The sequence below is a fragment of the Candidatus Zixiibacteriota bacterium genome (assembly GCA_018820315.1).
Classification (GTDB): Bacteria; Zixibacteria; MSB-5A5; order JAABVY01; family JAHJOQ01; genus JAHJOQ01.
The window spans coordinates 1-42,656 of record JAHJOQ010000076.1; the positions used below are offsets into that span (position 1 = coordinate 1).

Annotated in this window: 39 protein-coding genes, 3 tRNA genes and 1 rRNA gene; 40 read left to right on the plus strand and 3 right to left on the minus strand. The window is 51.1% G+C overall.

The genetic code is table 11. The features are described from left to right. The first annotated feature begins 136 nt into the window (after window positions 1-136). The 38 genes from KKH67_07360 to KKH67_07545 all read left to right on the plus strand — a co-directional run bounded on the left by KKH67_07360 (window position 137) and on the right by KKH67_07545 (window position 35,034). Window positions 137-214, plus strand: a tRNA-Pro gene (locus KKH67_07360). Between the two features lie 126 nt (window positions 215-340). Continuing rightward, window positions 341-1,648 (plus strand): Ig-like domain-containing protein, encoded by a 1,308-nt coding sequence (locus KKH67_07365; GenBank protein ID MBU1319001.1) that lies wholly within the window; start codon window positions 341-343, stop codon window positions 1,646-1,648. Window positions 1,649-1,740: 92 nt separating this feature from the next. After that, window positions 1,741-2,415, plus strand: a complete 675-nt coding sequence (locus KKH67_07370) for a glycosyltransferase family 2 protein (GenBank protein ID MBU1319002.1) — start codon at window positions 1,741-1,743, stop codon at window positions 2,413-2,415. A gap of 55 nt (window positions 2,416-2,470) precedes the next feature. Further along, a complete protein-coding gene (surE, locus tag KKH67_07375) occupies window positions 2,471-3,238 on the plus strand; it encodes a 5'/3'-nucleotidase SurE (GenBank protein MBU1319003.1) in 768 nt (255 codons plus the stop codon). Between the two features lie 116 nt (window positions 3,239-3,354). Beyond that, window positions 3,355-3,428: transfer RNA gene (locus KKH67_07380), tRNA-Pro, on the plus strand. Window positions 3,429-3,460: 32 nt separating this feature from the next. Then, complete coding sequence (locus tag KKH67_07385) at window positions 3,461-3,934, plus strand: TIGR00725 family protein (GenBank protein ID MBU1319004.1); 474 nt, start codon at window positions 3,461-3,463, stop codon at window positions 3,932-3,934. Window positions 3,935-3,966: 32 nt separating this feature from the next. After that, window positions 3,967-4,209 carry an acylphosphatase gene (locus KKH67_07390; protein ID MBU1319005.1) on the plus strand — a complete coding sequence of 81 codons (243 nt, stop codon included), beginning with the start codon at window positions 3,967-3,969 and terminating at the stop codon, window positions 4,207-4,209. Between the two features lie 7 nt (window positions 4,210-4,216). Continuing rightward, entirely contained in the window at window positions 4,217-4,747 is a 531-nt protein-coding gene (locus tag KKH67_07395) for an adenine phosphoribosyltransferase (protein MBU1319006.1), read from the plus strand. 85 nt (window positions 4,748-4,832) lie between these two features. Next, window positions 4,833-4,906: transfer RNA gene (locus KKH67_07400), tRNA-Arg, on the plus strand. A 219-nt stretch (window positions 4,907-5,125) separates the two neighbouring features. Next, a complete protein-coding gene (locus KKH67_07405) occupies window positions 5,126-6,601 on the plus strand; it encodes a hypothetical protein (GenBank protein ID MBU1319007.1) in 1,476 nt (491 codons plus the stop codon). Between the two features lie 119 nt (window positions 6,602-6,720). After that, a complete protein-coding gene (locus KKH67_07410; GenBank protein MBU1319008.1) occupies window positions 6,721-7,419 on the plus strand; it encodes a tetratricopeptide repeat protein in 699 nt (232 codons plus the stop codon). Window positions 7,420-7,422: 3 nt separating this feature from the next. Continuing rightward, window positions 7,423-9,612 carry a glycoside hydrolase gene (locus tag KKH67_07415; protein ID MBU1319009.1) on the plus strand — a complete coding sequence of 730 codons (2,190 nt, stop codon included), beginning with the start codon at window positions 7,423-7,425 and terminating at the stop codon, window positions 9,610-9,612. A 180-nt stretch (window positions 9,613-9,792) separates the two neighbouring features. Beyond that, window positions 9,793-12,078: a tetratricopeptide repeat protein gene (locus KKH67_07420; protein MBU1319010.1), complete on the plus strand. Its 2,286-nt coding sequence runs from the start codon at window positions 9,793-9,795 to the stop codon at window positions 12,076-12,078. Between the two features lie 292 nt (window positions 12,079-12,370). Next, window positions 12,371-13,423 carry a hydroxymethylglutaryl-CoA synthase gene (locus KKH67_07425; protein MBU1319011.1) on the plus strand — a complete coding sequence of 351 codons (1,053 nt, stop codon included), beginning with the start codon at window positions 12,371-12,373 and terminating at the stop codon, window positions 13,421-13,423. Window positions 13,424-13,435: 12 nt separating this feature from the next. Further along, window positions 13,436-14,593 (plus strand): thiolase domain-containing protein, encoded by a 1,158-nt coding sequence (locus tag KKH67_07430; protein ID MBU1319012.1) that lies wholly within the window; start codon window positions 13,436-13,438, stop codon window positions 14,591-14,593. Beyond that, window positions 14,590-15,006, plus strand: a complete 417-nt coding sequence (locus tag KKH67_07435; GenBank protein MBU1319013.1) for a Zn-ribbon domain-containing OB-fold protein — start codon at window positions 14,590-14,592, stop codon at window positions 15,004-15,006. The genes KKH67_07430 and KKH67_07435 overlap by 4 nt, the downstream gene beginning before the upstream one ends. Before the next feature lie 4 nt (window positions 15,007-15,010). Then, a complete protein-coding gene (locus KKH67_07440; protein ID MBU1319014.1) occupies window positions 15,011-16,618 on the plus strand; it encodes a methylcrotonoyl-CoA carboxylase in 1,608 nt (535 codons plus the stop codon). Window positions 16,619-16,627: 9 nt separating this feature from the next. Then, window positions 16,628-17,413: an enoyl-CoA hydratase/isomerase family protein gene (locus KKH67_07445; protein ID MBU1319015.1), complete on the plus strand. Its 786-nt coding sequence runs from the start codon at window positions 16,628-16,630 to the stop codon at window positions 17,411-17,413. Between the two features lie 47 nt (window positions 17,414-17,460). Continuing rightward, window positions 17,461-18,963: an acetyl-CoA carboxylase biotin carboxylase subunit gene (gene accC, locus KKH67_07450; GenBank protein MBU1319016.1), complete on the plus strand. Its 1,503-nt coding sequence runs from the start codon at window positions 17,461-17,463 to the stop codon at window positions 18,961-18,963. Between the two features lies 1 nt (window position 18,964). Beyond that, window positions 18,965-19,468, plus strand: a complete 504-nt coding sequence (locus KKH67_07455; protein ID MBU1319017.1) for a hypothetical protein — start codon at window positions 18,965-18,967, stop codon at window positions 19,466-19,468. A gap of 227 nt (window positions 19,469-19,695) precedes the next feature. Beyond that, on the plus strand, window positions 19,696-20,883 hold the full coding sequence (locus KKH67_07460; GenBank protein ID MBU1319018.1) for an acetyl-CoA C-acetyltransferase: 1,188 nt from the start codon (window positions 19,696-19,698) through the stop codon (window positions 20,881-20,883). Between the two features lie 44 nt (window positions 20,884-20,927). Then, window positions 20,928-21,779, plus strand: a complete 852-nt coding sequence (locus tag KKH67_07465) for a 3-hydroxybutyryl-CoA dehydrogenase (protein ID MBU1319019.1) — start codon at window positions 20,928-20,930, stop codon at window positions 21,777-21,779. Between the two features lie 8 nt (window positions 21,780-21,787). After that, window positions 21,788-22,930 (plus strand): acyl-CoA dehydrogenase family protein, encoded by a 1,143-nt coding sequence (locus tag KKH67_07470; protein MBU1319020.1) that lies wholly within the window; start codon window positions 21,788-21,790, stop codon window positions 22,928-22,930. Between the two features lie 2 nt (window positions 22,931-22,932). Next, window positions 22,933-24,084, plus strand: a complete 1,152-nt coding sequence (locus KKH67_07475) for an acyl-CoA dehydrogenase family protein (GenBank protein ID MBU1319021.1) — start codon at window positions 22,933-22,935, stop codon at window positions 24,082-24,084. 22 nt (window positions 24,085-24,106) lie between these two features. Next, the gene (locus KKH67_07480) at window positions 24,107-25,051 is read left to right on the plus strand and encodes a branched-chain amino acid transaminase (protein ID MBU1319022.1); all 945 of its coding nucleotides are present in this window, start codon (window positions 24,107-24,109) and stop codon (window positions 25,049-25,051) included. 97 nt (window positions 25,052-25,148) lie between these two features. Continuing rightward, entirely contained in the window at window positions 25,149-26,021 is an 873-nt protein-coding gene (locus tag KKH67_07485; protein ID MBU1319023.1) for a hypothetical protein, read from the plus strand. A 239-nt stretch (window positions 26,022-26,260) separates the two neighbouring features. After that, window positions 26,261-27,523: a serine hydroxymethyltransferase gene (locus KKH67_07490; GenBank protein MBU1319024.1), complete on the plus strand. Its 1,263-nt coding sequence runs from the start codon at window positions 26,261-26,263 to the stop codon at window positions 27,521-27,523. Between the two features lie 15 nt (window positions 27,524-27,538). Further along, window positions 27,539-27,844 (plus strand): MTH1187 family thiamine-binding protein, encoded by a 306-nt coding sequence (locus KKH67_07495; GenBank protein ID MBU1319025.1) that lies wholly within the window; start codon window positions 27,539-27,541, stop codon window positions 27,842-27,844. A 7-nt stretch (window positions 27,845-27,851) separates the two neighbouring features. Then, window positions 27,852-28,178: a divalent-cation tolerance protein CutA gene (locus KKH67_07500; protein ID MBU1319026.1), complete on the plus strand. Its 327-nt coding sequence runs from the start codon at window positions 27,852-27,854 to the stop codon at window positions 28,176-28,178. Window positions 28,179-28,215: 37 nt separating this feature from the next. Next, window positions 28,216-28,635, plus strand: coding sequence for a DNA-binding protein (locus tag KKH67_07505; GenBank protein MBU1319027.1), 420 nt, complete (start codon window positions 28,216-28,218; stop codon window positions 28,633-28,635). Then, on the plus strand, window positions 28,635-29,432 hold the full coding sequence (locus KKH67_07510; GenBank protein MBU1319028.1) for an SAM-dependent chlorinase/fluorinase: 798 nt from the start codon (window positions 28,635-28,637) through the stop codon (window positions 29,430-29,432). The genes KKH67_07505 and KKH67_07510 overlap by 1 nt, the downstream gene beginning before the upstream one ends. Further along, window positions 29,422-29,916: a cytidine/deoxycytidylate deaminase family protein gene (locus KKH67_07515; GenBank protein ID MBU1319029.1), complete on the plus strand. Its 495-nt coding sequence runs from the start codon at window positions 29,422-29,424 to the stop codon at window positions 29,914-29,916. Before KKH67_07510 ends, KKH67_07515 begins: the two co-directional genes overlap by 11 nt. After that, window positions 29,916-30,374, plus strand: coding sequence for a transcriptional regulator NrdR (nrdR, locus tag KKH67_07520; GenBank protein ID MBU1319030.1), 459 nt, complete (start codon window positions 29,916-29,918; stop codon window positions 30,372-30,374). The genes KKH67_07515 and nrdR overlap by 1 nt, the downstream gene beginning before the upstream one ends. A 1-nt stretch (window position 30,375) precedes the next feature. Next, a complete protein-coding gene (gene tatC, locus KKH67_07525; GenBank protein ID MBU1319031.1) occupies window positions 30,376-31,134 on the plus strand; it encodes a twin-arginine translocase subunit TatC in 759 nt (252 codons plus the stop codon). Window positions 31,135-31,214: 80 nt separating this feature from the next. Then, window positions 31,215-32,690, plus strand: a complete 1,476-nt coding sequence (locus tag KKH67_07530; protein ID MBU1319032.1) for a hypothetical protein — start codon at window positions 31,215-31,217, stop codon at window positions 32,688-32,690. Between the two features lie 119 nt (window positions 32,691-32,809). Further along, window positions 32,810-32,998, plus strand: coding sequence for a 4Fe-4S binding protein (locus KKH67_07535; GenBank protein ID MBU1319033.1), 189 nt, complete (start codon window positions 32,810-32,812; stop codon window positions 32,996-32,998). Window positions 32,999-33,151: 153 nt separating this feature from the next. Continuing rightward, window positions 33,152-33,580, plus strand: coding sequence for an archease (locus tag KKH67_07540; GenBank protein ID MBU1319034.1), 429 nt, complete (start codon window positions 33,152-33,154; stop codon window positions 33,578-33,580). A gap of 8 nt (window positions 33,581-33,588) precedes the next feature. After that, the gene (locus tag KKH67_07545; GenBank protein ID MBU1319035.1) at window positions 33,589-35,034 is read left to right on the plus strand and encodes an RtcB family protein; all 1,446 of its coding nucleotides are present in this window, start codon (window positions 33,589-33,591) and stop codon (window positions 35,032-35,034) included. Window positions 35,035-35,406: 372 nt separating this feature from the next. Here KKH67_07545 and KKH67_07550 read toward each other — a convergent pair whose 3' ends face one another. Next, entirely contained in the window at window positions 35,407-35,556 is a 150-nt protein-coding gene (locus KKH67_07550; GenBank protein MBU1319036.1) for a hypothetical protein, read from the minus strand. A gap of 374 nt (window positions 35,557-35,930) precedes the next feature. Here KKH67_07550 and KKH67_07555 point away from each other — a divergent pair, with 374 nt between their 5' ends. Further along, window positions 35,931-38,747: a S8 family serine peptidase gene (locus KKH67_07555; protein ID MBU1319037.1), complete on the plus strand. Its 2,817-nt coding sequence runs from the start codon at window positions 35,931-35,933 to the stop codon at window positions 38,745-38,747. A 109-nt stretch (window positions 38,748-38,856) separates the two neighbouring features. Here KKH67_07555 and KKH67_07560 read toward each other — a convergent pair whose 3' ends face one another. Next, a complete protein-coding gene (locus KKH67_07560; GenBank protein MBU1319038.1) occupies window positions 38,857-39,963 on the minus strand; it encodes a hypothetical protein in 1,107 nt (368 codons plus the stop codon). A 112-nt stretch (window positions 39,964-40,075) separates the two neighbouring features. After that, window positions 40,076-40,489: a hypothetical protein gene (locus KKH67_07565; GenBank protein MBU1319039.1), complete on the minus strand. Its 414-nt coding sequence runs from the start codon at window positions 40,487-40,489 to the stop codon at window positions 40,076-40,078. Between the two features lie 920 nt (window positions 40,490-41,409). On the opposite strand from KKH67_07565, the gene KKH67_07570 reads away from it, so the two are divergent. Beyond that, a 16S ribosomal RNA gene (locus tag KKH67_07570) occupies window positions 41,410-42,656 on the plus strand; the annotation flags it as partial.

Sequence of the window (42,656 nt, forward strand, 5' to 3'; positions counted from 1 at the left end):
ACGGCAGAAAGAACCGAATGACGCTCCCTGAGAAGAATCTCAAGTCCTCAGTTTCCGCGATAAAGAGCGAAATCAAAGCCCTCATCAAACTTTTGTCTTGAAATTTCGGATTCAGATTGTAATATACAGCCAGTGTCGGGGAGTAGCGCAGCTTGGTTAGCGCGCTTGACTGGGGGTCAAGAGGTCGTCAGTTCAAATCTGATCTCCCCGACCATTTTTTTGCATCCCGGTAGATGCCAGTCCGAATAAGGTTGAAGTAAAGCCCAGATGTTTCATCTGTCTCAAATGTGAGTCGATTGTGAGATGCACATTTGCATCAAACGCACTACGGGAGGTCTATATGCGCTCTATTCTTGTCGTCTTGCTGTCAGTGTTGCTGCTGACAGTCAATTGCGGAGATCAGATCACCAACAACTATTACTCGCCGGATCCGAATGTCGGGATTACGGGACGAATCAGTCCGATCGATACCGGAGTTGTGACCGTCTTCGGGATCGCAACCGTCACTATCGACATCAACATAGATGGGTTCTTCAGTTTCGTTGATCTGCCTGAAGGAACGTATCATGTAGTTGTCTCTCCCGATCACTATTCCCGGCGAGAGATATTTGACGTTGCTGTGTGCTCGCACAGCGTAGAGAACCTTGGAGAGCTTGCCCTCTCGGACTATCCGTATCCGATTTACCAAACAATACCGGCCGATGGTGATGATTCTGTCCTTGTTCCTTTGTCCAGCCGGGGCCAGTCACTTACGATCTACGCCGACGAAGCGATCGACATGGAGGATCTTGCTGCAGAATGCGAGATACATCCAACGCTTGACGGCACCTGGCTGGAAACTCCGGCGAGATCGGGTAAGGAAAGCATATACCGCTTCTTACCTAATGACAGAATGCAGCCGGGAACAGAATACACGGTAGTAATCGATGCGTCTGTCAGGACCGTCGAGGGTGTGCCACTTGGATCTGACATGCAGTTCAGCTTCACCACTGAGCCTCTCAGTGTTAGTGTCGATCTGCCATCGACGAGCAGACTCGGAGGCATCCCTATCAGGGAATTCTATCCCATATTGTCGTTCAATGGCTATGTTGATCCTGACTCTCTTGAGGCGGCCGTTCAGTATGAGCCGGAGATCCCAGGTATGTGGTATCCGATCAGCAGCAGCGAATCCCAGGACGAGGATGGCGGGACATTTAGTCGCTTCACGTTCTTCCCAACGGACTTGCCACTCGATCCGCAGACCGACTATGTTATAACGATAGATGCCGAGACTGGATTGGCCGGCGGAGTCAGCTTGCCGGAGCCATGCACATTGGGATTCACGACAGAGCGGCTTGGTGTAGTCTCGGCCTATCCTCCAGATGGACAGCCTAATGTATATTCATATGTCGACATAAGGCTGATGTTTAACACAGAGATGGATAGCTCCACGACTACGGCAGCATTTACACTTTCGGAGTTGGACGGTGAAGACGTGCATGGCACCTTTTCATGGTCCGGTAATTACGGCGCATCCACTATGTACTTCGATCCATCGGACGAATTGACGTCGGGGGCCATATACAAGATATCTCTCAGTAGCGCTGCCCAGACTGCTTCAGGAGGGAATCTGACAGAAGAGTTCGTGTCACTGTTCGGCGTGCGCTAGAGATTGATTGAAAGGTCAGTGCGGCAGCAGCCCGCCGAGGCGCTTCGATTTTCTCATTGCGTCACGGCTGAATGACGCATAATATCAGCAGTATGAATTCCGAATCTGTCTTGATCATCATACCGGCATTCAATACTGCGGATTCTATTTGCACACTGATCGGACAAGTGCTTGACCACGCTTCGCCCGATAATATTCTTGTCATTGATGATGGATCTGCGGATGAAACAGCCCGACTGGCTGAACAGACAGGGGTTAGGATTATCTCTCACGACGTCAATCTCGGCAAGGGCGCAGCTCTCAAGACAGGCTTCAGAGTAGCCTTGGATGAGAAATATAGGTATGTTCTGACAATGGATGCCGATCTGCAGCACCCGGCGAAGTGTGTACCCGATTTTCTGGAAGTCGCGGCGTCGGGTTGCTATGATATGGTGATAGGCGTAAGAGACAGATCGGAGAAGATGCCTCCACATCGCGCATTCGCCAATTTCACAACTTCGATTCTGATATCGCTTCTTACCGGAGTGCTCATTAAGGATTCGCAGTCAGGTTTCAGACTTATCAGCACTCGTCTAATCAGATCGGTCAGCCTGAGAGGGGAAAGATACGATCTCGAGTCGGAGATGCTGCTGAAAGCGGGGTTGGCCCGGTTCTCGATAGGCGAGATCGCCATTCCGACCGTTTATGACGGTTCCGCAAGTTCAATCAATCCTGTTGTTGACGGACTGCGATTTCTCAAGCTCTTGAGAGAAAGCCTCTTCTGGTAAGCTTGCGTTTTGCGACAACTTATACTATATATTTGCCTTTGAAAGCAGGAAATTGATGGCGACGAAACGCGATAACAATCTGATACTTCTTACCAACGATGACGGATACTTCGCGCCCGGCTTGAAAGCTCTTGAGCGCGAGATCAGGAAGCTCGGCGAGGTTGTTATTGTAGCGCCTGACCGGGAACAATCGGCATCGAGTCATTCCCTCACTATGCAGAGACCGCTCAGAATCAACAAGCATGAAGACAACTGGTTCTCTGTCGACGGCACTCCGACTGACTCGGTGATGATCGCGGTGCACGCTCTCCTGAAGAAAAGAAGACCCGACTTCATCATCTCCGGGATCAACCACGGACCCAATATGGGTGATGATGTTACTTATTCCGGGACAGTAGCTGCAGCAATCGAAGGATCGATTCTCGGCATTCCGTCAATTGCAGTGTCACTCGCAGACTGGGATGCGACCGACTATGCGCCATCCGCGATAGCAGTGCGCAAAATCCTCAGACAAGTGATGCACTGGCCGTTTCCTGAGTTTACTCTGCTGAACGTCAATATTCCATATCTCGGTCAGAAACCTTACAAGGGCGCAAAAATCACCAAGCTTGGTAAGCGAGTCTATAATGACATCATTGTCGAGAAGACAGACCCGCGCGGTAAGCACTACTACTGGATCGGCGGTGAGCCGGAGTGGTTCGAAATTGATGGTTCTGATTACTCCGCGGTTAATGCGGGATACATTTCCATCACCCCGCTGGCCATCGACATGACTTCGCATTCAACCTATCGCGAATTCCGGGATATGAGAGTGAAGGTTTGACGTCTTCGGTTCTTGAGGTGGTCTGTTCCCTGAAATCGGACGCTCGTCCCGATGACATCATCAAAAAAGTGTTGACAAATGCGAAAAAGTCGATAACATCCATTGACCCTCAATATCGGGGCGTAGCTCAGTATGGTAGAGCACTTGGTTCGGGACTAAGGGGTCGCTGGTTCAAATCCAGTCGCCCCGATATTGAAAAACAGGGTTCCCGGAAACTAATCTATGACCAACCCAGAGCGAAAGTACTATATTGGCGTGATTGGCGCCGGTCAGTGTTCGCCTGTGGTCAAGAAGCTGGCGTTTGAGGTTGGCAGGCAGATTGCCAAATCGAACGCCATTCTAGTCTGTGGCGGATTGGGGGGAGTGATGGAGTCAGCCGCTGAAGGAGCAAAGTCAGAGGGAGGCACAACCATCGGAATTCTTCCCGGAAGAAACAGGGGGGATGCGAACAGATTCATCGATTTTGCCATTCCGACAGGCATCGGTGAAGCGAGAAACTTGGTTGTCATTAATGCAAGCGACGCAATAGTCGCACTTCCAGGAAAATTCGGCACACTCTCCGAATTCGGTTTTGCACTTAAACTCAATAAGCCGGTAGTCAACATGGGCGGCTGGGATCTCAAGGAAGCCGCGGTAAGCTCAGACAATCCAGAGGAGGCAGTGAGATTAGTTCTTCAGAAAATAGCAGCAAAGTAGACTTCGTCTGCGCCAGAGTCCTGATATCCGGTATGGTTCAGGGAGTAGGATTCAGGTACTTCACGACTTCGACGGCACAAAACCACAGTGTCACCGGTTACATACGAAATCTGGATACCGGCGATGTGCAGATCGAAGTGGAGGGATCGAAGGAAGAGGTCATGCAGTTTCTTTTGGCTGTCAAGAAGGGGCCGAAATGGTCCCATATCGAGAATTTTCAGGTCGAGTGGAAGAAGTACGAGGAGAACTACGATCAGTTTTTCGTAAAATATTAATCAGCTTATGACAGAAGAATATTTCAAAACAAAAATACGCAGCATCCCCGATTTTCCAAAGAAGGGGATAATGTACAGGGACATTACCACGTTGACGTCCGATTCAGAGGCGTTTGCTATGGCGATCGATGTTATCTTCGATCGAAGCCATGATTTGGGGATTACAAAGGTCGTCGCGATTGAGTCCAGAGGGTTTGTATTCGGATCTGCCCTCGCATACAAGCTCGGCTGCGGCATGGTCCTGGTGCGCAAGCCGGGAAAGCTCCCGTTTGAGATCGTCAGCGAAGATTACACGCTGGAATACGGTACTGATCGAATCGAGATTCATTCAGACGCGTTGACGCCAACGGATAGAGTGATGATTGTAGACGACCTCGTGGCGACAGGGGGGACTCTTTTGGCCTGCTGTCATCTTGTCGAGAAACTCGGTGCCGGGATTGCCTGTGTGGCAACTGTTGTAGAATTGTCACATCTCGGTGGCCAGAATAGATTCAGCGACTACAACTACTTTTCGTTGGTTAAATACGATAGCGGCTAGCTTCCCCGGTCAAACTGTCAATTCAAGCCTCATTTTTGAATTCTATTGACTAATCTCTCCAAAGAACATAAGATATGTCGCGTCTGCCCCCGTAGCTCAGTTGGACAGAGCAGTGGTTTCCTAAACCGCGGGTCGGGTGTTCGAGTCACCCCGGGGGTATTTTTATCTTATGGGGACGGAATCATGTTGAAGCGCAACTGTCCCGCAAGAGCGTTTCCAGCCTCGGACTTTCAACAAACCGAGGGTTTCATCGTCCTAAGAACGTAAGTCGTTTTGCGTTACGCGGGAGAAATGTTTAAAAAAGGTTTGACTCCTGTAGCCAATGTGTTATATTTTTTGCCAAAATTTTTGACAAGCGGATTGGGAGGAACTGCTCTAATGAAAACCAAGATATTGTTGCTGATCACTCTTCTATTGATGGTTCTAATCGAAATCGCCCCAGGGCAGGCATATTACGGACTCGATAGAAACTGGCTCGGTTCGGGAGTGCGCGCCCGGAGTATGGGCGGTGCGTTCATCGGCCTGGCGAACGATGCCTCAGCCATCACGTGGAATCCGGCGGGATTGATCCAGACTCTCGATCCACAGATATCTTTTTCAGGATCGTACACAAGACCTAACTCCACAATCGATCTGGACTATGGCACCTTCATGGGTGGGCGACTTGCCGTAAATGACAACAGATTCAACATTAATTACGCTTCATTTCTGGCTCCATTGACAATCAAGGAACACCAGTTTTCAGCAAGCATCGCTTATCAGAAGCTGGATGAGATCAACCACGCCGAAATGCAGAATCCGTATATCTATGTTCCAATCATCTACTACCAATGGGATTCGGTGGTTGTCTCGCACCTTGAAGAGGCGGTCACCGGCGGGATGGATGTTGTCAATCTCGGGTTCGGAACTTCGATTATGGGAGGTCTCGCGGTTGGTGCCGCAGCCAACATTTATATCGGTACGGCGGATGAGAATTATGATGTAACGGCCGAATGGATGGATACGAAAGGCGCGGGCCAGTACGAGCAGGATGTCAGGCGGCTTTTTAGAGCGCACAGCCTATTCGATGTTAGCTATAGTGGATTTAACATGACATTCGGTTTGCACTATACATGGAACAAACTGAAAATCGGCGCCGTCGCAAAGACTCCGTTCGAGATCACGAGAAAGTATGATATCATTCAGAATGATACAGTATGGGAAACCGCGACTGATTTGTACGTCATTGTGCCTCAGTCTGATAAAGCGGATTTCTTCCTGACCGACAAAAAACAGAAGCTGGAGCAGCCTCTCACACTCGGTATGGGGCTGGCCTACAATGTCAAACCGAATTTCGTCATGAGCGGAGATTTCGAATGGAGGCGGTTCGGCAGAACGAGCGTCTCGGTTCTCGACAGCTCATTCATCAGAAGCTCTGGCCAGAAGGACGAGTTCTATACGAAATATCCTTCCGGTTTCAGGAATGCAGGTGAAGGCCGCATCGGATTTGAATATATGTTAGAGAGCGACAAAGCGAAAATTCCTATCAGGGGTGGATTTAGATATATCCAGCACTATGATGCGGATGTCGATATGGCGGTTACAGCCTATGGCAGAACGGAAGATCAGATATTCATCATTGCCCAGGGGATTGCTACGGGCGATAGAATGACAGCCTATGCGCTCAGTGGCGGAACTGGTGTTCACTGGAGTAGGATATGGCTCGATGCCGGTTTTGAGTATTATACGCAGGATAGGACTGTGGTCGGAGCGGATATAGATTTCTATACCGAACTCTTCCCGAGTAAGCCCTTCACAGGCGACAATAAGCTGACCAGAACACGGTTCTCTCTGAATTTTACCGGCTTCTTTTAGACCGGGACCCGATCAACGGGATCGATGCGAAACAGATGCGGCTTAAGCCGTATAGAAATAAGGCGATACTGATTGTATAAGGGTACAATCCGATAGCGCTCTTGAAAGGATCGACAAGTATGGCGACCAGGCAGAAGCTGACAAAGCAGCAGATGAAGCAGGATAAGTTCATAACTTTGGTATTCAGGGCACAGGAGTACTTCACGGGACACACAAGCAAGTTCCTCCTGGGCATTGGCGCCATTGTTGTGATCGCGATTGCGGTTTTCCTGATAACCTCTCAGGGGCAGACAAAGGCGCGAGAAGCGAATGACATCCTGGGTCGGGCATCGGTCGAATTCAGAAGCGGCAATTTCCAGCTTGCGGCGGTGGATTTCCAGAACATCCTTGACAATTTTGGTGGCACTGAATCAGCAAAGCTGGCAAGCTACTATATCGCAAATGCCTACTTCAATCTGGAAAACTACGATCAGGCAGAAGAGTATTTTCGCCTCCATTATGACAAATACCGCTACGATGACATGCTGAGCGCAAATGCCCTCGCTGGAATTGGACACTGCCTCAGAGCCAAGGGCCTGATGAAGGAAGCTGCGGACGAGTTTTTTGAAGTATACCAGAAGTATCCCGATAGCTATATTGTCCCGGATTGCTTGTTCATCGGCGCCAAGAGCTATGCCAGTGCCGACGATCGAGAGGATGCCCGGAAGTTGTACGACATCTATGTGAAGATACCGGGACAGGGACAGCGCGCACTCGAACTTGAGCAGTACCTCGTAGAGCATGGTGTGCTGGAGAGCACCACCAGTAACTACGATTGATCTATGTCGGCGAAGCCAGCCCCGCTCAAGGTAGTCTTCCTCTGGCATCAGCACCAGCCTTATTATAAGGACTTCGAGACTGATCGCTATGTCCTTCCGTGGGTGCGTCTGCACGGCACCAAGGACTATCTCGACATGGTCAGAATTCTCGATGAGTTCCCCGGAATCAAGCAGACGTTTAATCTGGTCCCATCTCTAATCGAACAGATTCAGGATTACACGCAGCATGATGCCGTAGACAATCATATGTCACTGACTCTTAAGAGGGCTGCCGATTTGACAGATGCTGAGAAAATCGAGATACTCTCGACCTTTTTCTCCGCGAATGTCGGTACAATGATAAAACCGCACCAACGATACTATCAGATTCACGAGAAAGTCATGCTTTGCAAGTCGGACCTGCAGAAAGCGGCGGATAGCATAACCGACCAGGAGTATATCGATCTGACGATATGGTCAAATTTGGTATGGATCGATCCTATGTTTCGATCGGATCCGGATATTGCGCGGCTCTTCGAGAAAAAGAACGGCTTCTCCGAAGAAGATAAGATTGGCTTATTTCAGTTTCAGAAAAGGCTGCTGTCGGAAATCATCCCTGCTCATCGCGATGCACAGGATCGGGGGCAGATAGAAGTGTCATTCTCGCCATACTTCCATCCGATCCTGCCGCTCCTGATCGACACGGATCTGGCCAGGGAGGCACTGCCTCGCATCAAACTCCCCTCGGAACGGTTTCAGCATCCGGAAGACGCGAGCCACCAGATAAAGATGTCGTGTGATATGTATCAGGAGCTATTCGGTCGACCTCTGACGGGAATGTGGCCCTCCGAGGGTTCTGTTGCCGAACCGCTGATCCCCCTGTTCCTGGATCACAATGTGAAATGGATTGCGACGGATGAGGACGTACTTTTCGAGTCCGCCGACGCCCTTTCAAAGGCAGATGCTGGCACGAGACAGATCGCGCTGCACAGGCCATATAGGCTCAAAAGAGACAGCGGGGAACTGGGTATACTCTTCAGAAACCATGCCCTCTCCGACAAAATCGGATTTGTGTACTCAGGGTGGGACCCGGAGAAGGCGGCCCATGATTTCGTAAGCAGTCTGCTGGATATCCGAAAATCGCTTGGCAGGGAGAACCTGAAGGAATGCGTCGTACCTATCATTCTTGATGGCGAGAATGCATGGGAATATTACAAGAATGACGGTGTCGATTTCATCAGAGCACTATATTCGAACCTTTCTAAAGATGACAAAATCGAAACGATTACAGTATCAGAGGCATTTGCAGCCGTCGACAAACCACAGAACTTGCCTCGCCTCTTCGCCGGATCTTGGATCAACCACGATTTCAGAGTCTGGATCGGGCATGACGAGGATAACAAGGCTTGGGATTTCCTGTCTCGCGCCAGGAATGCATTGGTTGAGTACGAAAGAGTAACTCCAGAGGCAACCCCTGAGACTCTGAAACAGGCATGGAAAGAAATATTCATTGCTGAAGGATCAGATTGGTGCTGGTGGTACGGGGATGACCATTCGTCGAATCAGGATGACATCTTTGACAGTCTGTTTCGGTCTCATCTTTTAGCGGTGTACAAACTCATTGAGAAAGATCCTCCCGAAGAGCTGCTGCAACCTATTCGCGGCATTAGAGGTGTCAGCGGAATCGAACAGCCACTCGGATTGGTTTCTCCGACAGTCGACGGTCTTGTGACTACGTTTTATGAGTGGCATGATTCCGGAATGCTCGATTGCATGAAGGCTGGGTCGGCCATGCACAGAGCAATCAATGTGGTGCATGCGTTCCATTTCGGCTTTGATGATGACAACATATATTTCAGACTCGATCTCTTCACCCGCGCTGAGGATGATGCGGCAGCTGAGTTTGAGTTTCAGATCGAGCTGAAGGCTGCAAGAGATTATGTCATTACGGTGAAAAGGGAGGGGACTCAGATCGCATCCCGCGAACTGAACGCAAAGGAGTACATTGACAATGAATTCAAAGGTCAGGTTGCTCTGAAGAAGGTCCTCGAAGTGTCGATTCCCCGCTCTGAAATCGCCTTTGACAAGGAATTCAGAGCAGATCTTGCGGTCGAAGTGGTCAGGCGATCAGAGCAGATCGAGCGCTGGCCAGCCTATGATATGATCCACACAACAATGCCGACAAGAAACGAATCCACCTTCTGGCAAGTCTGACAACTCCAATCGAACAAACAGGTGCATGACCGGAATACCCCGGGAGTCCTGCCGAGTCACTTACATCCCTGAACACAACTTGACCCTTGCCACGTACACTGCAATATGCTATAATTGCACCGGCAATAATTCAGAACTCAACGATTTGCCGCGATAGTTTTGCGGCGTTTCAAGTTGCAGATGGCAAGAAAGAAACAGCCCCGCACAAGAAGAAAGAAAGACTCTTTCGCGAGAGATTTTGTTCTGCCTCTTTGGTTTCGCGTTCGACTTCCATTACTTCTGATTGCACTGGCTCTAATCCCAAGATTGCTGGCACTGTTTGACTTAAGCGACTCACCGATTTACCTGCATCCGGTGATTGACAGCCAGACCTATCACGAAATGGCTGCTCAAATTGCGGCTGGTGATGTAATCGGACACTCGACATTCTGGCAGGCTCCTCTTTACCCGTACTTTCTGGGAGTCCTCTACTGGCTGTTCGGTGTCAGTATCACGGCAGCCAAGCTTGTGCAAGTGCTGATCTCAGCAGTGAATTGCTATCTCATTTTCAGACTGGCCGCAAAGGTATTAGACAGGAGAGTCGCGTGGCTCGCATTCGGAATTGCCGCGATATACGGTCCATTCATCTTCTTTGCGACTGAACTGCTCGCACCGGTGTTGCTCAATTTCCTGATACTTCTTGCAATCAATATACTGATATCCTATAAAGCCTCCTCGCGACCGCTCAAGACCATTCTTGTCGGTTTCATTCTGGGGTTGGCGCAAATAGGTCATGGCTTGATAGCTGCGTTTATACCACTGCTCATCGTGTGGCTCTTCTATTTCCATTATCGAGGGAACAACCGATTGCTGCCCGGACTCAAGTCGTCTGGCTTCTTGCTTATCGGGTTCTTATCTTTGGTCGCAGTGACCACCGTGCGCAATTACGCGGTCGACCACGAACTGACTCTGGTGTCAGCCAACGTCGGGGCGAATTTCTATCTCGGAAATCATCCGAATTATGACAGCACGACCGCAATCAGACCGGGTCTTGAATGGGACGAATGTATTCAGGAGGCAGCGGTTCACGGTCAGGCGACGCCTGCGCAGTCATCAGCCTACTTCACATCAAAGGCCATCGATAATCTCGGCGACGATCCGTTAGCATTTCTTGGTTTGCTTGCTAAGAAAGCCTATCTGCTAACTGCAGGGGAGGAGATCAAGCGGAATCTCGACATCTATCATTTCAAGCGATATTCGACGGTGCTCGACGTTCTCATCTGGCGGCATGTGATAGCATTCCCGACAGGGATCATTTTGCCGCTCGCCCTCTGCTGGATGATATTTTTCATCTTCAAACCGCCCGACGTCCAGAGCCGCGAAGTCTGGCTGTTGCTGGCGTTTGTGTTCTCACAGGCGGCGGCAATTCTGCTGTTCTTTGTCTCATCCCGCTACCGTCTGACCATTATGCCGATGGCAATCATTTTTGCATCGGCGCTGATCATTCAGTTAGTTGCACCGCTGAGATCCGGCAAGTCAGGAAAGATCGCAGTACAGGTTGGGCTGATCGTTGTATTGCTGCTATCCTGCAACATCCCTCGGATTGAGCAATCACCAAAGGATGAGGCTGAGAATCTCTTCTATGAGGGACTGGCGTTTGCACAGGGGGGAGACTGCGACACAGCGATCAATCTGTATCGCGCGGCAGTCGATTTGAACCACAATTATGCGATGGCAGAGTATAACATGGCGCTGTGTTACGGTATCACACAGCAAATAAACCTTGCTGAGCAGTCGCTCGATAGTGTTGTCGCCAGGAATCCGAAGTCCTTCATGGCAAAGCTTGTTGTCGGTAAAGCTCAACTTGATATGGGCAACCGCGAGAAAGCTGAAGAGCTTTTCGGTAAGGTCCTCCAAATGAACCCGAATTCAGTCGAGGCACGAATCAATCTAGGCGAGATATTCAGATTGAAGATGGATTCCACGCAGGCGTTGCAGTATCTCAGATCGGCCATTGCGATTGATCCCAAGGCATACAAAGCGTACAATCAGATGGGTGCCGTGTACATGGAAAACAACATGATGAACGAAGCGGAACGCTGTTTCTACACGTCTTTCCAACTCAACGGCTCCTATGCCAAAGCACTGATTAACCTCGGATCCGTCTATGGAACGACCGGCCGAATGCACGAGGCTGAGAGATGTTTCGAACGTGCGGTGGAGATTGATCCTAACGACATCACCGGTCTGCTCAACTATGGCGCAGTCATGCTGAAGCAGGCGGAGCCTGCCGCTGCTTTGGAGCTATTTAATCGAGCCGTAATGATTGCACCCGAAACACCGCAGACTCATCATTACAGAGGTGTTGCGCTGCTCAGCCTCCGGCAGACTCCGGAGGCGAAGCGATCATTCCAGAGGGCATTGAAACTCGATCCCGATTTCGCACCGGCAAGGCAACAGTTGGAGAAGATGGGCGCAAATCAGTAATCCTCTGGTGCCAAGAAAACCGTTTCTTACTCAGTGTAATTAGTCCACAATGTGAATGGAACAGATGGGATCGGCATTCGCGGCGGTACCTGCGAAAAAATATCCCCATCTGCTCTTGACTTCCGGAGGTAAATTATCAATATTGACTAGCTCTTGTAGGTTGCTTGAACGCAGACCATTAATGCCATGACTGATTTGGAGAGATTACTAACGAGTTCACCAGAGTTCGCATCGATAGTAGATGTTTTGCAGGGAAATAACTTACTCATATATATGGAATGAGGTGTCACTTATGGTAGGAATAGTGGGATACGGCGCCAAGATTCCCCGTCACAGAATCAAAGTTGAGGAAATTGCCAAGACATGGGGAGCCGATGCGCCATCCTATAAGAAGGGATTGCAGCTGTCCGAGAAGTCGGTTCCGGGACCCGATGTAGACACGATCACTCTCTCTGTGGAAGCCGCGAAATATGCACTAAAGCGCGCTGGGATATCCGGTTCCGAGATCGGTTCGGTTTACGTCGGTTCGGAGTCGCATCCGTACGCCGTGAAGCCATCGGGCACAGTGCTTGCTGAGGCGATCGGAGCGGTCAAAGACTGTCATTGCGCCGATTTTGAATTCGCATGCAAAGCTGGATCTGAGGCGATGTTCGTCTGTCTCGGTCTCGCTCAGTCAGGGTACGTGAAATACGGCCTTGCGGTCGGCGGCGATACATCACAAGGCGCGCCGGGCGATGCACTGGAATATTCGGCGGCTGCGGGATCGGCGGCCTTCATCATGGCAACAGACAAGGATAAGATCCTCGCGGAGATACTCCACACTCACTCATACATGTCCGACACTCCTGATTTCTGGAGGCGCGAGCATGAGCATTATCCGCAGCATGGCGGAAGATTTACCGGTGAGCCTGCTTATTTTGCACATGTGATGGGAGCTACCAAGGCGATTCTGGACAAGTCCGGTATGAAGCCGTCAGACTTCCAGTATGCGGTGTTCCATCAGCCGAACGGCAAATTTCCGATGCGTGTCGGCAAGATGCTCGGATTCAAGAAAGAACAGATAGAAACCGGATGGCTGGTGCCGGTCCTTGGCAACACATACTCCGGTGCCTCACCCCTCGGATTGACGGCTATTCTCGATGTCGCAAAGCCGGGCGACATGATTATGATGTGCTCTTATGGTTCCGGTGCCGGTTCTGATTCGTTCATCTGGAAGGTGACGGATCGGATCAAAGAGGTGCAGAATCTCTGTCCGAAGACTCGTACACAGCTCGATGAGCACAAGGTCTATGTCGACTACGGTACTTATGCTAAGTTCCGTAAGAAAATTCTGAAGAATAAGTGATGAGGTGAAGATATGAGAGAAGTTGCCATAATCGGCGTCGGCATGGGCAAATGGGGAGAGATCTGGAACGACTCGCTTCGAGATATCTATGTTGAAGCGGCAGTCTTAGCGCTCAAGGATGCCGGTATCGACAAAGTTGACAGCATGTATGTCGGCAGCATGACACCCGGGTTGTTCGTAGGTCAGGAACATCTCGGTTCGCTGTTGGCAGATTATCTTGGAATTAAGAACCTACCCTGCACACGCGTAGAATCAGCATGTGCATCGGGCGGTGTTGCGCTGAAATCTGCATTCCTGGAGGTAGCATCAGGTTATTCTGATCTGGTGATTGCCGGAGGAGTGGAAAAGATGACTGATTGTTCCGGTGATGACGCTACTTATGCGCTCGCGACAGCTGCGGATCAGGAATATGAAGTGTTCCACGGCGCGACGTTCCCGGGACTCTACGCAATGATGGCTCGCCGCCATATGTTTGAGTACGGAACTACTCGTGAACAGCTTGCGTATGTCGCTGTGAAAAATCACAAGAACGGCGCGAAGAACCCGAAGGCGCAGTATCCGTTTGAAGTCACATTGGAAGGCGTGATGTCATCTGTCATGGTTGCCGATCCGTTGCGCATCCTTGACTGTTCCCCGATCACTGACGGCGCAGCTTGTGTAGTACTTGCCGATCTCGAAACCGCGAAGAGAATCTGCAAGAAGCCGATAGTGAAGATACTCGGATTCGGACACGCAACCGACACCATCGCGCTGCACGCCCGCGAATCTTTGACAAGACTCGATGCCACGATTGTCGCGGCTGAGAGAGCATACAAGATGGCCGGTAAGAAGCCTTCCGACATCGATTTTGCGGAAGTGCACGACTGTTTCACAATCGCAGAGATCATCGTCTCTGAGGACCTCGGTTTCTTTGAGAAGGGGAAGGGCGGCCCGGCGGTCGAAGCTGGTGAAACTCAAATTGGTGGCAAGATTCCGATTAACACATCGGGAGGTTTGAAATCGAAAGGTCATCCAGTCGGCGCGACAGGCATCGCACAGGCAATCGAGATTGTCAGTCAGCTTCGCGGCGAAGCGGGCGACAGGCAGGTCAAGGGTGCAAAGGTCGGGCTGGCTCAAAACATGGGCGGCTCCGGCGGATCGTGCACTGTCCACATCATGGAGGTGGTCTGATGTTTCCAGCAAGAACATGGCGGGAGAACCCGCAGCGTTATAGATTAGAGGCGCAAAAATGCTCGAAGTGTTCGAGTGTTTACTTTCCACCCCGGAAAGTCGCTCCCGGCACTCTGGACGGTTCGTGTCTTGAGCCGTATACACTGCCAAATGACGGCACAATTTACACGTTTACAAGAATCAATGTTCCGCCAAATCAGTTCAAGGATGCCGCGCCATACGTTGTCGGCATCGTGGAATTGACGGATGGAACGAAGATCATGTGTCAGATCGCCGATACCGATGGGATGGAGCTGGAGATAGGGCAGAAAGTGAAACTGGAATTCAGAAGAGTCCAGACTGATGGTGAGCACGGAGTACTCGCGTACGGATACAAAGCCGTACCGGCAATTCCGGGTGTAACGACGGTTTAGGCGCATGTATCGTATCGAATCGAAGGTTGACACAAAATCTCCGGAGTTCAAAGCAAATCGTGACGAGATGCTGAAGCTCTCGTCGCAGCTTCGCGAGAATCTTGCCCGAGTCAAGAAGGGCGGTCCCGACTATATGGTCGAGCGGCATCATGCGCGCGGCAAACTTACCGCACGCGAGCGGCTCGATCTGTTGTTCGACAAGAATACTCCCTTCATAGAGCTGTCTCCACTCGCAGCGTGGGGAGAGTATAACGACGAGGCACCATCTGCCGGCGTGGTGACCGGCATCGGAGTTGTGCATGGTCGCGAGGTTCTTGTGGTTGCGAATGATGCAACCGTCAAGGGGGGTACATACTACCCGCTGACGATCAAGAAGCACATACGCGCACAGCAGGTCGCTATGGAAAATCGGCTGCCCTGTGTGTATCTTGTCGATTCCGGCGGCATATTTCTGCCGCATCAGTCGGGCTCGTTCCCCGATCAGTACCATTTCGGGCGCATCTTCTATAACCAAGCAAGACTTTCGGCGCTTGGCATACCTCAGATAGCGATTGTGATGGGATCATGCACCGCTGGCGGCGCCTATGTTCCGGCTATGTCCGACGAGGCAGTCATTGTGCGCAAGCAGGGGACTATTTTTATCGGCGGACCGCCATTGGTTAAGGCAGCGACGGGTGACACGGTAACGGACGAGGATCTCGGTGGAGCGGATGTCCACTGCAGGATTTCTGGAGTGGCTGATCACTATGCAAGAGATGACAAACACGCGGTGCAGATAGCGCGCAATATCATTGAATGCCTCGATCGTCAGAAGAAATTTCCGCTCGATATAACGACACCGGAAGAACCGTATTACGATCCTGAGGAGCTCTATGGCGTCGTGCCGGTTGACTTGAAGAGGGCATACGACACAAGAGAAGCGATTGCGCGGATTGTCGATGGCTCGAGGTTTCAGGAGTTCAAGGAGCTCTATGGCCTAACTCTCGTCTGCGGCTTCGCGCGGATAATGGGTTATCCGGTCGGAATCCTCGCAAACAACGGCGTGCTGTTCTCGGAGAGTTCTGTCAAGGGAGCCCATTTCATCGAGCTCTGCACTTCGAGAAAGATACCGTTGTTATTCCTTCAGAACATCACCGGTTTCATCGTCGGCAAACAGTATGAACATGGCGGCATCGCCAAGGATGGTGCGAAGCTAGTGCATGCCGTCGCTAACGCGGATGTGCCGAAATTCACTGTCATCGTCGGCGGGTCATATGGGGCCGGGAACTATGCGATGTGCGGAAGGGGCTACTTCCCAAGGCTTCTCTGGATGTGGCCTAATTCCAAGATTTGCGTGATGGGCGGAGAGCAGGCGGCAGATGTCCTGCTAACAGTCAAGATGAGACAATTGAAGAAAAAGGGAATCGAGATGACGCCGGAGGAACAGCAGGAATTCAAGAATCCCACTATGGAAAAATACGAAAGCGAATCATCCCCTTACTACTCGACTTCTCACATATGGGATGACGGGATCATTGATCCTGTCGACACGCGCACACTGCTCGGTCTCGGTATCGCAATGTCACTCAATCAGCCGATACCGGATCAGCACTACGGTGTATTCAGAATGTAAGGGGACATAATGAAGTATGTGACTCTCACCTACGAGCGACTGCATGGTGTCGGCCGCATCACATTCTCCAGGCCGGAGATTCACAATGCGTTTAACGGTGTGATGATCGATGAGCTATATGATTTGTTCGATCGACTTAACCGCGACAAAGGTGTTCGTGTTGTTGTCCTGACAGGCGAAGGCAAATCTTTTTGCGCAGGTGCAGACCTCAACTGGATGCGAGCGGTGAAGGACTATTCCTACGAGAAGAACTTCTCAGAGTCTTTGAAGCTGGCAGAGGTCTTTCATTTGATCTATTCGTGTCCTAAGCCGGTTGTAGGAAGAATCAACGGCGCCGCAATTGGCGGTGGCACCGGATTCGTCGCCGTTTGTGATATTGCGATTGCATCCACAAATGCGGTCTTCTCATTTTCCGAAGTCAAGATTGGCGTCGTGCCCGCATGCATTTCACCTTACGTAATTAAGCGTGTAGGAGAGGGCCGCGCGCGCGAATTCTTTCTCACAGGTGAACGACTTACAACCGATCAGGCATTACAGTCAGGACTCATCAATCGTGCTGTACCCCCTGAGGATTTGGATGCTGAGGTTGATGCGATGGTAGCGCAGTTGATTTCGTCCGGACCCAAGGCGTTGAAGTGCTGCAAAGACCTCCTGGATACCGTGTCCGATCAATCTCTTCAGGACGCAAAAATACACACTGCAAGGGTGATCGCCAATCTTCGCAAATCTGACGAAGGTCAGGAGGGTATGGATGCGTTCCTGAACAAGCGTAAGCCGAATTGGGTGCGCGAGTGAATGAGAGTTATGATTTGTGAAAGCAGGTGCGAATAATGGCTGATGCGATGTTTAACAAGATATTGATTGCCAACAGAGGTGAAATTGCATGCAGGATTATTCATGCCTGTAAAGAAATCGGGATTCCTTCGGTAGTGGTCTACTCGGAGGCTGATTCGAAAGCGCTGCACGTACTGAACGCTGACGATGCCGTCTGCATAGGACCGCCCGAGCCTATGCAGAGCTATCTTGCAATCGATAAGGTGATTGCTGCGGCAAAGGAGACCGGCTGCTGCGCAATACATCCGGGGTACGGCTTCCTTGCCGAGAATCATCAATTCGCACAAAAGTGCAAAGATGCCGGTCTGGTCTTTATCGGTTCAAGCCCCGAATCTATACGCGTAATGGGAAACAAGGTCGAGGCACGCCAGATGATGATTGCCGCTGGAGTGCCGGTTATTCCCGGAATGCAGGCCTCTGCGAAGGATGTTAAGCTATTCGCATCGGAAGCTGACAAAGTCGGCTACCCTGTTCTGCTCAAGGCCGCGGCTGGTGGTGGCGGCAAAGGGATGAGGGTCGTCGAGAAGCAGGATGACCTTGCTGCGGCGCTCGAAGGCGCGCAGCGCGAAGCAAAATCTGCATTTGGAGATGATTCGGTTTATCTCGAAAAGTACATCGAGAACCCAAGACATATTGAATTCCAGGTATTCGGAGACTCGCATGGCAATGCAGTTCATCTCTTCGAACGCGAGTGCTCGATTCAACGCCGTCATCAGAAAATTGTCGAAGAGACGCCGTCTGTGGCACTGACACCGGAGATTCGTGCCGCAATGGGCAAGGCGGCTGTCAAGGTCGTCAAGTCGTGCGACTACTCAAGCGCCGGTACAGTTGAATTCCTGCTCGACAAGAACGGCAATTACTATTTTCTCGAAATGAACACGCGTATTCAGGTCGAGCATCCTATAACAGAAGCTGTGGTCGGAGTCGATCTGGTTGTCGAACAGATCAAAGTCGCCGCAGGAGCCCATTTGTCGTTCAATCAAGATGATCTTCGACAAGTCGGACATGCCATTGAATGCCGTGTCTATGCCGAAGATGCTGCCAACAACTTCCTGCCTGCGGCGGGCACAGTCCACTACCTGAAAGAACCATCTGGACCCGGCATAAGAGTCGACAGCGGCATCTATTCAGGTGCTGAAGTCTCGGTCTACTATGATCCGATTCTATCGAAGCTCATAGCATGGGGACCGACTCGTGAGGCTGCACGCAAAAGAATGCTGAAGGCACTCTCCGAATATGTTGTACTCGGAGTGACAACTCAAATCGACTATTTGCGTGATGTACTGAGTCATAAAGAATTTATCGAAGGCAGGACGTACACTAACTTCATTCCGACGCACATGGCAGACTGGAAGCAGCGTGGCACGTCGGATGATTCGCTTCCTCTGGTGCTTGCAGCAGGAGCGCTCTCTGGGCAGCTGTCGCGCAATACAGCCTCGGTATTTGGAGAGGCTGCGCAACCGACGCCGTGGGAGACAGTCGGCAAATGGGAAATCGGAATGGGATCGTGAAATGAATTACGAATATCGCATCGCTGATGGGACTTACTCTATTTCTCTCGATAAATCCGAAAATGGCTATAATCTTTCTATCGGAGATAAGACTCTCGCACTGTCTGCAATCAAAATAGACGACAACTCATTCATTCTGCGAGCGAACGGCATCAACAAAGTCATTCATGTCGCGAGAACCAATGGCAGAGTCTTTGTACATCTCGATGGCGCGATACATGTGCTTGAAGATGTTCTTGCCGAGGAGGCCTCCGGTGGGTCTTCCGCTGAGATCGTAGATGGTGTGCAGAGAATCCTCGCGCCAATGCCGGGCAAGCTGGTCAAAGTCATGGTTTCCGAAGGTGACAAGGTCGCGAAAGGAACGAATGTTTGCATTGTCGAGGCGATGAAGATGGAAAATGTCGTTCAGGCGAAGCTGGATGGCATAGCCAGGAACATATCCTTCAAAGCAGGTGATCTGGTGGACACTGAGACCCCGATTTTGGAGATTATAGCAGAAGAATAGACTATCATTACCACGCAATCTTCCCAAACGATATCCGTAGAAGTTCGCACTATTTGTCATGCACGTAACTCTCTGACACATAATATATTAACGTATCTCTTGCTTACACTCCGACTATTTATTAAATTATAAAGTTATTTGGGAAAAAAATCACTTGCACACTTCTCGATGCGCAAGTAGAAATAGGATCTTAAGCAACTTTTCAAATACGTCAGGGAGGATAGATAATGGATACGCCCCAACCAGTTATAGTCTCCGCATGCAGAACTGCAATCGGTAATTTCCTCGGAGGACTGTCGTCGTTCACCGCCACTCAACTCGGAGCTATTGCGATTAAGGAAGCCGTCAAGCGGGCGGGAATCGATCCGGCTAAAATCGAAGAAGTAATCATGGGACAGGTGGTGCAGGCCGGAGTCGGTCAGGCACCGGCTCGTCAGGCGGCAATTCATGCCGGCATTCCGCCGGAGGTAGTCGCGCTAACCATTAACAAAGTATGTGGCTCAGGACTGAAGGCTGCGATGATGGCATCTGCATCTATCAAGGCTGGCGATGGTGATTGCTATGTTGTCGGTGGAATGGAATCCATGTCAGGCACGCCGTACGTGCTGCATGGCGCCAAGGGTGGCCTCAAGTTTGGCGACAAGAAACTTCAGGACTCGATGATCCTCGACGGCCTTTGGGATTCGTTCAACAATTTCCACATGGGTAATGCCGCGGAACTGACTGTCGTGAAAGCAGGGCTTACTCGCGAAGAGCAGGATGAATTCGCAGCCAATTCACATGCAAAAGCACTAGCGGCGATCGAAGCAGGCAAGTTCGTGAAAGAGATCGTACCCGTGGAAATACCACAGCGCAAGGGTGATCCCGTTATATTCAAGCAGGATGAATGCCCCCGCCCCGGCACAACCGTTGAAAAGCTCGCCAAGCTCCGCCCAGCATTCCAGAAGGATGGCACTGTAACAGCGGGCAATGCTCCGGGTCTGAACGATGGTGCTGCGGCGATGGTGGTGACGTCGGCCGACTTCGCAAAGCAAAACGGTTTGAAGCCACTTGCCAAGATCACCGGTTACGCAGCAGCCGGCGTGGAGCCGAAAGATATTTTCTTCTCGCCGATTTACGCTGTTCGCAAACTTATGAATAAACTGGACGCAGACATAAACTACTTCGACCTGATCGAAGCTAACGAGGCCTTCGCGGCGCAAGCTCTTGCAGACGGCAAGGGGCTTGGTTGGGATTGGGACAGAGTAAACGTGCATGGTGGTGCAGTCGCACTCGGACACCCTATCGGCGCATCCGGCGCGCGAATCGTTGCCACACTCATATATGCACTGCAAGACAGAGGACTCAAGACAGGTCTCGCGACTCTCTGTCTCGGCGGAGGCAATGCGGTCGCGATGTCGATCGAATTAATGTAATCTGACTGTGAAACGAGACTGAACCCTTATTTTGGAGTAGAAGGATGAAGACTGTAGCAATTATTGGAGCTGGAACGATGGGTAACGGCATTGCCCATGTCTTTTCGCAGCATGATACAAAAGTCACAATAATAGACATCAAGCAGGAATTTGTAGATCGAGCAATCGCCACAATCACGAAGAACATGGGGCGTGAGCTAAGCAAGGAGAAGATCACTCAGGAGAAAATGGACGCATCGCTGGCGAATATAACGACGTCCACGAAGCTCGAGGATGCCGCGGGTGCCGAACTGGTGATCGAAGCCGCAACCGAGGATTTCGGCATCAAGATCGAACTCTTCAAGAAGCTCGACAAGATTTGCGGTCCCAACGTCATTCTTGCGTCTAATACATCGTCGTTGCCGATAACCAGACTCGGAAGCGCGACAAGCCGTCCCGACAAGGTGATCGGCATGCACTTCATGAATCCTGTACCGATGATGAAGCTTGTTGAGGTCATTCGGGGTTTCGCGACATCAGATGAGACGTATAAGATCGTTGAAGAGACGGCGACGGCGTTGGGCAAAGTTCCGGTTCAGGTGAACGACTATCCCGGTTTTGTTGCAAATCGCATCCTGATGCCGATGATCAACGAAGCTGTCTATACGCTTTTTGAAGGTGTCGCTGACAAAGAAGGAATTGATACAGTAATGAAGCTCGGCATGGCGCATCCGATGGGCCCGTTGACTCTTGCCGATTTTATCGGGCTGGATGTCTGTCTTGCGGTCCTTGAAGTCTTGCATGAGGGACTCGGCGACCCGAAGTATCGTCCCTGTCCGCTCTTGAAGAAGATGGTGGAAGCCGGTTATCTCGGTCGCAAGACCGGACGTGGATTCTATGATTACTCAGCGAAGTGAGGTAGGGAATGGATTTCGAACTGTCTGAAGATCATATCATGATGCGTGATTCGGCTCGCGAATTTGCTGAAAAGCGCCTGAAAGACATCGCTGAGGAAATGGATGAGAAGGGGTATATGCCGGAGGAGCTTCTTGCCGAGACAGGCGAGCTCGGCTATTTCGGCCTTTATACTTCCGATAAGTACGGTGGGCTTGAAGTCGATTCTCTCAGCTTCGCGCTTGTGATCGAAGAAATAGCGCGCAAGTGTGCCGGCCTTGCGATAACCATATCCGTTCATAACTCGCTCGTGATCAAAGCGCTTGAGAAGTATGGCACGGAGGCACAGAAGGAGAAGTTTCTGCCGAAGCTGGCGACCGGGGAATTCATCGGAGCATACGCTCTGTCAGAGCCGAATTCAGGCACTGACGCCGGATCACTGAAGACGACAGCTATTCTGAGTGGAGATCACTATCTGCTCAACGGAACCAAGAGCTGGGTTTCTTCGGCGAGCATTGCAAAACTGATGGTTGTCTTTGTGCTTACCAATCCTGAAGCTGGTCCGAAGGGCATTTCCTGTCTGTTGGTCGAGCCGGGCATTGGCGGTATGAGTCTCGGCGCTCCTGAGAAGAAGATGGGGTTGAAATGTTCCGACACTCGAGAAGTCTCCTTCATAGATGCGAAAGTCCCGAAGGAGAATCTCCTTGGGGAAGAGAGCAGAGGGTTCAAGATTGCTCTCTCATTGCTGAACAATGGCAGGGTGGGAGTTTCTGCGCAATCGCTGGGAATAGCACAGGCAGCATTCGATGAGGCGTTGAGCTATTCGAAAGAGCGCAAGCAGTTCGGACAGCCTATTTGCAACTTCCAGGCAATCCAGTTCAAGCTTGCGGACATGGCCATGCGGATCGACGCTGCCAGACTGTTGACGTATCGCGCTGCCATCCTGAATGATGCGCCGGAGCGCCACGCAAAAGAAATCTCAATGGCGAAACTCTTTGCATCGGAGACTGCAAATTACGTAGCCAATGAAGCCGTACAGATTCACGGAGGCTACGGCTACGTGAAAGAGTATCCTGTCGAACGGTATTTCAGGGATGCGCGTGTGACCGAGATTTACGAAGGAACATCTGAAGCTCAACGAATCGTAATCTCGAGAGATTTGCTTGAGGATTAGACATGTATGACCTTCTGGAAAAGCTAGCTGGATTCAGGTCTGAAGTTCGTCAGTTCTGCGAAGCCGAGATAGCACCTCATGCCGTCGAGGTTGACGAGAAACAGATATTCAAACCGGAAATCCAGGAGAAAATAAACGCTAAAGGATGGTGGGGCAGCATAGTTCCCAAAGAGTATGGCGGCCTCGGGCTGAGCTCAGCCGAATATACGGTGCTTGTTGAAGAGATATCACGAGTGTGCGGTTCGACCGGCTTGACGTTCGCAGCTCACAACTCACTCGGCACCTACCCAATCTATGCATTCGGTACCGAGGAGCAGAGGCAGAAGTACCTGCCGAACGCCTGCAAAAAGGGCGCTCTGATTGCGTTCGGTCTCACCGAACCAGAGGCAGGCTCCGATGCAGGCGGGACCAAGTCAAAGGCTGTCAGGGACGGCGACCATTATGTAATCAACGGGACTAAGTGCTGGATTACTTCTGCGGAGCCCTGTACAGTCGCTATTGCCACAGCGCGAACCAGTGAAGAGGGCGGAGTCAAGGGGATATCGTCGTTTATACTCGAGAAGGGTATGGAAGGCTTCAGCGTCGGCAAGAAAGAGAACAAAATGGGCTGCCGGGGATCGAACACCGCGTATTTGCATTTTGACGATCTCAAAGTTCACGAGTCGCAGAGACTCGGTGACGAGGGTGTCGGGTTCAAGCAGTTCATGATTACTCTTGATGGTGGACGGATATCTATTGGCGCAATGGCACTCGGATTGGCGCAAGCTGCCTTTGAGCTGGCATCACGATACGCCACGGAGAGAAAGTCCTTCGGCCAACCAATCTCGTCATATCAGGCAATCCAATGGAAGATCGCTGATATGGCGATGAAGATAGAGGCTGCGCGGCATCTGGTCTATGGCGCTGCTTATCTGAAGGATAGCGGCAAGCGGATGTCCAAAGAGTCGGCGATGGCCAAAGTCTATGCGTCTGAGGTGGCCAATTTCTGCACTTATGAGGCTATTCAAGTACTCGGCGGCGATGGCTATTCTGCGAAGTATCCCGCTGAACGATACTACCGTGATATGAAGCTTTGTGAAATCGGCGAAGGAACCTCGGAAGTGCAGCGTATTGTAATTGCCAGAGAAGTGTTCAAGAGTATATCTGATATGTAAGTATAGAACCATAGGAGGAATCATGGCTTTCAAAGGCGAAGGCAAGATTTGGATGAATGGGGAGTTCGTAGACTGGAACGATGCAAAGATTCACGTTTTGTCTCACGTGGTCCACTATGGCTCGTCCATCTTCGAAGGAATCCGAGCATACAAGACCAATAGAGGGACGGCAGTATTCAGACTCGGCGCTCATATTGACAGGCTCTTTGATTCCGCAAAAATCTACCGTATGGATATCCCATTCAGCAACAAGCAGCTGTTTGACGCGTCAATCGAGACAATTCGAGTCAATAACCTTGAAGCATGCTATATCCGTCCTGTCGTCTATCGTGGCTATCATTCTCTTGGTGTGGACCCGCGTCCCTGTCCGGTGGATGTCTCGATAGCAGTCTGGGAGTGGGGGAAATATCTCGGACCCGAAGCGCTCGAAAACGGAGTCGAGGTCTGCGTTTCATCATGGGCTCGTATCGCGCCAAACACGCTTCCGGCCATGGCAAAATGCGGCGCCAATTATATGAATTCTCAATTGATTAAGACCGAGGCGATCGCCAGAGGATGTGTCGAGGGCATAGCTCTCGATTCGAAGGGCAATGTCTCCGAAGGTTCTGGCGAGAATATTTTCATCGTGCGCGACGGCGTTGTTATCACCCCGCCATTCGATGCATCGATACTCCCCGGCATCACTCGCAATACCGTAATCACTCTCGCGACCGAACTCGGTTATAAAGTCATCGAAGGCAATATTCCAAGAGAGGCGCTCTATATTGCCGAGGAAGTATTCTTCACCGGCTCTGCCGCAGAGATTACTCCGATTTCGATGATTGATAAGATTACGATAGGTGACGGTAAGCGCGGGCCTATCACCAAGAGGCTACAGGACCGCTTCTTCGAGTACCTGTCCGGTGATTTTCCCGACACTTACGGCTGGCTCGATTTTGTTTATGCGGAAGAGAAGGTCGAAGCCTGACGCGAAGACTCGGTGGAAGAACTTTCGGCAGGTCTGGATCGCAGCTTTGCTGGTTGTTAGACCTATGACATCTCAGAACCGAAAGGTGGCTATAGACATGGATAGAGTTCCCATTCTCCCACGTGAATTCGTTGATCGTATTCAATCTGAAGTGGCAGAGACCGTGTTTTCGTATTCGGTCGGGATCGTTTTAGTCGAAGTTAATCCCCCTGTGGTTCACTCTAAGCTAATAGGAAGTGGGACATTAGTCTCAATTGCGGGCAGAGAGGGCATTTTAACCGCCCGCCATGTGGTGGCAGTAGCGAGACGGCCGACGGCGCAGGGAGATACATATATTGGATTCGGGATACAGGGATCCGCTCACAATCTTGGGGAGAGGACGGATCACTACATCGTAGTATCATCCGATTCACCCAACGAATCAGTAGAATCAGATGGACCCGATTGGGCTTTCATGGTTCCGACTCCATCCGTTGTCAGCTGGCTGAAAGCGTACAAGTCCTTTTGGCAGCTGGATCGTTGGCGAGAGACGATTCAGAAGCATCCAATCGGGCTAGGTAAGGGATTCTGGATACTCTGCGGCTACCCGGGAGAGAAAGCGATATCGTTAGGCCCTGAGAGTGGGTTCAATGAAGTAATAAGGTATGAGGGATTTCTTGCTGCGTCCGGTCTCAGTGAGTCAATGACGAATGGGGAGTATGACTATTCTGAGATCGTAGTTCGCGATGTAGAAGGCGGAGACGTTGAGCTTCCGCTTTCCAGCTTCGGCGGATTTAGCGGAGGCGGACTGTGGTGGGTTGCTGTTGAGGGCGACGGCGACGACAACCTCAAGTCAACTCATGTCGCCTACTCTGGCATACCCTTAAGTGAAAGGTGCGAAGGTAACGAGATTTTTTCTGTGAAGTGTCATGGTTGGCGTAGCGTTTACCACACGATACCACAGAAGATCAAAGAGAGTCTCCTTGCATAAGCATTGCATCCTTTAGCGCACAAGAGTGCAAGTAGCGGCGTCATTGCGAGCGACCGCAGGGAGCGTGGCAATCTCATCTTCTCCTTATGGCTTTGATTGACATGGAGATCGCCACGTCGCTTCGCTCCTCGCGATGACGGCATCCAGCCCCCTACATGATTCCTCAGTTTAGACTTGCCTTTTCAGGCAATTACTTATTCATTTAGCTTGAAAGAAGCGGTTACTGATGGAGACGAATTATGAGTTACCTTAAAGATAGCGATCCGGAGATTTACGAGGCAATTTTCGGCGAAACAAGGCGTCAGAATGAGAAGATCGAGCTGATAGCATCAGAGAACTTCGTGTCGCCTGCCGTTCTTGAGGCCGCAGGCGGAGTCATGACGAACAAATATGCTGAGGGATATCCGCACAAGAGATATTATGGCGGGTGCGAATTTGTCGATATCGCCGAGGATCTAGCGAGAGATCGGGCAAAACAGCTATTCGGTTGCGAGCACGCTAATGTCCAACCGCATTCCGGCTCTCAGGCAAATATGGCAGTCTATTTCAGCGTACTGGAGCCGGGTGACACCGTTATGGGACTAGATTTGTCACACGGCGGTCATCTCACGCATGGACATCCTATAAACTTCTCCGGTAAGCTGTATAATTTCATCGGCTATCAAGTTGACAAAGAAACAGAAGTTATCGATTACGATGCTCTCGCCGTGCAGGCAGAAGAGGTCAAGCCGAAGATGATCGTGACCGGCGCCTCGGCGTACCCGAGAATCATAGACTTCAAGCGCTTTGGAGAAATTGCGGAATCTGTCGGTGCCTATCTGATGGTCGATATCGCTCACATCGCCGGATTGGTTGCAACCGGACTGCACCCGTCGCCGATACCATATGCGGACTTTGTGACTACGACAACTCACAAGACTCTTCGCGGACCGCGCGGCGGCATGGTGATGTGCAAGGAGAAGTATGCTGAGGATCTTGACAGAACCGTGATGCCCGGTATTCAGGGCGGTCCGTTGATGCACGTAATCGCCGCGAAGGCGGTCGCGTTTCATGAGGCGCTGCAACCTGGCTTCAAGGCCTATCAACAGCAAATCATCAAGAATGCAGCAGCGATGGCCAATGAGTTCGTGAAGCTCGGTCAGAGGGTGGTAACCGGTGGCACGGATACGCATCTGATGCTCCTCTCTTTCCTCGACAGGGAATACTCGGGCAAGAAAGTGGAGAAAGGGCTGGATGAAGCAAACATCACTACAAATAAGAACACGGTTCCGTTCGATACAAGAAAGCCGTTTGTCACTTCCGGAGTCAGAATCGGCACTCCCGCCGTTACGACTAGAGGGATGAAGGAAGATGAGATGCTCAGCATCGCGGCTCTAATAGATCGCGTGATCAACAATCTCGGAAACGAGGAAGTCTACACTGAGGTGCGTGAGGAAGTGAAGAAACTCTGCGATCGATTCCCGCTATATCCGGAATTGATGGAAGCGTACCGGATCGGCTGACAGGAGCGAACATAGGTGCTCATTGAATTCTCGACATATCCGATCGGAGAGAGCAGCAGCCTCTCGAAAGCTGTCTCAGAAGTGATCGATATAATCGACAGGTCAGGCTTGTCATATAAGACACACGCGATGGGCACTGTTGTCGAAGGCGAGTGGGATGAGCTGATGCAACTGATCAGGACTTGCCATTTCCACCTAAGAGACAAGTTTGACAGAGTCGCTACACGGATTGTCATCGATGATCGCAGAGACGCAGTTAATCGCTTAGAGGGCAAACTCGATACGATCGAGAAGCGCCTTGGACGTCAAATAAGGAAGTAATTGAACCATGACAGAATATGCTGTTGTGATGTCGACCGTCTCAAGCCAGATGGAGGCGGAGCATATCGGGGAGGAGCTTGTTTCAAAGGGGTTGGCCGTGTGCGTCAATGTCATCCCGGGAGTGACATCCTACTACAATTGGGATAACAAGACCCAGAAGGGCAGAGAGTCGGTGATGCTCATCAAGATAAGGTCTGACAATTTCGAACGGGTCAAAGATGTAATCCGAGAACACCATAGTTATGAGTTACCGGAAATCATTGCACTGCCTATTTCTGCCGGAGACGCTGATTATCTGAAGTGGATTGATAAATGCTCAGGCAGAACGGAATGAACTCAGTCAATCGACTGGTTATACATGCAGGTATCGTATGAAATTCAAGAAGCATGAGTCGGGATACGCCGTAAGGCTCGAAAAGGGCGAGGATGTTCTCGTATCGCTCACCAGGTTCGCAAACGAGGTCAAACTTGGATCGGGGTCAGTCATCGGCATCGGTGTTGTTTGTGATGTCGAGCTTGGATATTTCGATCCGGAGGCGAATGAGTACATCAAAAAGAACCTCGATGGTGAGTACGAGTTGATCACGTTTATGGGCAATTTCTCTGTCGTCGACGGCGAGCGATTCGTGCACGCCCATGTCACCGTATCCGACCGGGACTGCAGACCATACGCAGGGCACCTGTTCTCAGGTGTAATCGGAGTTACCGGCGAATTCACGGTAACCGCATCCGATGTTGTGATAACGCGTAGCCCTGACCCTGATACCGGCCTTAAGTTCCTGGATCTGTAATGTCAACTTCTTCAGTGATCGCTCTGCTGACCGATTTCGGATCAGCGGACAGTTATGTTGCGGAGATGAAAGCCGCTATGCTTTCAGTCAACCCTGAACTGAAATTCATAGACATCTCCCATAGTGTGCCGCCGGGTGATATCAGACAGGCTGCATATTACCTGTGGCGATCGCACAGATTCTTTCCTGCTGGCACGATATTTCTCTCGGTAGTCGATCCGGGTGTAGGAAGCGAACGAAGAATCGTTGCTATTGAGAGTGGGAATTACTTGTTCGTTGCTCCCGACAATGGTCTTCTGTCAATGATAGTTGCCCGAAATGACTATACTGCTTACGAAATCAGCAACACTCAATACATGCTCGTGGAGGGCGGCAGCACGTTTGAGGGTCGCGATGTCATGGCTCCAGTCTCCGCGTATATCTCGCTTGGCGTGGACATCGAGGCAATAGGAAATGCGATTGACAAGATCGAGACATTCGAAGTCGCTTCACCGTCGTGCTCCGATGACAAAATCGCAGGTGAGGTGCTTTCCATCGACAACTTCGGAAATGCCATCACAAATATCCCTGGCGATGATCTGGAAGCAGCCGGGGATCAGAGATTCCTACGGGTGTTGGCTGGTGGCAAGGATATCGGATCGATTCACAAGACATTCGACTCAGTGCCGACAGGCGAGACCGTTGCATATATCGGCAGTTGCGGACTACTAGAAATCGGTATCAACAGGGGACACTTTGCAAAGAAGTCTGAAATCACAATCGGCTCAACTATCGAGGTGGTGCGGCATGAACATTGACGGACGGCCATCATGGGACGAGTACTTCATGTCAATAGCAGATCTTGCTGCGACGCGGTCCACGTGTCTTCGCAGGCAGGTCGGCGCCGTTATAGTGAAGGACAAGCGCATTCTCGCGACCGGCTACAATGGTGCGCCAAGGGGGCTGATGCATTGTCTCGATGTAGGATGCCTGCGCGAAAAGCTGAACATTCCATCAGGTGAGAGACACGAGCTGTGCCGGGCAATCCACGCAGAGCAGAATGCCGTGGTGCAGGCGGCGACATCCGGGATTGACATAACCAACGGCGTGATTTACAGCACAACATTCCCCTGCAGCCTTTGCTCGAAGATCATCATCAATGCGAGCCTCTTGCGCATCATATGCAGAGAAGGATATCCCGATGACCTGTCTCGCAGGTTGCTCGTAGAGTCTGGAATAAAGGTTGATCTTCTCAACAAAAGCGGAGCAGTGCAGCACTTGAATTTGGAGGTTGGAGAATAGTGAAGTGCCCACACTGTGGCGGTGAAGAAGATAAAGTCGTCGATTCGCGATCTGTCCAGGAGGGGAGAGCTATCAGGCGTCGGCGGGAGTGCATCTCCTGCGGGGAGCGATTCACTACCTATGAATATGTCGAAATTGAAGGTCTCACTGTGCGCAAATCGGACGATCGCCGAGAACCTTTCGACCGTCAGAAGCTGAAAACGGGACTCGAACTGGCTACCAATAAGAGACCAATATCGCAGAAACAGATCGAGAATATTGTAATCGACATCGAGAAGGAGCTCTTTAACCTCGCCAAGCAGGAAGTCTCATCAGAAGTCATAGGTGCCATGATTATGGAACGGTTAAAGGAAATCGACGAAGTCGCGTACGTGCGATTCGCATCTGTGTATCGCAAGTTCAAAGACACCGAGGAGTTCTATACGGAAGTGCGCAAGCTTCTCGACAAAGAGGAATAAGGTGGCTGAGAGCGCTCGACATGAAATGCCTTTCCTCGACCACCTCGAGGAGCTGAGACGACGACTAATAAAATGTGGCGTCTCCTGCGCAGCGGGATCCATTGTAAGCTGGTTCTTCATTGATGGCGTAATTGACGTACTCGCAAAGCTGGTCGGGCAGGTATATTTCATGGCGCCCACAGAGGCCTTCATGATAAGGTTGAAACTCTCGATTATCATGGGCATAATGCTCAGCGTGCCGGTGATTTCATATCAACTCTGGAAGTTCATTGCACCCGGGCTCTACATGAGGGAGCGCAGGCTTGTCATTCCGGTCGTCGCGGCGAGTACTTTCTTTTTCGCAGCAGGCGCGTCATTCTGCTACTTCATCGTGCTTCCGGCGTCTCTGAAGTTTCTTATGGGGTACGGCACCGAGAACATGACGCCTCTGATATCGGTTGGGAGTCTGCTCTCATTCTGCGCATACTTGATTCTTGCATTCGGAATCGTATTCGAGCTGCCGGTTGTATCCTTCTTCTTGGGTAGAATCGGCATCGTCTCATATACGACGCTCAAGAAGGGGAGAAGATACGCGGTAGTCCTCTCGCTCGTCCTGGGTGCAGCCTTGACACCGCCGGACCTGTTCAGTCAGGTGATGCTGGCCGGTCCTTTGTTGATATTGTATGAGCTATCGATATGGCTCGTTCGTTTGACCGGCAAGCAGCGCTGTGATGATTCAGCCTTTGATGAGGATGAACGAGAGATTGGCAAGGCGGGTTGAGACAGAAGTTCTTGTGTTGTCGGAAGTGATTTGTTCTATATTGTTATGACATTATATGATCTGAACAGGACTTGAGAATAATGACGAAATCCAATCCTATGCGCTTTTTGATTCAGCTTATCATCAGTCTTTTCTTCTGTCTCGCGGCCAATCTCTTCGCGGCGGATGTGAAATCACATTGGCCTGAAGGACAGGAGCGGACATACCAGTACAAGATGGGCACGGCGATAATCGGAACCCAGACCGCCAAACTCGTCGGAACAGTGACATTGCCCAGGCACGGCCGCTCCTACTATTTCGACATGAAGGTGAATCTCGACATGTCGTCGGTCGGACAGTCATTCAAGATGGATATGGCTTGCTCACTGTTCTGCTCTCTTCGCGGCCTGCCGAAGCATTACTACGGAGAATATCACGTCAATCGCGAAGAAGTGAGGGTGACCGGCGACATCATAGATGACCGATTCGTCGCCCACTCTGTCGGCGGAGGGGTCGATACTTTGGTGTCCTTTGACATGCCGCCCGGGACGTTCCTCGTCGACAACAACTTCGTTGCACAGTGGCAGCTGATGTTTGCCAATTTGGAGCTGACTCCCGGTGATACGCACAGCATCGACATACTGATTCCGCAGGCTTTGCGTCGCCTGCCGATGAAGCTCGTCGTCCTCGGCAATGAGACAATTGAGGTGAACAACAGAGAAGTGGAATGCACCGTTAGCCAAATCGATTTTGTAAACAGCCGATTCTATACTGATTCAAGCGGTAAGCTCCTGCGCGTTGTTGATTCACGCCAGAGTCTTATTATTGACTTACTACCTGAGGGGACGACTGTCGAAGATGCTGCTGGAGGGACATTCTGGAGCACATTTCACCGCCGGCTTCTTATCTGGGGTCTATTCGCCGTCTGGGTGTCGATGCTACTGGTGTTGCTCGGACGAAGAGGGATCAAGAATCGTGACTACTGGCTGCTGTTTGCTGTCTCTGGTGCCGCTTTTGCTCTTGTGGTTGTCGTGCAGGCACCGATTCAGCACAAGCTCTCCAGAGCAATTTTTAGTGGAATCGGTTCTAAGGGTTCAGCGCTGTATTTAGCGGCATTCGTGATTGCGCTGGTCTCCGGGATTTTTCAGGAGACTCTAAAGGCAGGTTTGATATGGCTGCGGTGGTATCTCGCGGATGACAAACCAAACCTGAAACTTATGATAGGACTTGGAGCTGCCGCGGGGGCTGGATTTGGATTTGTCGAATCCTGCTGGCTGACTGGATCAGCTTTTGCGACTGGAGTCATGGGATTCGTCTCTTTGCCTGTATGGGAGAGGATCATCACTACGATATTTCATATTTCGACGGGAATCCTGCTCGGTTACGGGATCGGTCGGAGACAGATTTGGCAATACTGGTTACTTGCCGCATCGTTGCATACATTTGGTAATTTCTCTATTGTATTCTGGAGGCAAGGGTTCGTAGATGCTTACATCTTCGAGGGTTTTCTGACAATATTCTACCTGGTAGTCCTTGTAATAGCGGTCCAGGTGTCGCGAAGAATCGCGCGGAGATAATACCTCTTTTTTCGCTTGCCTAAACAGGTGGTGACGCATATATTCCTTGAGTTTTGATGGAATTGACAGTGAAATAGCAGCTATTGAGTGATTTGGTTAACAAACGGAGGACGACACAGATGGCAATGAAGATAATCGACGAGTGCACTGCATGCGGGCTTTGCTTGCCCGAGTGTCCTCAGAATGCGATCGAAGAGGGCGACATCTACATCATCGACGCGGATCTCTGCAACGAATGCGAGGGCGTCGACGGCGGCTCACAGTGTGTTGCTATCTGCCCGATAGATGACTGCATCATACAGGCATAGTTTCGACTTCTCTGAAAAAGCACCCGTCCGGGTGCTTTTTTTTTGCTCCCCAAACAAGTAACAAACGGGTTGCCAACCGGACAGTCCGGCGCTACATTGGCATCGAGACGGAGAATCCAATTCCGGCGCGTCATTCATGGAGTAAGCCTCAATATGCCCTACAAATTCATCGATGACATCGCAACTGCGGACTGTGCTGTCGCCATACAAGCAACTACCCTGGAGAGCTTGTTTTGCGACGCAGCGAGAGCCCTCATCGATTGCATGACAGACATATCGATCGTTCAGGCGAACAAGACATGGAGCATCAGCCTGGATGAAGACAATCTGGAAAGACTCCTCTATTCCTGGCTCTCTGAACTCGTATTTATCAGAGACAGTGAGAATGTTTTGTTCTCCGACTTCAGCGTGGAGATAGCCGAGGATGCACATGCCTGCCATCTGCGAGCAGATATCATGGGCGAGAACATCGATCATGGTCGGCACGACATGCGTGCTGATGTGAAAGCTGTAACGATGCATATGTTCAAGATAGAGAGAGAGGCTGATACCTGGCGAGCGTTCGTAATATTTGACCTATAGGTGATATCATGGAGAAGAAAAAGATCTCTGAAGGTATATGGGAGATCGATCCATCGCAGAAGCAGGGCATGAATGTTCCTGCACGGATTCTGTCATCCGATCGTTTGATCGATAGAGTGGAGCAGGGTGTCTATGAGCAGATCACCAACGTTGCCTGCCTGCCCGGGATTGTCGGTTCGGCACTCTGCATGCCAGACGGTCACTGGGGCTATGGCTTCCCAATCGGTGGCGTCGCCGCCTTCTCGACGAGTGATGGCATAATTTCACCCGGTGGAATCGGATTCGACATCAACTGTGGCATGAAAATGCTCCGGACGAATCTGACCCTCGAGGAGATCCGCCCCAAGCTCCAGCAGCTAATCGACACGCTCTTTGACTACGTTCCTGCAGGGGCTGGAAAGACCGGCACAGTTCATCTCGATAACCGACGGTTCAGAGATATAATGACCGATGGTGTCGGCTGGTGTGTTAAGAATGGATTTGCGACAGCGGCCGATCAGGATGCAAGCGAAGAGTCGGGCTGCATCCGTGGAGCTAATCCCGATTTCGTCTCTGATAAGGCGTTCAAGCGCGGCCTCAATCAGCTTGGTACTCTTGGATCGGGGAATCACTATCTCGAAATCGAAGTTGTCAAAGAAAGCAACATTCTGGATCACGATATCGCGAGAGCCTTCGGTATTGATCGCCCCAACCAGATCGTTATCTCGATCCACTGCGGCTCGCGTGGATTCGGCCACCAGGTAGCCACCGACTATCTGCAGGTATTCGAAAAGAGCGTCAAGAAGTTTGGGATCAATGTCCGCGACAAAGAACTCGCCTGTGCACCATTCAAGTCCGATGAAGGGCAGCGATATTTCGCAGCGATGAAATGTGCGGCGAATAATGCCTTTGCAAACAGGCAAGTTATCGTGCACAGGATTAGAGAGGCATTCGAGAAAGTTCTTGGCAAATCGAATCAGGAGCTTGGCATCACTACGATCTATGACGTCGCGCACAATATCGCAAAGATAGAGAAGTACAGTATCGATGGCCGAGAGCAAGAGGTGGTTGTTCATCGCAAAGGTGCAACCCGCGCGTTCGGACCCGACGTCGACGGCATTCCGTCGAGATATCGCGGAGTTGGTCAACCGGTTATCGTTGGCGGCTCCATGGAAACCGGGGCGTATCTACTGGTCGGTACACAGAAGGCTATGGATTCGACTTTCGGATCGACTCTGCATGGTTCCGGCCGCACGATGTCGCGTATGAAAGCGAAGAAGCAGGTGCAGGGCAAAGCTCTCGCTTCGGAAATGCGTCAGCGCGGCATTCTTGTGCGTGCAGCATCATTCTCCGGTCTGGCGGAAGAGGCCGGATTCGCTTACAAGAATATTGACGATGTCGTTGACGCTGTTGCGAAGATCGGCATCTCGAAACCTGTGGCGAAGCTGCTGCCGATCGCGAATATAAAGGGGTGACCGCCCAGGTGCGGCTGGCAGGCGTCCTGTCGCCACTTTCGGATGCAACATACACAATTGGGCCTTGCAGTAGTACCGCGTGCCCGAAATCCTGATTCCGCAGCATCCGTTTTCTTGTTGACAATAGGATTTGCTGATCTATATTTCATTAACCACATATCGTTGGATATTTGTGATGAGATCGATTCCGCGCTCGTGCCAGCGCGAAGCACGTTGCTGGTCGTCATTATGCGATGCTCTCTTAGAACAATGGCGTAAATATGTCGCCATTGCGAGGAAGGGGGGTGATAATACCATATAGCGATCCTATCTTGAAAGTCAAATCACAGACTCTGTATAGCATTGGTTACAATGAGCGACCATCCGGCAGCATCATGCAGAGTTGCATTCGTGAACATGACTCTGAAACAGTGGAAACGCAGTGAGAAGGCATTTGATTATTACGAACACTGTCGTTGTGTGCCTGACCGCCTTCGCCGTCTCGATTCCGGCTGCGTCCGTGGTGAAAATGTCGTTGCCCATATACTGCTCCCCATTAGTGACAGTTGTTTGTTAAGCTATTGTTTTGCGGCTGGACATTCAAAGGAGTTCAGCCATGAAACGACGACAACGGGATTCAAAGACAAAGGCCAGGATCGTTCTGGAAGGTTTGTCAGGCCGCCAGCTGGAGCAAAGCCAGAAGAGTAGTAGCGATTGACATAATGTGAGTCAAATCACGTTGCAGGGTCGGTTTTTGCAAGAATAGGGGGGCTGAAGTACAGCGGCCTACCGTTGGTGTAGGCCATGGGGGGATGTAGGCGAATTTGCTAAATCGAGAGGTGGTGATGTAGCTGACATAATTCGAACAGTATAAACCTTGTACCGAGTAACAACTTCCAAAACAAACAGGAGAAATGATGAGAAAGACTCTTGTTTTCTTCGCATTGGTAATCGGGCTGGTCCTTTTGATCAGCGCCGGGTTTGCTTTCGGTAGCCAAGACTTCAAGGTGAAAAGCACGACGTTTGCCCCTGACAAATCCGAATACGCCGCAGGTGAGATTCTGGTGAAGTTCAGGGCTGACGTCAAGGTACAGGACATCAACAGAATTCACGCCAAACACGGTACATCTGAGATGTACACAAGTCCGCGTGCTGGTTTCAAACGGATCAGTATCCCATCTACGGCGACTGTTGATCAGATGGTTGAACTCTTCCGAGGGAAACCCGAGGTCGAGTACGCCGAGCCCAATTACATCTTTCACGCATTCATGACTCCTAACGACCCGTACTACTCTTATCAATGGCACATGCCGATGATCAACATGGAGCAGGCCTGGGACCAGTCAACGGGAACAGGCGTCGTCGTGGCGATCGTCGATTGTGGTGTGGCTTATGAGAATTATGGCTCCTTTGCCCAGGCCCCCGATCTAGCCGGCACCTCTTTCGTGCCCGGGTACGACTTCGTGAATAATGATACTCATCCTAATGACGACAACGGCCACGGCACTCACGTCGCCGGCACCGTTGCCCAGACGACAAATAACGGCGTTGGCGTCACAGGCGTCGCCTTCAACTGCAGCATTATGCCCGTCAAGGTGCTTGATTCCCAGGGCAGCGGCTATTTGTCTGACGTGGCGGATGGAATCATATGGGCTGCCGATAACGGCGCTGATGTAATCAATATGAGCCTCGGTGCTTCTTCTACAACATCGACACTTCAGAATGCCGTCCAGTATGCCTATGGAATGGGTGTAACCATAGTCTGTGCCGCTGGAAATGCAGGCACCCCTGTGGCACAGTACCCTGCCGCTTACACGGAGTGCATCTCTGTCTCCGCCGTTCGGTATGACAAAGCCCTGGCATACTACTCCAGTTATGGTTCAACAATAGATATCTGCGCCCCGGGTGGTGATGTCACTGTTGACCAGAACGGTGATGGTTATGTCGATGGTGTTCTTCAGCAGACTCACGACGGCTCCAACTATTCGAGTTTTTCCTATTACTTCTATCAGGGTACATCAATGGCCTCGCCCCACGTAGCTGGTGTAGCGGCTCTGCTACTTGCCAAAGACGGTTCCCTGACGCCTCAGCAGGTAAGAGATGCCATCCAGGGTTCTGCAGAGGACCTGGGTGCGGCTGGTTGGGACCAGTCCTTTGGATATGGGTTAGTCGATGCTAACGCGGCACTTCAGTCGCTGACTCCGACTCCACCGGTTGCGAATTTCTCCGGTTCACCGACATCCGGTACAGTTCCTCTGACGGTCAATTTCACTGATCTGTCGACCGGCAGTGTTACGAGCTGGAGTTGGACATTCGGCGATGGCGGCACATCGACCGCGCAGAATCCGTCGCACCAGTATACATCTGCCAATACCTATACCGTGAGTCTGACGGTCACTGGCCCGGGCGGCTCTGACGGCGAAACCAAGACCAACTACATAACGGTCAATCCATGCGTCACGCCGACAGCCGGCTTCGTTGGATCACCGACGAGCGGCGACTACCCGCTGCTTGTAAACTTCACCGATCAGTCATCGGGGGCGACATCATGGGCATGGACATTCGGTGACGGCGGCACATCGACTGCGTCGAATCCGTCTCACACATACACGTCTGCAGGGACATTCACAGTCACCCAGACTGTGACGAATTCATGCGGGAATGACCAATTGGTGCGCACCAATTATATCACCGTTACAACCCCACCGTGCTATGCTCCGGTTGCCGCGTTTGTAGGATCACCGACATCCGGTACTTATCCGCTGACTGTCAATTTCACGGATCAGTCCACGAATGCGCCAACATCATGGAGCTGGACATTCGGTGATGGCGGCACATCGACCGCGCAGAATCCGTCGCACACATACACGAGCGCAGGGACGTTCACCGTTACTCTCACAGCCACGAATAGTTGCGGCAGCGATGGAGAGACGAAAACCGGCTATATAACGGTGACCGAACCGAGCACGTGGACAGTTATCACGTATGATGACTTTGAATCAGGCTGGGGAAGCTACACCGACGGCGGCGGTGACTGCAGTCGATATACCAGAGGCACCTATGCACACCAGGGGAGCGCTGCGGCCGACATTCAGGACAACAGTGGCACATCTTCCTCATTCTATCACACGACCGGCTACGATGTATCCGGATATTCAGAACTTCAAATCGAGTTCTGGTTCCGCGCATCCAGTATGGAATCAGGCGAAGATTTCTGGGTCCAGTATTACAACGGATCGACGTGGCAAACAGTCGCCACATTCACCAGTGGCACCGATTTCAGCAACAATGTCTTCTACAACGCCGTTGTCAGTATATCCAGCAGCCAATACAGTTTCCCGACCAATGCGAAGCTTCGCTTCATGTGTGATGCCAGTGATAACCGCGACGACGTGTACATCGACGAAATCGAGTTCCGTGGTATGGGCGGCGGAACCAGCGGATTCGCCAAGAACGAACCGCTGCTTCCGGAGGAGTTCTCACTTGCTCAGAACTACCCGAACCCATTCAATCCGGTGACGCAGATTTCGTTCACCCTGCCAACAACGCAGGACATCAGGCTCGAGGTGTTCAACATTCTCGGACAGCGTGTTGAAGTGCTCGCGGATAGAGCGTTCGGCGCCGGAAGTTACACGATTCCGTGGGATGCATCAAAGCACTCCTCCGGTGTCTACTTCTATCGCCTCAGTTCCGCAACATTCAACAAGACCATGAAGATGGTGCTGATGAAATAGATTGTCCCTACAGGGATGATATCAATGAAGGCTCCCTCATGGGAGCCTTCATGTATTAGTTGCAGTGGCGCCCGTAAGACACTGATATGTCAGCACATACACACTTCGCCTATCGCATCGTGCCGAGAAGCGCGGTTGTGTCCGAGTTGGGGATTTGGTAGTGATCGAGTATTCCCCAGAGTTTTTCACGTCGGTTCCAAAATACGGCATTTCCAAACACACCAGATCGCACCCAGCCATCTGCAAGAGGGTCGTAGCGATCTTTGTCGATCCAGAGATCAACCTGGACATTGATTTTGTCACCGGAGTAAATCTGCACGAAGTGGGGGAGAAGACCACCTTCATAGTAGGGCACCGGTCTGAAGTTGGCATTGCCATTTGTGAACGTGGTGGCGCCCTCAGCCATCTGGCAGCCTTCACGGTCGCACAGTGTGAAGAAGCTGTTGTGAGTGATATCTTTGTCGTTGTTCAAATCCACTGAAGCGATGATTGTCTTTCCACCCGAGGTCTTGCCAAAAAGACGATAGCAGTTTTGAGGATTGAAATCGGGCATGTTGCCTTCGCACTTATTATTGCCCCGCACGTTGATCATCTCATGGAACATGTATCCCAACCAAACACTGTCGCCGATTTGCAGACGCCCTTCACCACAATCATAACTCCGCTTAAGGTCATCCTCGCTCGAATAGCCATACAACGGGAGCAGATTCTGGAAATCCATAACGATCTCACGCCCATTCGTCATTCGGTACCGGAGGGATCCTCTGGAGTGCAGATTTAGAGAGTCTGACCAGACGAAACTCATTTGAGGACTGGCAGAGATAGTCTTCATCTCCGTGATTACATCAGGATCGGAGTGAGTCCCAACGCTGTTCCATCGAAGTCCATCAAAGAATCGCATGTCGAATGTCTTTATGACTTTGGGATCACCACCGGGATCAAGGCAGCGTCCAATTTCGGCAACCATGAGAATATTGCCGACATCGCTGATCCGACCGACGAAGCTGAAATTGTCGTAGAACCACCATTCGTCGGTAGCCTTCTCGACAGGCACGTCAAGCGGCTCCAGAAGCTCTGGATCCTGCTCATATTTGAACACGAAGTTCGGCGTCTTGCCCGTCTGCGATGTATCTTCGGAACAGCCACTTAGGAATGCGGTTGCAAACACGACTAACATAAAAGTGACAGATACGAGAGTGGCTCTGTTGCTGTTCATGGCTAACCTCATTATTCAGGATGACTCCGGATAGCGTCGTTACGAATCTCCTCGTGGCGTCCCGCATGAATCATCATATTTCTTCAGATACTTTCTACATTTCTATCTTGCATTAGTTCAGATCGAATTTGGCGTCGCCTGCAGCGGCGCACTGTTTCCTGAGGATCACAATCTGGATGATGTTCAGAACAATCAGACCGCCGAGCAGCACTGCATCGATGACTCGCCATCCGACTGCGCTCTCCTGCTCGGGAAGAAATATAAGGAATAAGACGATATCCAGCAACGCTACAACGGGCGCGAATAGTATCCATCGAGATTTCGCAAGAAAGCCGCTGACGATCGTGAGCACTATCGATGTCGAATACCCCAGAATCAGCACCCAGATCAGCAGAGTAGTGACTCCATTCAGGAACCCGCTTCCGACACCGGCATTCACGGTAACGACAATCATCAACAGTATAACTGCCGGCAGCGGAACAAGCGACGTTAGATAAGCGAATCTGTAAACCGTATTGCGATCCATGGCGGGATTATACAGCAGCAGATGGGATATGTCGACAAGAATTTGTCAGCACAAAACCACATCGCGAAATGAGTCGAGTAGGGTGGAACGTGTTCCACCGATTCTTCTGATTGTTATCGCACGTGTTGAAAAATGTCTCAGAATTGCGCGCCCATGGATCCGGGGTGAAACATATTTCTGAACAGACAAGATGGTGGAACGCGTTCCACCCTACTCGGCTACATCATCTATGTCAACCTCGCCGGAACAGTCGGCGTTGCCCGCCCTGGGAGGAGAGGAGGGAGAGCCATTCTGAATTATCCATGCAACGAGCAGTCAGGGACCACATCCGCTTGAATCAACACCATTCTGCAGAGTAAAGCCGAACGTGCGAATTTCCCAGAAGCTCAATACGCTTGTGATGGAGGCCGTATTCGGTATTGTGTGGGTAGCCAACTCATTGCGCCAATATCACTTGCAAGCACGTGCGAGCTGTCTTGTGGTGCCGCACAAATATATCTGTCATATCTATCGGCCCGACAAAAAACCGACATGAAAGGAATCTCATTATGGTTGCAGATACGGGCGGTTGAGGCCGATAATACATTAATAGTGAACGGGTTCGACTTTTTTCGACTATTTTCCAGAAATCGCTTGACATCGGAGAGCGGATTCGTTTATTGGGATTTGCCATGAGTTAATTGGCTGACTAAATGCGATCTTTGAAAGACCCACCGGACACAGTAAGAAACTGGTGGGGTTTTTTAGCGCAAGAAGTCGACTTGATCTTTGAAAACCAAATAGCATACAACGTTTCTTTGAGACAGTACTCCACGGGGTGAAAATCTCCTGCGAAGGAGACATAAACCAAGTGGATCAGAACAACGAATGGTGATGTTTTTGAACATTGCCGGATCAATTCGAGAATAATCGAATGAATATTTTCGGAGAGTTTGATCCTGGCTCAGAACGAACGCTGGCGGCGTGCCTCATACATGCAAGTCGAGCGAGAAAGTTTCCTTCGGGGAATAAGTAAAGCGGCAAACGGGTGAGTAACACGTGGGGAACCCACCCTCGGGTTGGGGACAATCCCTCGAAAGAGGGTCTAATACCGAATAACGTCATTTGATCGCATGGTTGAGTGACCAAAGTATTTATACGCCTGAGGACGGCCCCGCGCCCCATTAGCCTGTTGGTAGGGTAACGGCCTACCAAAGCTTCGATGGGTAGCCGGCCTGAGAGGGTGATCGGCCACACTGGGACTGAGATACGGCCCAGACTCCTACGGGAGGCAGCAGTAGGGAATATTGCGCAATGGCCTAACGGCTGACGCAGCAACGCCGCGTGGATGACGAAGCTTTTCGGAGTGTAAAATCCTTTCAGTGGGGAAGAATGTGTCTTCGGACGCTTGACGGTACCCACAGAAGAAGCACCGGCTAACTCCGTGCCAGCAGCCGCGGTAATACGGGGGGTGCAAGCGTTGTTCGGATTTACTGGGCGTAAAGCGCACGCAGGCGGGCTGTCAAGTCGGATGTGAAAACCAGGAGCTTAACTCCTGGCCTGCATACGATACTGGCAGTCTTGAGTACCGGAGAGGATGGCGGAATTCCTGGTGTAGCGGTGAAATGCGTAGATATCAGGAAGAACACCGGTGGCGAAGGCGGCCATCTGGACGGATACTGACGCTCAGGTGCGAAGGCTAGGGGAGCAAACAGGATTAGATACCCTGGTAGTCCTAGCGGTAAACGATGGGCACTAGGTGTTGGTGGTGTCGACTCCACCAGTGCCGCAGCTAACGCATTAAGTGCCCCGCCTGGGGAGTACGGCCGCAAGGCTGAAACTCAAAGGAATTGACGGGGGCCCGCACAAGCGGTGGAGTATGTGGTTTAATTCGACGCAACGCGAAGAACCTTACCTGGGTTTGACATGCATTGGAAAGCTACAGAGATGTAGCCCCCTCTTCGGAGGCCTTTGCACAGGTGCTGCATGGCTGTCGTCAGCTCGTGCCGTGAGGTGTTGGGTTAAGTCCCGCAACGAGCGCAACCCCCATCATTAGTTGCCAACAGGTCAAGCTGGGAACTCTAATGAAACTGCCGTCGCAAGACGCGAGGAAGGAGGGGATGATGTCAAGTCATCATGGCCTTTATGCCCAGGGCTACACACGTGCTACAATGGGAGGGACAAAGAG

Coding starts and splice junctions, on each gene's coding strand:
- KKH67_07365 (MBU1319001.1), top strand. CDS start 341: ATGCGCTCTATTCTTGTCGTCTTGCTGTCAGTGTTGCTGCTGACAGTC.
- KKH67_07370 (MBU1319002.1), top strand. CDS start 1,741: ATGAATTCCGAATCTGTCTTGATCATCATACCGGCATTCAATACTGCG.
- surE (MBU1319003.1), top strand. CDS start 2,471: ATGGCGACGAAACGCGATAACAATCTGATACTTCTTACCAACGATGAC.
- KKH67_07385 (MBU1319004.1), top strand. CDS start 3,461: ATGACCAACCCAGAGCGAAAGTACTATATTGGCGTGATTGGCGCCGGT.
- KKH67_07390 (MBU1319005.1), top strand. CDS start 3,967: ATGGTTCAGGGAGTAGGATTCAGGTACTTCACGACTTCGACGGCACAA.
- KKH67_07395 (MBU1319006.1), top strand. CDS start 4,217: ATGACAGAAGAATATTTCAAAACAAAAATACGCAGCATCCCCGATTTT.
- KKH67_07405 (MBU1319007.1), top strand. CDS start 5,126: ATGAAAACCAAGATATTGTTGCTGATCACTCTTCTATTGATGGTTCTA.
- KKH67_07410 (MBU1319008.1), top strand. CDS start 6,721: ATGGCGACCAGGCAGAAGCTGACAAAGCAGCAGATGAAGCAGGATAAG.
- KKH67_07415 (MBU1319009.1), top strand. CDS start 7,423: ATGTCGGCGAAGCCAGCCCCGCTCAAGGTAGTCTTCCTCTGGCATCAG.
- KKH67_07420 (MBU1319010.1), top strand. CDS start 9,793: ATGGCAAGAAAGAAACAGCCCCGCACAAGAAGAAAGAAAGACTCTTTC.
- KKH67_07425 (MBU1319011.1), top strand. CDS start 12,371: ATGGTAGGAATAGTGGGATACGGCGCCAAGATTCCCCGTCACAGAATC.
- KKH67_07430 (MBU1319012.1), top strand. CDS start 13,436: ATGAGAGAAGTTGCCATAATCGGCGTCGGCATGGGCAAATGGGGAGAG.
- KKH67_07440 (MBU1319014.1), top strand. CDS start 15,011: ATGTATCGTATCGAATCGAAGGTTGACACAAAATCTCCGGAGTTCAAA.
- KKH67_07445 (MBU1319015.1), top strand. CDS start 16,628: ATGAAGTATGTGACTCTCACCTACGAGCGACTGCATGGTGTCGGCCGC.
- accC (MBU1319016.1), top strand. CDS start 17,461: ATGTTTAACAAGATATTGATTGCCAACAGAGGTGAAATTGCATGCAGG.
- KKH67_07455 (MBU1319017.1), top strand. CDS start 18,965: ATGAATTACGAATATCGCATCGCTGATGGGACTTACTCTATTTCTCTC.
- KKH67_07460 (MBU1319018.1), top strand. CDS start 19,696: ATGGATACGCCCCAACCAGTTATAGTCTCCGCATGCAGAACTGCAATC.
- KKH67_07465 (MBU1319019.1), top strand. CDS start 20,928: ATGAAGACTGTAGCAATTATTGGAGCTGGAACGATGGGTAACGGCATT.
- KKH67_07470 (MBU1319020.1), top strand. CDS start 21,788: ATGGATTTCGAACTGTCTGAAGATCATATCATGATGCGTGATTCGGCT.
- KKH67_07475 (MBU1319021.1), top strand. CDS start 22,933: ATGTATGACCTTCTGGAAAAGCTAGCTGGATTCAGGTCTGAAGTTCGT.
- KKH67_07480 (MBU1319022.1), top strand. CDS start 24,107: ATGGCTTTCAAAGGCGAAGGCAAGATTTGGATGAATGGGGAGTTCGTA.
- KKH67_07485 (MBU1319023.1), top strand. CDS start 25,149: ATGGATAGAGTTCCCATTCTCCCACGTGAATTCGTTGATCGTATTCAA.
- KKH67_07490 (MBU1319024.1), top strand. CDS start 26,261: ATGAGTTACCTTAAAGATAGCGATCCGGAGATTTACGAGGCAATTTTC.
- KKH67_07500 (MBU1319026.1), top strand. CDS start 27,852: ATGACAGAATATGCTGTTGTGATGTCGACCGTCTCAAGCCAGATGGAG.
- KKH67_07505 (MBU1319027.1), top strand. CDS start 28,216: ATGAAATTCAAGAAGCATGAGTCGGGATACGCCGTAAGGCTCGAAAAG.
- KKH67_07510 (MBU1319028.1), top strand. CDS start 28,635: ATGTCAACTTCTTCAGTGATCGCTCTGCTGACCGATTTCGGATCAGCG.
- KKH67_07515 (MBU1319029.1), top strand. CDS start 29,422: ATGAACATTGACGGACGGCCATCATGGGACGAGTACTTCATGTCAATA.
- KKH67_07530 (MBU1319032.1), top strand. CDS start 31,215: ATGACGAAATCCAATCCTATGCGCTTTTTGATTCAGCTTATCATCAGT.
- KKH67_07535 (MBU1319033.1), top strand. CDS start 32,810: ATGGCAATGAAGATAATCGACGAGTGCACTGCATGCGGGCTTTGCTTG.
- KKH67_07540 (MBU1319034.1), top strand. CDS start 33,152: ATGCCCTACAAATTCATCGATGACATCGCAACTGCGGACTGTGCTGTC.
- KKH67_07545 (MBU1319035.1), top strand. CDS start 33,589: ATGGAGAAGAAAAAGATCTCTGAAGGTATATGGGAGATCGATCCATCG.
- KKH67_07550 (MBU1319036.1), bottom strand. CDS start 35,556: ATGGGCAACGACATTTTCACCACGGACGCAGCCGGAATCGAGACGGCG.
- KKH67_07555 (MBU1319037.1), top strand. CDS start 35,931: ATGAGAAAGACTCTTGTTTTCTTCGCATTGGTAATCGGGCTGGTCCTT.
- KKH67_07560 (MBU1319038.1), bottom strand. CDS start 39,963: ATGAACAGCAACAGAGCCACTCTCGTATCTGTCACTTTTATGTTAGTC.
- KKH67_07565 (MBU1319039.1), bottom strand. CDS start 40,489: ATGGATCGCAATACGGTTTACAGATTCGCTTATCTAACGTCGCTTGTT.